This window comes from Cohnella lupini (genome assembly GCF_003386205.1).
Lineage (GTDB): Bacteria > Bacillota > Bacilli > Paenibacillales > Paenibacillaceae > Cohnella > Cohnella lupini.
The window spans coordinates 1-57671 of the sequence record NZ_QRDY01000009.1 but is presented as its reverse complement, the minus strand read 5'-3'; the positions used below and the strand labels follow the sequence as shown (position 1 = coordinate 57671).

Here is a 57671-nt window from a genome sequence, read left to right as displayed (position 1 = left end):
CTCCGGAGTCGCTGCGTCTTGAAGGCGGAGTCATCGTCGTTAGAGTATGGGATGCCGCAGGCAACGAAGTTGAAGCGACGGCTCTTGGCAGACTGTATGTAACGGAGGACGGAGAAGAACCGGCACCTCCGAACATTGCGCCTGTAGCGGTCATTCAAGGACCCAATGAAGCTCAACGCAAGCGCGACGTAACGTTTGATGGCACTGCCTCCTATGATGCGGACGGCAGCATTGTCTCCTATCAATGGGAATTCGGGGACAGTTCAACAGGCAGCGGCGAAACGGCCGTACACTCTTATAAGAAAAAAGGGAGCTATACTGTCGAGCTGACGGTTACGGACGATCAAGGCGCAACGAACACGAAAACCTTTACTATTAGAATCCGTTAAACAACAGTTTTATGATAAAGAAGAGGTGTACGGGCTTTAGAGCCTGTACGCCTCTTCTTTATGAGTGCCGATAAAACAACGTCCGGTATATTCTTATTTTCGACGGTAATCTAAATACTCAATTTATTGAGTATTTTTTTTGCGGCCGAAAGCTTCGATAATGTAAGAAAGTAATGAAAAGAAGAAGGTGATCGTATGGATGTGAAGGTGTTGAAATCGCTATCGTTTTTCGATGATTTTACGCTGCCCGACATGGAGCGCGCATCTCGATTTTTAATGGAAAAGAAGTATGACCGGAATTCGTTTATTTTTATGGAAGGCGACAGCGGACATGAATTGTTCATCGTCGTATCCGGAACGGTAGAAATCAATCGATTCGAGTACGGTAAGAAATTCGTCATATCTACCCTGCAGAAAGGGGATATTTTCGGTGAAATGTCGCTGTTCGATGAAGGGGAGTTTCGTTCCGCCAACGCGAAGGTCGTAGACAAAGCCGTGCTTGCATCGATCGAGAGACGTCATTTGCAAAGCTTGCTCGAGACGAGTCCCGGCGTTACGAATAAGCTGCTTACGATTCTTATTCATAGATTACGGAAAGCCAACGATCGAATACATGATGTCGCGTTTCTGAACGTCCGGGAGCGAATTTATAAACAGCTTCTCCGTTTAGTCGAGGAACATGGCGTTAAGTTGAATCATATGATCATGATCAACTTGCGGCTAACGCACCAGCAAATCGCCGATATGGTCGGTTGCACCCGCGAAATGGTGTCCAAAGTATTATCGGAATTGCAGGTAGATCACATCATCGGAATTAACAAGAAGCGGATTACCGTGAAGAATAAGCTTCTTTTGTCGGATAAGGTAAGCGGATATTAGGTGAAGCGGATCGTGTAGGTATACTCTGATTTACGAGTATATTTTCGTCCTTGGAATGGGAGTATGATGAATTTGCAAGGAACCCCTAGAGGGAAATTGAGGAGGCGTTTATGTATGAAAAACAAAATCAAATTAGGTTTACTGGGCGTTGCAGCATCGGCTTTCTTGGCTTTACCGTTGGCGGCGAGTGCCGAGACTCCTTCGCGAAACGGACTCTTGTCCGAGACTCAGCGAACCGACGCGATCATTCAAGTCCCCGTTATTATTGAACATAATCCGCCAACCTACATTAACGAGATCGATCTTCATAATCCGCCGATGTTTCGGGAACCGATAGATTTTCACAATCCACCAACCTATCACAATCCGCCCACTTATTATATCCCTTGACTCTTTCATGGCATGGCTAACCCGGACGTAGCATAATCGTTCGGGTTATGTTTCAATCCAATAACCTAAGCTGAGTCGTCATTTCCAAGAGCTGTTGACGGTTGTGCTTTTTGAGGCGAAGCCACTCTAGGTAAGGAAACTTTCCTTTGATCAGCTTGGTGATCTTGCATAGCTCGTTATTAACGGACTGTTCGTTGTAGAATAATAGCTCCGCAATTTCGGCGGTGCTTTTACCTTGTTGAAGATAACGTAAGATCTCCTTTTGGAGCGAGGTTAATTTTCTTTTAAGCTCCTCCTCATAAGAAGAGGATACCCGTCTCATGAATTTGCCGGCGGAGGAGTGGTGTAGATTTCCCTTGCCCGCCGCTATGCCGCGAATCGAATCCGGGATGTCCCGGTAATGCTCTTTCGTAATATAATTGCTGACTCGTCCGTACGTGATGGCATGGGTCATGACAACCTCTTCGTCCAACGAGGAAAGAACGATGATCTTCAGGTCGGGCTCCGACGATTGCAATTCGATGGCGACTTCCAGCCCGTCATAATTGCTTCCCGTCAGGTTAATGTCCAGAAGTAGAATATCGATGTCGATTTCTTCGACGGCTTTGAGTAGTTGGTGCTTATTGGCGGCAGCCCCGGATACGAAAAGGTCGGGTTCCCGCGACAAATAATCTACGATCAGCTCGCGAAATAACGGATCGTCGTCGCATACGAATACTTGAATAGGCGGCATGATATTCTCCTTCCCTTGAATATGCGCTCTTTGGAACCGAAATAAGAGATTATAGAAGGAAAATCATAGGAGGTAGGCTATGGATAACGGAAGTGAACCGAACATATCGTTATTGTACGATCGTCTGGGAGGAAGAAGCGGCATTCAGTCGGCAGTGGAGCTCTTCTATGCCAAGGTCAAGGACGATCCGAGAGTATCGCATTACTTCCGAAATATCGATTTCGCAAAGCTGATGGAGCACCAAACGGTATTCCTCTCGTTTGCTACCGGCGGTCCGGACTATTATACGGGCAAAAGCTTAAAACAATCCCATGAGCACCTGAACATTACGTCCGCGCATTTTGACGACGTATTGGGACATCTGACCGATTCTCTCGTCGAATCGGGCGTAACCGGCAGCGATGTCGTGCAGGTGCTTGCTTTGCTGCTTCCGCTGAAGGCCCGTTTGATCCAAGAACCTAAGAAGCAGTAGCGTTAGAGAGCGTTCCGATTCCTCGGAAATTGCGCTACTCCTCCGTTTGACAGTATACACTGAGGTATTTTTTGTCAATGCCCAATTGGTAGTAGCTTGGAAAAAATGATAAGTAAAAGCCCGTTTCCTCGCGTATAATCGATGTAGAGTCAGCTGGCAGGGGGAATGGAAAGATTGATATATTCAGCCGTCGTGGATCTGGCGCTTGCCGGATTTCTTAGTCTCTACGGCCCGAAACAAGCGTCGAATAGATGGGCGGTCCTCTTTTTCGTTTTCGTGGGCTTGGGAAGTCTATCCGATGCGGTAACTTATTCCGACCTGCGCAGCTTCTTCTTTTTCCTTCTTCAAGCCTGCGCTCCGTACGGATTCGCTATGTTCGCTATTGCTTATTCCGATAAGATGACCCGACGGGTCCAGAAGGTTCTGGCATACGCTCTTATTCTTCCGCCGGTCATCACGCTGTTCATTAGTCCGTTGAGACCGGAAATACGGTTCGATTTCGTACTCATGCTCCTTTGGGCGGCTCCTTATTACTTGGGGGGCTGTTTCTTGCTTGTTTATTCTTATATAGGAGAAAAGGATCGCGTAAAGAGAAAATACCGGCTTCTTGCCATGTGTTTCTTCGTTCCGCCTATTATCGCTATCGTCGTCTTCGACCGCATTAATAGAGCCGTCAATCAGCATTTTGACGGCTACTTGAGCATTACGATCGTTGCCTGGTGCGGGTTCGCTTTTTTTCTCGTTGCCGCTATTCGCTTCGGGATCCTGGGCGTGAGAATAAAGTTCGAGAAGCAGCTGCACGACCAGAAGATTAAAGGAATCGCGACCGGTGCGGCTATGTATAATCATGCGATGAAAAATCGGATAATTAACATCGATATGCTGACGGGAAGAGTGAAGGAATGGGTGGAGTCCCAACGAAACGAGCAAATCAACAACGATATCGAGCGGATAATGGCGGAAACCCAACAAGTGATGCATATGGTGAAACGGATTCAGAAGCAAATCGAGGACGTGGAGCTTGAGGAAGAGCCGGCGAATGCGATCGATATGATGAAGCTTGCGCTGCATTCCAATCGTCACCTGCTAGAAGGCAAGAGCTTCACGGTTACCACTGAATATTCCGTCATTGGCGATATGACATGCGATAAGCTTCATTTGCAGGAAGTTTTCAATAATCTAATCATTAATGCGGTAGATGCCGCGGAGAACGAAGGCGGTTCGCTTGCGATCGGAATACACGAGAGCAAGGGAGGGATTCGAATCGACTTTGCCGATAACGGCAAGGGGATGAGCAAGGAAGCCGCGACGCGGATATTCGATCCCTTCTACTCGACGAAGCAACGAGAGGAGAATTTCGGGCTTGGCTTGTCTTATTGCCGGATGATCATGCGGAAGCATGGCGGGAGCATCAAGGCGGTAAGCCATCCGGGCGAAGGCACTATTTTTACCCTCCGGTTTCCTAAATATCGCAAATTGTGAACCCGTTCACAGATCGCGAGTCCTTTCTTCGATATACTTCAAGTAATCAGAAGAAGGAGTTGAAAAGATTCATGAAGACTAGAACGGCTTTCGCATTCGTGTTGACTTTCGGCATTGTCGCATCGCTAGCGGGGACGTCCTCCGCATCCGACGTAATCTTACGGGCGGATAATCGCCTCCCAATTATCACAGTGGTCCCTCCGGACCCATACATCACCATCGTTCCCCCGGACCCGTACATTACCGTGGTTCCACCGGATCCATACATGACCATCGTCCCGCCGGACCCGTACATTCCGATCATCAAGGTTGTCCCGCCGGACCCCTACAGAAACTAGAGTCAAGGAGGGGATAAGAGCGGCAATCCGAATAGATAAGCTAACCTTTAATAACAGAGTAGGCCCATGCGCAATCGCATGGGCCTACTCTGTTATTTCTTGTTCCTATTTCAAGGAAGCGACGGACAAGAATTGAAGTCTTCCAGCCAGCTCGACCAGCAATAACTTGTCCGATCTGCACAACTGGGAGGCCGCCGACATGAGCGACTCTATAATTTGCGGGTCCTGAGCGGATTCCAGACCGGGGGAATTTTTTTCCCATGGGGAGGGGGTCTCTTTCACCTGCGGATTCGGGTTGAGATGATGAGCAATTCCGGTCTCGGGTTGGCCAAGCAGAAGCCAATCCAACGAGACGTTAAACTTTTGAGCGATTGCGATCAGCGCTTTGGCGCCGGGAATGGAAGGTCTTTGCTCGCTCTCCCAATCGCCAACGTTACCCGGCGAAACGGAGATTTTACTCGCGAATTCGGCCATCGTGAGCCCGTTTTCCCGTCGTAAATGCCTAAGTCTATCTTTAATTGGATCCATGAATGGCTACCTCCGATTATTGGCCGTCTTCGGCAAGTCATTAAGATTGAACAAGGATGCAAAATGGAAATTGTCAATCGTATTAACGTTTTTTAATGTTGTAAATAATCGTATTTACGAATATAATCTAACTCGTGAGGATATCGTTCCCCCAATTTAATATATTTTCTCCAAAATATAAGAAGATACATAAATGCTAAATAGAACCTTATCGTAAAGGTTCGGTTCACCCCCTCATGTTGTTCCGCGGTTCCAGTCCGAGCAGTGCAGCTTCGTCGGCGTGGTTGCTTGATCGGAATCTCTAACAGTATAGGGTTTTCGATTGCAAGAGAATCATCCATTTGTTAGCGCAAGAGGGGTAAAGGGTGGCCCTCTAGACAAAGTCCTCCCGATTCTTCTGTATTAATTTCTGCGCAATTAACCTTTAATCCTTTAAGGATGAATAGAATCACGATCACGACGGGGTGTCGGAATGACCGGTAGAAAAACAGCCACGGAGTTCGGATGGAAAGTCATTCAGAGGCTGGCCGAGAGAGAGTTGACGCGCAAAGAGTTCTGCACGCAATACCAGCTTTCGCAAAGCCGATTGTCCGAAATGATTACTGGAAACACTTCGCGGAACACGACCGCTATCCGAGCTAAAGTATCCTGTTTATTAGGAATTGACGATATCGACTGCCAGAGCAAAGAACTTTCAAAATGATCGTCGACGGGTAGGGATAGAGATGAACGGATTAGACATGTCGGATTCATTAATGGAAATGTACATTTTCGAAACCTTTCAGCTTCTTGAACAAGTAGAGAGCGTCATACTGGATAACGAGCATGCGAGCGCGTTCTCCCCACGGGCGATAGACGACATCTTCAGGAATATGCATACCATTAAAGGTTCGGCGGCGATGATGCAATACTCGGGAATTGCCGAAATCGGTCACGCCATCGAGGACTTGTTTCATTACATACGGGCGAACCCGGGGGTGGACTACGACTTTCAAGCGCTGTCCAGTCTCGTTCTCAGGGTCGTCGATTTCATTAAAGCCGAGGTGGCTCTCATTGCCCGCGCGGAAACGCCGAGCGGCAATCCCGTCTCGGTTATTATCGATATCCACTCGTTCTTAGCCGTTCTGAAGCAACCGTATCCCGTATACGAGATAGAGAAAAGGTATTACCAGGCCGTCGTTCGATTTCAAGAGCATTGTCAGATGGAGAACATCCGGGCTTATAATATCGTTCACCGCCTTCAAGAGATAAGCGACAGCTTCAGCCATGAACCCCCGGATCTATTGGATGAAACGTGCAGCGTGGATCCGATCCGGGAGAATGGCTTTCGCGTTCTATTCTATACGAATAGAGACTATGAAGAGGTTCACCGCTTTTTCGCGCAAACGGCTTTTCTGGAGGGTTTCGAGCTGATTGTCGGAGTCGACGAGTCAGAGCCGGGGGATCAGTCAGAGGTCGTTTATGTACCGGAATTGACCGGACCTCGCTCGGAGGCGGGCAATAGTCCGGATGATGGGGATATCCTTGAACCGGAAATGCCGGACAAACGGGACAACGCACGGGGCGGAATGATCAGCGTCAACGTGAGCAAGCTCGACAAGCTGATGGATCTGGTCGGCGAGCTCGTTATTGCCGAGGCTATGGTGACGGGAGGTGAAACGGCAGGCGGCGCCGGCGCCGGCGCGAATGCCAAGGCCAACGGTCATCTTCGGAAAATAACGGGCGAGCTGCAGGATATCGTGATGTCGATCCGAATGGTTCCGCTGGTGTCTACGTTTCATAAAATGCGCCGGGTAGCGCGGGATATGTGCCAGAAGCTCGGCAAGCAGGTCGAAATCCGGATCATCGGGGAAGAGACGGAGCTAGATAAGAACATTATCGATCGAATTTCGGATCCTCTAATGCACTTGGTCCGGAACGCGATCGATCACGGCATCGAACCGCCCGAGGAAAGGCTCGCTCAGGGAAAGGTCGCTAACGGCGTCATTACGCTCGAGGCCAGAAACAACGGCGGAGACGTCGAAATCATCGTCAAGGACGACGGGAAAGGCTTGAACCGGGAGCGGATCCTGGAGCGGGCGCGCGAGGTCGGACTAGTCTCCGAAAATGCCTCCGAGCTAAGCGACCAAGAGATCTACGGCGTTATTTTCCACCCGGGATTCTCGACCAAGGAGCAGGTGTCCGAATTCAGCGGCAGAGGAGTCGGCATGGATGTCGTGTCCCGGAACGTCGAAGCCGTCGGCGGAACGATTTCCGTTGAAAGCATTAGGCATTCGGGTTCCGGCGTAACGATGAAGATTCCGCTAACGTTGGCAATCATCGACGGTATGAACGTAAGGGTGGGAGATTCGAGGTTTACGTTGCCTACCGTTGCCATCATGGAGTCGTTCAGACCGAAGCAATCCGATGTGATCATCGATCCGGACGGGAACGAGATGATCATGCTAAGAGGCATTTGTTATCCGATCCTGAGGTTATACGAAAGATTTAACTGCAAGTTGAGCGAAACGAGCTTCGATAAGGGCATCTTCGTCATGCTGGAGCAGGAGGGGAGAAATCTCTGCCTTTTCGTGGACGAATTGATCGGACAGCAGCAGGTCGTCGTCAAAACGCTTCCGCGTTATATCAAGCAAACGATGAGAAGAGAAGGCATCGCGGGCTGCGCCCTTCTGGGCGACGGGAATATCAGCTTGATCATCGACGTTGCGGAGCTGCTAGGCATGGGCCGCCGCAATGCTCAACTGGCTTACAACAGACGATAGGAGGGGATGGGGATGAGCGGACTTAACCGCCCCGAGGAATACGGCGAGGAAGATGCGCAGAAGGACAAGTTTCTGACCTTCTCTTTGGGGAACGAGCTCTACGGCATCGAGATCAAGCATGTCACGGAAATTATCGGCATTCAGAGCATCACGGAGGTCCCGGAGCTTCCGGAGCATATTCGCGGAATCATTAATTTACGGGGGAAAATCGTTCCCGTCATGGACGTCAGGCTAAGGTTTAAGAAAACGTTTCGGGAATACAACGATCGGACATGCATCGTCGTGGTCGACATTCAGGAAATATCGGTCGGTCTGATCGTGGATAGCGTATCGGAGGTGCTTTCCATTCCGGCTACCGAAATCGTGCCGCCTCCGGAAACGGGCAACGGGGTTAACCGTTACATTGCGGGGATAGGCAAATCGGGGACGTCCGTCATTCTCCTTCTGGATTGCGATAGGCTGCTCAACGACAACGAAGTGGAAAGCTTGATACATACTTAGAGCGACTGGGGAGTGCGACGATGAAATGGTTCTATAATATGAAAATCGGCAAGAAGCTCATTCTATCCTTTATATTGGTAGCTTTACTGGCGGGAACCGTGGGGGTCATCGGAATAACCAACCTGAAGAAAATCGATGACAAATATACGGATCTATATAATCAATTCGGGGTCTCGGTTGGGGACTTGGGCAAAGTAGGCATGAATTTTCATCATTCGCGCGCGCTGGTAAGAAACGTCCTTCTATATGAGGATGTCGCGAAGCGCGACGAAGCGATCTCTAATATAAGTAAATACGACGAGGAAATCCAGGCGTCTCTGGCGGATTTCAAGAAGAGCATACAAACCGACGATACTCTCGCGAAGTTCAACGAGCTGGAATCCGCGTTAACGGAATACGATAAGATTCGCGATCAGGTCATTCTAGCCGGGCAATCGGGAAGAACCGACGAGGGAATGCGTCTGCTGGACGTGGGAGCCGCTCATTCCGATGAAGCCACGGGCTTGATCAATACGTTGTTCGAGGAGAAGAACTCGTTAGGTGCCGAAAGGGCGGAAGAGTACGGACAATTGGCGAATACGACAATCATGACGATGGTCGCCGTGGTAATCGCGGCTATGATTGCGGCGGTCGGTTTAGGTTTGTTCATTTCCCGAATCATCAGCAATCCGATTAAAAAGCTGGTCGAATCGGCGAATAGGATCGCGGACGGAGACCTGAACCTGGAGATTGTCGCGACGACGAAGGACGAGGTCGGCGTACTTTCCGATGCCTTCGGTAAGATGACGAATAACATGAACGAGGTACTCTCCAATATCCAGACCGCATCCGAGCAAGTATCTACGGGCGCAAGGCAGGTATCCGAGTCTAGCATGGTGCTGTCCCAAGGCGCGGCCGAACAAGCCAGCTCGGTAGAACAATTGACGGCTTCTCTGCAGGAAATATCCGCGCAAACTCGTCTTAACGCCGAGAACGCGACGCTTGCGAACACTCTGTCGGAGCAAGCCAAGGAAAATGCCGTTCAAGGAAATTCCAGAATGCGCGAGATGCTTACGGCTATGGAAGACATCAATACGTCTTCGGGAAGCATATCGAAAATAATCAAAGTCATAGACGAAATCGCGTTTCAGACGAATATATTGGCACTTAATGCCGCGGTGGAAGCGGCTCGCGCGGGACAACACGGAAAAGGCTTCGCCGTCGTGGCGGAAGAAGTGCGGAATCTGGCGGCGCGTTCCGCCAATGCGGCGAAGGAAACGACCGATATGATCGAAGGTTCTATCCGCAAGGTGGAAGACGGAACGCGTATCGCTAAGGATACGGCCATCGCCCTGGATCATATTGTCGACGGCGTGGCGAAAGTAGCCAGCTTGGTAGGCAACATATCCATAGCTTCCTCCGAGCAAGCATCGGGAGTGTCTCAAATCAATCAAGGCATCATGCAGGTGTCCCAAGTGGTGCAGACGAATTCCGCGACTTCGGAAGAGAGCGCCGCCGCGTCGGAGGAGCTGACCGGGCAAGCCGAGATGCTTAAAGAACAGGTGAGCCGCTTCGTGTTGAGAAGATCCGTTAGAAGCGTGTCATCTTATCGCGACATGGAGAAGCTGGACCCGGAGATTCTGCAAATGCTCGGCAATATGTCGGGAAGATCTAGAAAGCAAAGGTTAAGCCATAAGGACGATTACGCCGAGACGGCTTCTTCCATTCCGTCTTCAATCGTCTTGAGCGACCGGGAATTCGGTAAATATTAAGGATGATCGCGATTACCGACGGAGAGTTCAAGCAGTTCTCGGACTTCATCAAGAGCCGCTACGGCATTCATCTGAAGCCCGAGAAGAAAGCGTTACTCGCGGGCCGGCTTCAGCAGGTGCTGGCAGAGCAGCGGTTCAGTAATTTCACCGATTATTTCCACCATCTACTGTCGGATTCGAGCGGTGCGGCTATTTCTTTGCTCGCGGATAAGATCACGACTAATCATACGTTTTTCATGAGGGAAGCCAGCCATTTTCAATTTTTCAAGGATCGGGTGCTCCCGGGGTTGTCCCAAACGATTCGCAACAGGGATGTGCGGATTTGGTGCGCAGGCTGCTCCACCGGTGAAGAAGCGTATACGCTGGCATTCCTTCTTGACGAGCGTTTCCGATCCGAGCAGCCGGCTTGGGACACCCGAGTGCTGGCTACCGATATATCCTCGAAGGCGCTGGAAACCGCGGTTCGGGGGACGTATCCCGATAAGAGTCTGGAAGCTCTGCCTTCCGCATGGCGTTCGGTCTATTTCCGCAAGGGTCCCGAAGGGCATTCAGTCGTCTCCGATGCAGCCAAACGAGCCGTTATTTTTCGGAGATTCAATCTGATGCAGCCGGCTTTTCCATTCAAAAGGAAATTTCACGCTATCTTCTGCAGGAACGTCATGATTTATTTCGACGAGCGGACGAAGGCGGACTTGATTCGGAAATTTTATGAACATACGGAGCCCGGAGGTTATCTCTTCATCGGTCATTCCGAGTCGTTGGAGCGAGATGGTACGGGTTATAGGTACGTTATGCCTTCCGTGTATCGCAGGGACGGTTAGAAAACACGCTAGGCGCTGGCACGGGAGGGTCGATCATGCTGGATTGGGAAGGGAAAAGAAGGATTAGAGTATTGGTGGTGGACGATTCTCTCGTTTTCCGAGAGGTTCTGATGAGGGGAATCTCTTCCGACCCTGACATTGAAGTCGTGGGCGTCGCCAAGGATCCCTACGAAGCGCGCGACAAGATTCTGCAATATAGGCCGGATATAATTACATGCGACATAGAGATGCCGCATATGAACGGGATCGAATTTATTCGTCAACTGCTTCCCCAGTATCCATTGCCCGTCATAGCCGTGAGTTCTATGGATGAATCGGCTCTCGATGCGCTGAAGGCCGGAGCCGTGGAATTCGTGGCCAAGCCGAGCTTCATGACTCCGGGCAGGGTGGAAATCTTCCTTCACGATCTTATAGACGTTATTAAGGCCGCCTCTCAGGCGAAAGTCGTCGGCAGAGCCGCGGCGCCCGGACCAAGCGCTAGTGGGATGCTCCACTCTATTTCGAAGGATTCGGATCGAATAATCGTCATCGGAGCTTCGACAGGCGGGACGGAAGCCATTCATTCGGTGCTTAGCGGATTGTCCCCGAGTTCCCCCGGTATCGTTATCGTTCAGCATATCCCGCCCGTATTCTCCCGCATGTTCGCGGAAAGGCTGAATCTGGCTTGCTCTCTTAGAGTCAGTGAAGCAAAGGAAGGGGATTACGTCGATCAAGGCACGGTGTTGATCGCCCCGGGAGATCGGCACATCACGTTGGTCAAAGTCGGCAAAAGATTCAAGGTGGAATGTCGCAGGGGCGAAAAGGTAAGCGGACATTGCCCTTCGGTCGACGTCTTGTTCGAATCCGCCGCCAAGGAGGCGGGCAATAGGGCGATCGGCGTGTTGCTGACCGGTATGGGCCAAGACGGAGCGCGGGGACTGTTGGCGATGAGGAACAAGGGGGCTAGGACGATCGGGCAGGACGAGCGTTCGTCCGTCGTGTACGGAATGCCCAAGGCGGCGTACGATATGGGAGCCGTCGAAGTTAAGTCGGCCCTAAGGGACATTCCGCGAATGATTACCGCCATGTTGAATTGAAGTCCGAAGTTACTGCCCAAAGTCATCACGTAACATCCTTTACCGTAGCCGCTTCCATAGCCGCTTTTCGAACGCTAGCGCCGTCGAATGAGATTTTTGCCTAAGCGCCAGCATTAACGGCGTGTCGTTAAATCAAATGTTCGATGGCGGGAAGCAACCGTCCATGACGATTTATAGACAGCAAGCTATAATACCCGTCGTTGATCGATCGTTCATTGCGCACTCCCCGGTTTTCCCCTCTGATTTTTCTCGAACCCAGTACATTAAATCAATCGCAACTAGGACTCATGTCAGAGCATAGCTGCTCCATCTACCTTCCATGACTAACAACACTGTCCATAACGAGTCATCCCCTAGTTCGATTGGACTTTCACTCCTCCTTTATCATCCGTAGTAACCAGGCTACATACCAATGCGCTCCGCGAGTTGAAATAGGCTCGCGAGGCCGTTACTACTTAGGTCTGTAAAAGGAAGCACTCTTGGGTACATATCCAATAGCGATGTGAATCCATGTAATTTAGATCCATGATCAAAATATAAGCTGGATAAGGATGGTTATTATCGCTATTGTTCAATATTTATGGTTTTCCTTCCGAATATTCAATCAATAGCGATGTTCTCCATCCTACTTTGATTTCAATAGGGCTCATTGGCTTGAATAACGATGATTACCATCGTACTGGACAGCGGGGCACCTAAGTAGTAACCGCGAGGCGGTACAATTGCCCCAAATAGCTCCCCGGAGGCAAATAAGCGTGCCCTGAGATACTATTTTTCCCGGAGTAGCCCCCCGAGAAGAAATAATAGTTATCTAAGCTAATGGGCTTGCCGTCTCGAGACGAGGCGTCTTTGGCGATGAAGAAAATCGCCTTTTTCGCTCTCAACAAATGCGATATTTTCCGATAAGGGAATAGAGACCATGAAAACGCGCGGAAATACGATACGAAGGGTGTCGATATCTACCGCAAGTTTTTTGCCCGCTATGAAGTTCTTCAAAAGGATTTCGAGGAAAGATGTTGAAATTTGTCATTAACCACATTCGATATTTACTTACACGTAGAAGGCAGGGGGTATCATGGTTCAAGGATACCGGATAGGCGTGATCGCGCCGCACCTGGACGGGGAATATTACGGACGACTGTTACCGCATATGCATCAAGCCGTTCGTGAGCGGCAATCGCAGCTATTCGCGATACAAGTCGCCGATGATTACTTGGGAATAACCGCGTTGGATGAACCCATCGCATTCGACCTGGTAGATGCTTGGATATTGATTTTGCCGTCCGCAAGCGCTTCTTTCCTGGAAATGCTGGGGAACAGCGATAAGCCTTTCGTGTGCGTCGGGTTCCAATCCCCTTATCCGCAAGGGTATTCCGTTCTCGCCGATAATCGGACGAGCATGAAAACGGCGGTCTGCCATTTGATCGATCACGGGCATATGGGGATCGCGTTCGTCGGCAATGTGACTCAGTACGACTTGTACGAACGATATTTAGGATACCGGGATGCTTTGGAAGAGCGGGGACTGCCATTTGACGAGCGACTGGTAGTCAGGACGGACGACAACTTGCTGGAGAGCGGGCATAAAGCGACGGAGCAGTTGCTGCTCGGCGACATTCCCTTCACCGCGTTTGCCGCCGGTACGGACTTGAACGCGCTGGGGATCATCGACTGTCTGCAATCGCGAGGCTATTCCGTGCCGAAAGACTTCGCCGTTATCGGATACGACGATATTCATCAGGCGGCCGTTAACTATCCTTCGCTTTCGACGATTCGTCAGCCGTTCGAGGCGATGGCTAACGAAGCCGTCCGCATCGCTTTCGAGATGCTGGAGAAGGGGAAGCCGGATGCGAGGGAGTCGATCATACCGGCGCGCCTCGTTATTCGTTCCTCTTGCGGATGCGCGGAGAGAACGCAATTTTCCTCGGCGGCCGAATTCGATCATTATATGCAGAGCCTTTCCCAGCTTCGCATCTCGCTGCATAATATTACGGTCAACAATTATAAGATGACACAGGGATTAATCCTAGCCACTAAAGACGATAAAATACATATTTCCAAGCTCTTCTGGAATTTGTCGCACTGGGGATGTCTGGCTTTGTGGGAAGAGGACGCGAACGGAGAGAAGCAACTGGTCGTCCGGCAAGCGTTCAGCAAGAACGGAGATAGAGTTCCGCCTGTCGGGAAGGCATATCCATTGCATCGGTTCCCTCCGGTAGATTTCCTTCCGCCCGGTACTCAACCCGGTGGCGAAGACGTCGTCATTCTGCATCCCGTTAAGTCGGATCTTCAGAATTGGGGGTATATCGCTCTTGCGGGTCCGCTCGATCCGTTGAACAATTTCGTCGCGAACGACCTCTCCCGTCATAGCTTCACGATTCTTGCCGTCGCGTTGGAACGCGAGCTGCTCTTCGACCAAATTCGCTCGATCGCGGAGAAATTGGAGATCGTATCCCGGACGACGAACGACGGAATATGGGATTGGAATTTGGAGACCAACAAGATTCATTGGAATATCCGGGCGCATAATATATTAAGCAGGACTAGCATGGAATTGACGAATGAACCGCGGGCCTTCATGAAGCTGGTTCATCGCGAGGATCGGAAGGCGCTCCGCTTATGTTTCGTGCAGCCGTACCGCACAAACCATCCGATTCAGCTGGAATTCCGTATTCGGGGCGAGGGTAGTCATTTCTCGTGGATATATATGGCGGGGGATATCGTCTGGAACGATGCCGGCAAGGCGATTCGTATCATCGGTTCCATGACGGATATTACGGAGAAGAAGGATAATGAGGCCAGGATTACTCAATTGGCGTATCAGGATGCGCTAACGGGACTGCCCAACCGGTTGCTGTACAAGGACGAATTGAACGCGGCAATGAAGGAAAGGGATCGGGACGGAAAGAAATTAGCCGTCATGATGATCGATCTAGATCGCTTCAAGATCGTTAACGATACTCAGGGTCATCAGACCGGGGATATGCTCTTGCAGCAAGTGGCTCAAGAGCTGAATGCATGCGTGAAGGAGAGCGATATCATCGCGAGGCTGGGCGGCGACGAATTCATCGTATTGTTGTCCAGAATCGAAGGAGTGGAAGAGGTAGTAACCGTTGCGGACAAGATGCTTCGAATGTTGACGAAGCCCTTTCTATTGGAAGGCCAGAAATTCTATCTTTCCGCGAGCGTAGGGGCGTGTATCTACCCGTGTCATGGCGAGAACGTCGATTCTCTCATCAGGTATGCGGACTTGGCGATGTACCATACGAAGGAGAACGGCGGCAATCGACTGGAAATCTACACACCTGCGCTAAGCTCGAAAAGGGTGGAAAGATTCAATATGGAGAGCGGACTAAGATACGCATTGGAACGGGGAGAATTGGCGTTGAATTTCCAACCCCAAGTATCGCTGTCCACGGGAAAGGTTCACGGTGCCGAGACGCTGCTTAGATGGAATACCCCCGACGGTAAAACGATTCAGCCGGGAGAGTTCATCCCGCTCGCGGAGGAAACCTCGCTTATTATTCCGATCGGGCAATGGGTTCTAGAGCAGGCTTGCCTGGAATGCAGGCGTTGGATTCGCGCCGGAATGCCTTCGCTTGTTATTTCGGTGAATATATCCGCGCTACAATTCCAGCAGGAGAATTTCCCCGAGCTAGTCCGAAAGGTGCTTCGGGACACGGGTATCGAGCCGTTTAACCTATGCCTGGAGATCACCGAGCATACCGCCGTGCAGAACATGGAGCACAGCATAAGTATGCTTGGCGAGCTGGTGGAAATCGGAGTTAAAATCGCCATCGACGATTTCGGAATCGGTCAATCCTCGCTTCTGTTGCTGAAGAAGCTGCCCGTCCATATCGTCAAGCTAGATCCTTCCTTTATCCTGAACATGATAGAGGATTCCGATGACGATGCTATCGCCAAGGCGATTATCGAGATGTCTCATAGCTTGGGCTTGTCGGTAACGGCGGAAGGGGTCGAGACGGAAGGTCAGCTGCATCGGTTGCAACAATTGCAGTGCGACCGGATTCAAGGCTTCTTTACCGGACGGCCGATGACGTCGGACCAGTTCATCGCTTACTTCTTGGAAATCTCGAGCTGGATGAGTTAGCGGTCGTACGTACCAACGACTTGTACTGTTGAAACCCGCGACGATCGCGGGTTTCTTTGCGATCGGATAGTATAAAATTATTCCCCGAACCACATCCGCCTTCCCGAACTCTCGCCAATAAGAAAAGAGCCTATCATAGTTCATTGCAGGATTCGCACAGAACTATAATAGGCTCCAAAGAGAGCGACCGGGCTTAAGAAGTAAATTTATCGATTTGCTGCCGCAAGGATTGGGATAGATTTTTCAATAAGTTCGCTTGCTCGGACAGCTCCTGCATCGAGGATAAATTGATAGCGGATAAGTCGCTCATCTGGCCGACTTGGTTCGCGGAGCCCTGGGCAATGTCGGATATTTGCTGAATCGTGGCGGATACTTGCTCCGAGGAAGCCGCCATCTGCTGTGCCGCCGCGGATATTTCCTGCATTTGGCCTGCAATGCTTCTCGTGGAAGAGAGAATGAGCTGGAAGGTCTGCCCGGCGTCCTGGACGGACTGGCTTCCCAACTGAACCTCCTGCCGAACCTGAGTCATGGAATGGAGGGATTGCTCACTTGCCGAGAGGATACGATCCAGCAACTCCGCGATACCGTCCGCCGAGGAGCCCGACATCTCGGCTAGCTTGCGGGTCTCGTCGGCAACGACGACGAATCCGCGACCGTGTTCTCCGGCCCTGACCGCTTCTATGGAGGCGTTCAAAGCTAGGATGTTGCTCTTGTAAGCCAAGCCTTTAATGAATTCCGCCATTTGGCCGACTTGTTGGGTGAATCCGTTTAATTGCTCGATTGAAACCGCCGTTCCGTTCACCGATTGTTGGATGGCTCCCATCTGGCTTACGACCCGGTCCAAGGCGTGTTTGCCCTCTTCGGCTTGTTCCGCGGAGTTCAGGGACACTTGGAGCACGTTTCCGGTCGTCTCGGCGATGCGCCCGATCCCGATGGACATTTCGTTGATCGCTTTCGCCGAATCCAAAGTACTTCTTAATTGCTTATCCGCTCCGATTGCGGTTTCTTGAATGGAAGCCGTCAGCAGCGCGTTGGATTCGGAAGAGTGCCTCGCGATATCCGCCAACCGGGACGATGTGCCGGCGGCTTGTTCCGCGTTCTGGCTGCTAGCGCCGATCAAAGCGCGCATCTCGGAAACCATATGATTAAAGGACAGCGCCGCATTGCGCATCTCGTCTCTAGTCGATACGGGCATTCGCGCGTTGAGATGACCTTTGGCGACTTCGTTGCTCGAATGGAGAAGCAAGCCGATCGCCCGCATGATGGAGGAATAGAACCCAAGGAACATGTAGAATACGATCAGGGCGAGAACGACGACGAAAGAGATTACGAATCGTTTGACGTCGGAGTAATGGTTCTGCCTCTTTACGATCAAAGCTTCCAGTTGTTCGGCATCGGCCGCGTATAAGGCGTTCGTTGCGAGAATAGCCGCTTGCGATGCCTCCGAGAATTGCTCGTAAGTACCCGTCACGGTTCCGTAAGTGATGTACCCTTCCTGAAGCGTAAAGATAAAGCTATCCATCGCGCTTTGAAATTGCTGGACCGCGGGCTCTAGCTTATCCTTTAGCGCAGGATTCTGTTCCTCGATAATCGTGTAACCGGCGCCAATGCTGTCTACCGCGATCTGTATGGCGGCTGCTTGACCGGTTAAATCGGTCATCTCCTCGCGGGAAAGCTCGGTTTTCTCGGAGAGCCGTTTTCCTTGGTCTCTTAAATCGCCGATTTGTTTGCCGAGCAACGGAAGGCGAATGACCGTAGCGTCCATTAAATAATACGAATCCAGATCCGGATCGAGAATGAGCTTGGATGTATCGCCTACATGCGAGATAAGAGCAGCACCTTCTTCGATGAGAAAAGCGTGCTCATGACCGACTTGCTCCGGAGTATAGTTCGCGAGGGAGCTCTTAATATCCGCCCAGTGCGCCTTCAAGCCCTCCCAGTCGGCAGTTGCTTCCAGAACGGTTCCGATTCTGGCGTCGATCCGGTCCATTTCGGCCAATTTTTGATCGATGAGTGCTTCCGCGACTTTCGCTTGTTCTCCTTCCCCGGCAACGAAGAGTCTCCGATGCTCGTCCAACGTCGACATGACCGCTTGCAGTCCGCGATTATATTCGACTCCGTTGCGTTCGTCGTAGGCGAATTCGTAACCCTCGTTTAATTCCGTTACGAGATAATACATCGATACCGTTAGAGGGATGAGAATCAAGATTCCGATGAGAATGAACTTGTAGGCGTATTTCAGGGAGTTAAGTACGAAGAGAGCGGGTTTCAATAAAAGGCGCATGGGAGGGTCTGTTCTCCTTGTCGAATCCAGAATAAACTCGTGGAACTTTATGTAAGTTAAATTAACATAAAAGCCCAAGGAATTCGACAGTTTTATTTCGAAAGAGGGAAGTTTTACAATAAACGTGTCTGAATTTAACGTTCGCAAACGAAAACAGCTAAACTTCCTAGTTAAACTATATTATTATGTCATATTTTATTACATTTTGTTAAAAGTATAGAGTGTTATGTTTCATGGAACGATGACCGGACTGACCAATACTCATTCCGGATGATTGACGGTGTCCGTCCCGACGGTGTATGGCGAAGTAATTCCATCGTACATGAGATGCATCGACATCCCGACCGCGGCATGCGTCAGATTGTGGCAATGATCCATCCACAATCCCGGATTGTCCGCTACGAAGCCGACCTCGTAAGTGTCCCCCGGTTGGACGTCGAGCGTATCGGAATACCACGGGCTGCCCGTGGCGAGTTCCCCGTTATAGGATAGTACCAGCATATGATGACCATGTAGATGCATGGGATGGTCGACGGCTCCGCGGTTAGTGATCGTTGTCTTGACGAGATCGCCTTCTTGGACCATAAACATAGGCGTATTGGGGAAAACTTCTCCGTTCATCGTATAGAGAGAGCCGAATTGTCCATCGTAGAAGCCGAGTTTATTATCGAGGATCAGATCGAACTCCCGGTCGAAATCGCTATTCGCGGTTACGAGAGTATCGCCGGGCGTGCCGTAGTGAATCGGATCGAACACTTCCGTCTTAGGGATGTCGGGGATGTCTCCCGTCCCGTCTCTGCTTAGGAGAATACCTAGATTCTTATCGCTGCCGACGCTAAGGAAGACGGGGTGATCAGGCATGAGGAACGTTAGGTCCGCTCGGCCGCCGGTCGTTAGTATCAGGTGGGTATCCTGTAAATCGGAAGGCTCGTGCAGGTCCGTGCCGTCAAGCGCTGCTACTTGGAACGAGGTGCCGGCAAGCACGTATTTCTGCCTGACCCAATCCTGGGTGTTGATTAAGCGAATCCTTACGGGAGTTCCGGGAGTGATTTGCTTGCGTTGAACTCCTGTCTCCATGCCGATCGACAATCCCTGTTCGTCCCATACGTGGGTGATCACGGTTACGTCTTCACCTGAGGACTTGCCGGAGGGTATGGCAGGCTCGACGATCAGCGCGCCGAAGAGGCCCATTTGCACCGCTACCCGCGAATCTTGGTGCGAATGATACCAGAACGTCCCCGTCTGCTCCGCCACGAAGCGGTAGACGTGCTTCCCGCCCGGCATAACCGCGTCTTGCGTAGCTCCGGCGACCCCGTCCTCGGCGTTGGGGACGTCGAGTCCGTGCCAATGAATCGTTGCGCCGACTTCGATATCCTTGTTGATCAGAGTGACCTCCACCAGCTCTCCTTGTTTCATCCGGAGCTCAGGTCCCGGAACTTGCCCGTTATATGACCACACGTCGATCTGTTTGCCGGAAGCAAGCGTTACGGTTTTCTTCTCCGCGGTTAACGTGAACGTGCGGTCAGGTTTAACCTCTCGGGGTCCGGTCAGCATGGCGACGGACATGGCGTCCGTCTTGTTGTGGACAAGCTCTATGCCTCCGCCGAAATCCATGGGACCTTCCGTCATGCTTAGCTGGGAAGGGAGTCGGCTGTTCTCGCTCTCGATAACGAGCGCGATCGACGCGATTCCGGCGGCCACGCAGAAAATGCCAACGCCTTTGATCGCTCTTCTCCACGGTTGGAGATTGAGCTTAGCGTCCGTGGAATCGATCTTCCGGTAGCGCCGGTCATGAATCCGCCAGAGGACGAAAGAGGCAGCCGCCCACAGCAGAATGGGGACGATCGCTTTCGCGGGCTGGAGCGGGACGGGGGTGACGAGTAGGAAGTAGAAGATCACTGCGGCTCCGAGGGCGGACATTTGGAATGGGACAATGATCAAGGGGTTCGCCGATTGCTTGCGAATATCTGCTTGAGAAGCTGCGTCCGCGGATCTGCTCGTTAGCTTCCATAGCTTCCACAATTTCGGGACGGCAAGCAACCAAGTAGCCAGCAAAGGGGTTAGGACTAACGGTAGATGGAGATAGACCCGGTCTTCCCAGAATACCGGGCTCATGGTATTGGCCATAAGCAGCGTGCCTGCGATAATTCCGACGGCCGGGACGGCGACGATAGCGGACCATACCAATTGCTTGCGGGTCTTGCGGTTCAACCGTTCGGGCGACCCTCCGTAGAGGAGGAGAGAAGCTTTGCTTCCCGCGATCCACGATAGGACGATCAAAAGAAACGCGCTTGCGTAGATAATGGTCGTAAATAGAAAGAACAAAGGAAAAACCTCCTTGAATAAGTCCGCATCCCCGATCGGGGATTGTTTCTGTTTCCATTGTAACTACGGAATGCCTGACCCCGAAACAGCCCCTGGTGCGGTAATCTTCCCCGACTAAAGTTGGAGGAGCGTCCCCGTCTTGCAACGTAGGTGCCGCTTTTCGCGCACGACAAAACACGCCGTACTCCCCGAATGCTCCTGAGAAATAAGGCGTGCTGGCGTAGAAGATATGAATAGGCTTTGGATTCATTCTCGATTATTGCCGGGATTCCTCGATCGTGATATTTCCGCTATCGGCTCTGACCTTCACGTAATCATTCGTCTCGCGTTTGGAATCGGGAGAATTTATTTTTCCGGAATCGACCTGCAGGTCATAGAAGCCTGCGAAAACGGCGGGAACCTGAACGTATACGTTACCGGAATCGGCCGATATTTCCGCATCCGCCGTATCCAGCTTATAAAGCTTGATGTTGCCCGAGTCGACGGAAAGGTTGGTCCGTCCGGTCATATTTTCTAGCTTGATGTTTCCGGAGTCGGCCGAGGCCTCTGTGTCGGCGGTGATATAATTGCCCGTAATCGTTCCGGATTCTACATCGAGCTCAAGGCGGTCGCTCCTGAAGTTATTGAGGATCAGATTTCCGGAGTCCGCGGATAGTTCCGCGTCCGCAATCTTGACGAGGGAGGCATCCGCGATGTTGATATTCCCGGAATCCAACTCAATCTTCAAGGATTCAAGAAGAGAATCGTCCGATACGGAGATGATAAGCTCTTCTTTCGCTCTCGTAATATCGAATTCCAGAAATTGAATCCATGTCTTAGGCGTTTGCACGAGGTTGAGCTTCAGACTCTGGCTAGAGATTTCCGTTGCGATAGTGTTTTCGATCATTTTTTCGGTTCCCTTGCCATGAAGCCGGATGGAATTCTCTCCATCGGTACTCTTCACGAATTTGACGTCCACGTCGTAATCGCTAACGATGTGCAGCTTACGCAGATCCGCCGCGGAAAAAGTCCATGTTTTGTCGAAGCTCGGAAGGTCCTCGTCCACGTTCTTCCAGAAGGTGAGCGCGCCGGCGACTCCGATGATGATCAGGCAGAATGCGGTGAAATACCAGAATTTTCTCATATTCATATTCATGTTCATGATCTCCCTCTCCAAATCTTGTAGTTCCATTGGCCGTATTTCACCGTAGCGAAGATGAGCCATTTACCGACGAAACGGACTAACGGAAGCAGAAGCATGCCGATACCGATTGAACCGATCGCTACGAATAGCTTATGAAGGGCAAACCCGCTTTCGAATATCGAGTCCGCGACAAAAGCGACCGGAGACAAGAAGGCGCCAACCGTAGCGGCGCACAAAGCGACGAAGGCCGCCCATACCGACGCGAAAACGGGGAGTGCGATCATCAAGTTCAAGAAGAAAAGCGCGATGGTGACTCCGACGAACCGGGGAATATCCCTGCGCGGCGGCGACCAAGGCGGCGGGGGCAAGAAATGATCTCCTACCGCTTCCCTCGCCAGCGTTAGCGGATCGCCTAGCTCTCGCGCGATATCCGCTTCCGTCTTCCCGTTCTGCAGTCCGTACATGAAATGCGCGTCGTAATCGCGTAATAGTTCGTTCCGTTCTTCCTCGGGCATCGAGGAGAGGTAATGGCGGAGCGTTTCGATAAACTCCAGTTTGTTCATTGGGATTCTCCCTCTTCCATTCTTTAGATTGATCATATCTTAGATTTGCCTGCTTCGTATCCGACGCGGGTTCACAGCTAACCCCGACTTAAGTTGGGGAAAGTTGGATTTATCGGAGGCTGGCGCTCACTTCGGGAAATCTCCTTGCTCGATCAAATTGCCCACGTTCTGCACGAACGCGTTCCATGCGATTATTAATTCTTTGGAATATAACGCGCCTTCGGGCGTTAGCTTGTAATACTTGCGGGGCGGACCTTCGCTGGATTCTTGCAGATAAGTCGTGCAGTAGCCGTCTTTGACCAACCTGCGAAGTAGGGGGTAGAGTGCGCCTTCGGCTACTTCGACGTGTTCCGACACCGCTTCGGCCAACTCGTATCCGTACCGGTCGTTTTTCTGGATGAGAACTAGAACGCAAAGCTCCAGTACTCCCTTTTTGAATTGCGTATTGATATCCACTGATGTTCCTCCGATCCCATCTATTCATCATTTTCTAGTACTGAATATTAAACAGTAGTTGGTGTAGCTATAATTTAACACGCGGTATTGAATAATGCAAGGTACTGAGAAAATAAAAATAGATCGCCAGTTTGCCGAATTGAAAATGCCGTACGCTCGCTATTCTGCTTAAAGTGGAAATCTTAAGGAAAAGTTTAATCCTTCCTTCCCCCTTTCATGGTACAATATGTAAAATAATTCATAGATTTGGAGGGTAGAGGGTCATTACTTAATTCTGTTGTTCGTTATCATTATCATTTGTACTGGGAGGATCATCATGAAATCCAATAAACTAATCATAATCGCCATCATAGCGATGATTACGGGGCTGCTCGCCGGATGTAATTCGGGAAGCACGGAGTCCGATGGAGATACGAAAACGACGCTAAAGGTTATGCACTATGACGAACGAAGCTTCTATCAACAGTACGGCATGCTGTTTTCCGCGCTGTTTCCGAATATCGAGGTCGAGATCGTATCCACCCAAGAGGTCCAATACGAGCAGGGCAAGGATATGCAGAAGGCAATGCAGGATTTTATCGCCGAGAAGAAGCCGGACGTTCTTATGTTAAGCGCGGACGAGTACAGCAGGATGGCCGGGGAAGGCAAGCTCTACAATCTGGAGTCGTTCATCAAAAAGGACGAATTCGATCTCGAAGGACTGGTTCCCGGACTCGTCGATTACATCAAGGAGCAAAGCGACGGAATTCTGTACGGTCTGACTCCGAACTTCTATAGCCAAGCGATCTATTACAACAAGGACATGTTCGAGAAATACGGAGTTACGCTCCCGGAAGATCGAATGAGCTGGGATCAACTTCTGCAATTGGCGGCCAGATTCCCGACCGACGGGAATAAAGAGGATCGCGTCTACGGCTTGAAGGCTGGGTATCAGACGAACCTTTATTATTTCGGGATGAACATAGGCTCCTCGCAAGGGCTGAGCTACGTTAATCCGACGACGATGCAGATGTCCATCAATACCGATTCGTGGAAAGCGGCATTCGAAACGGCGAACAAGGCGCTCAAGTCCGGCTCGTTGTTTACGGAGGATCCGAATAACATGAACGTCACGAGCACGACGGATAACTCCTACGAGAGCTACCTTCTCAGGGATCCGTTTATCGGAGGCAAGGTTGCCATGGTCATGGAAGGCAACTACTTAATGGACCAGCTTAAAGAAGCGAAGAACGTGCTGAAGGACAAAGGGATCCAAAATTGGGATGTCGTGACGTTACCGGTGAATCCGCAACGGCCGGACGAAAGCACGGGAATGTCGTTCAGTCAGATATTCGCCATCGACGCCAATTCGTCCAATGCCGATGCCGCATGGAAGTTCATCAGCTACATTAATGGGGATGAATTCGCCAGGGTCACTTCCAAGACCCAGAACGGCGGATTCCCTGCGCGGATAAAGCATATTCAAGGCTTAGAGGGGAAGAATATACAAGCCTTCTATAGCTTGAAGCCCGCCCAGAACAACATGTATAAGGATTTCGACAAACTGCCGCAGGAGTTCATGATGAAATACGACGGCTTGACGCAGCAGGCGATGCAAGGAGTTACCGACGGAAGCGTTACGGTATCCGAGGCGTTGGATAAACTCCAAGCCCAAGGCCAGCAGTTGCTGAACGAGGAAAACGAGAAGAAAGGCAATGCCGCTCCGGCCGATCCGTCGCCCGAGGCGATAGGCGAATCGTCCGGTAACGCGGCGGTAGCGTCCACGGCGGTCGTCGAATAGCCTCTTTTTGTCCGAATTGTGAATTTCGACTTTAATTCGTCAATAGTTTGTGCTAAAATGTTCACATATAGCGCTTACAACGGAGAGGAGGCGGACCTCATGAAAAATAAGGAAATGTCTCGGATGTTGAAATGGGTAGCCATGATCGTTATCGGAGTAGGCATTCTCTGTTGCCTCATGAACATCGCCCAGTTTAACGACCGCAATCTCGGATTAATGGTAGGGATCGGGTTTCTGATCGGAGGCAGCCAGATTATGCTGTTCGGCGTAATCGCTCCCCTGATGCAAAGAAACCAGGAAGCTTCCCAAGCGAAGGTCACTTCGGAAGAGTTAATTTAATAACTGCGGAACGAGGACCATCCGATGGAGCATACGCTCCGATCGGATGGTCTTTTTGCATTTATCGGCGACTTCGAGAAAACGACTTGAATTTGTGGATAAGTATGTAATTTATTTCACAATGCGTCAAACTCGTGAACAAAGTATTGCGAAATTTCGACGTTTATTTGTCGCCTTTGTTAACTGTGCGGAATCCTGCTTTTCTTTCTGCTATGGTGGATGCAGGAGAGGGAATACTGAAGTTCGTCGCCCTCGGGTAACTATGCTTTCGGGTACTTATGACGAGGAAAAAGTTGTAAGCAAGAAGATGGGGGAGATGGAAATGGTGAAAGGGTTTCGGCGGCTGATGGCCGTCCTGTCGCTGGCCGCGATGACGATCCTGATGACCGGCTGCGGCGAAAAGCTGATCGTATTGAATCCGAAAGGCGCTATAGGCAAGCATCAATTGGATCTCATTCTGATATCTACCGCGCTTTGTTTGGTCGTTATCGTACCGGTCTTGATACTTACTTTCTATATAGTATGGAAATACCGACAAAGGCCGGAAAGCAAAGCTAAGTATGATCCGCACTGGGAACACAGCACGAAGCTCGAACTGATCTGGTGGGGGATTCCCATCGTTATCATAGTGATATTGGCTGCCGTCACGGCTAGGTATACTTACATGCTCGAGCCGTCCAAACCGCTTGAGCATGAGGCGAAACCGATTGTCATACAGGTAACCTCGCTGGATTGGAAGTGGTTGTTCCAATATCCGGATCAAGACATAGCGACGATCAATTACATTCAGTTCCCTGAGGATGTGCCGATCGAATTCCGACTCACCTCGGATGCTCCGATGAACTCTTTCTGGATTCCGCAGCTGGGCGGTCAGATCTATACGATGTCCGGGATGGCGATGAAACTCCATCTTATTGCCGACGAGCCGGGTTCTTACATGGGTATGGGAGCTAACTTTAGCGGAAAAGACTTCGGCAAAATGCAATTCACCGCAAAGGCGACCTCCCAAGAGGAGTTCGACGCGTGGGTGAAGGAAGTCAAGGGCTCGTCTCCCGCGCTCACGAACGAAGGTTACGAGCAATTGGCGAAGCCTGGAGTTTCCGACGTGGAGACGTTCTCCTCGATACCGGCAGGTTTGTTCGAGAGGATCGTGACCAAATACGGCGGGCATGATCACGGCGGTACGGGCGGCGAGTCGTCGACGGAGCACGAGCATGGCGCCGACTCGGATCAAGCCGCTACGGGCGAAATGCCGGCGGACATGGAGATGGACGGAGATTCCTCGATGAATCACGGGGACCATGCGAGCCATGACTAACAGGAAAGGAAGGTGCCGTTATGTTGGATAATATAAAAGACTTCGCGTCCGATTTCTTCGTTACGGGAGATCCGCTCATCTATGGAGCCGACGTATCGATCGGGCTTACGATGATCGCGGTCGTGTTCGCGCTCACCTATTTCAAAAAATGGAATTGGCTTTGGAAAGACTGGCTAACGACCGTCGATCATAAACGAATCGGCATCATGTACGTTATCGCGGCTCTTCTCATGCTTTTCCGCGGCGGCGTCGACGCTCTACTTATGCGTACGCAGCTTGCGGTCCCGGATTCGGATTTCCTGTCTCCGGAGCATTATAACCAAATATTCACGACCCACGGGGTCATCATGATTCTGTTCATGGCGATGCCACTTATGTTCGGGCTATTCAATCTCGTTATCCCGCTGCAGATCGGCGCGCGCGACGTCGCGTTTCCGTTCCTCAACTCGCTGAGCTTCTGGCTGTTCTTTTTCGGGGCGATGCTGTTTAACGTATCCTTCGTTATCGGAGGCTCGCCGGATGCGGGGTGGCTATCCTATCCGCCGCTTTCGGAGATGTCTCATAGTCCCGGCGTCGGTCAAGACTTCTACATCTGGGGGATTCAGATTTCGGGTATCGGGAGCTTGATGACGGGGATCAACTTCGTCGTTACGATTCTGAAGATGCGCACGCCGGGCATGAAGCTGATGAAGATGCCGATGTTCACTTGGTCGGTACTCTCAAGCAGCTTGACGATTCTGCTCGCTTTCCCGATTTTGACGGTAACGTTGGCGCTGCTCTTCATCGACCGTTATTTCGGCGCCCACTTCTTCACTCTCGACAGCGGGGGTAACCCGATGATGTACATCAACCTCATATGGATGTGGGGTCACCCCGAGGTGTATATTATCGTACTGCCGGCTTTCGGTATTTTCTCCGAAATCGTGGCGACCTTCTCCAAGAAAAGACTGTTCGGCTATAAATCGATGGTATTCGCTTTGATGAGCATCAGCTTGTTCTCGTTCTTCACTTGGGCGCATCACTTCTTCACGATGGGCTCGGGCGCGAACGTCAATATATTCTTCGCGATCACGACGATGATCATCGCGATCCCGACAGGGGTCAAAGTGTTCAACTGGCTATTCACGATGTTCCGCGGACGAATTAGCTTCCCGACGCCGATGCTCTGGACCGTTGCGTTCATTCCGTGCTTTATCGTCGGCGGAATGACCGGAGTGCTGCTATCCGTAGCGCCTGCGGATTTTCAATTCCATAATAGCTACTTCCTCATCGCCCACTTTCATCAAGTTATCATCGGCGGCGTGGCGTTCGGGTTCTTCGCGGGTCTTTATTATTGGTGGCCTAAGGTGTTCGGTTTCACGCTGAACGAGAGGCTCGGAAAATGGGCGTTCTGGACATGGAACATCGGCTTCTACGTGTGTTTCATGCCGCAATACGTGCTCGGATTGATGGGGATGACCCGCCGATTAAGCACCTACGGTTGGGATAAAGGCTGGTACGAGCTGAATTTGACATCTACGATCGGCGGATTCCTGATGGGAATCGGATTCCTATTCCAAGTATGGCAGATCCTGCACAGCATTAAGTTCATGAAGCGCGCGACCGGAGATCCATGGGGAGGCCGTACGTTGGAATGGTCCATCCCGTCCCCCGCGCCTCTGTACAATTTCGCGACGTTGCCTCAAGCGGACGAGAAAGACCCTTGGTGGGAAGAGAAGACGCGGATCGCGGACGGCCATGCTCCGTTGCCTAAACCTAAGTTAGAGCCGATTCATATGCCGAAAAATTCGGGAATCCCGTTCGTAATGTCGTCCTTCTGGTTCGTGGCCGGATTCGGATTGGTGTTCGACTGGTTGTGGATGGCGATTCCGGGATTCGTCGGAGTTGCGGTATGCATGCTCGTTCACTCGTTCCGTTATAAAACGGATTATTATATTCCGGTCGATGAAATCGAGCGCACGGAAGCTGCGGCAAGGAGGAATGTCTAATGGCTCAGTCGGGTAACCATAGCATTGCAAACTCGTCGCACGGTCACGGTCATGCCCATGATGACGGGCATCACGATCTTGAAGCCTTGCGTATGATGGGCTTCTGGATTTTCCTGATCACGGACTGTATCCTCTTCGGCACGTTGTTCGCAACGTACGTAGTGCTGAACGGGAATACGGCGGGCGGTCCAACGCCTTCCGAGTTGTTCGAGATGCCTGGCGTCATTGCGGAGACCTTTATTTTGCTTACGAGCAGCTTTACGAGCGGATTGGCCGTTCTGTGCATGAATCGCGGCGACCGCAAGGGTCTTATCATCTGGCTGGCGATTACTGCGCTGCTCGGAGCTTCGTTCGTTTCCTTGGAGGTTACTGAATTCGTGAAGCTTGTTCACGAAGGAGCGGCGATATCTACGAGCGCTTATTGGTCGGCATTCTTTACCTTGGTCGGAACCCATGGCCTTCACGTCTCGATCGGCTTGGTGTGGATGATCTCGATCATGATTCAGCTAGGCCGCCACGGAATCAATTCCGTCACCAAGCGCAAGGTGAATATCGTTAGCCTTTACTGGCATTTCCTTGACGTGGTGTGGATCTTCGTCTTTACGATCGTATACATGATGGGGGTGATGTAAGATGGCGCAGCATTCGGCTCAAGATACGCATGATTCGCATGGAGGCCATGATACCCATGGCTCGCACGAGGGGCATGGTTCGTTGAAGTCTTACGTCATCGGATTCCTCCTATCGCTTGTTCTGACCGCGATTCCGCTCTACATCGTTCTGAACGACGTGCTCGAAGGAAGTGCCGCCAACGTCGTATTGCTTGGCTCTGCGGTGCTGCAATTCGTAGTGCAACTCTTCTACTTCATGCACTTGAAGGAAGAAGGAAAGCCACGGTATAACCTGATGGTCCTGATTCTCGGGCTGTTCATCGTTATGACGATCGTTGGAGGATCCGTCTGGATCATGACTTATAATAAAGTCGGTTAAACAAACGAAAAAAAGAGGAAGAGACCGCGATTCGCGAGCTCTTCCTCTTTATTTTATTCGATCGGGTCAAATGGGGATGTTATTAATGGCGTGACCGTTGGTTCTCTTCCCAGGGGTTCAGGTGAATCATGACCTCGACAACGTCCTTGTCATAGTCCATGATCAGCTTTTTCAGCTGCCTGCTAATATCGTGTCCTTGTTGAATCGTATAGTCGTGGGGTATGCCGACGCGAATGTCCACGATGATGTAGTGGCCGTGCTCCCGGGCCCTGACGCGATCTATCCTTTTAACTTGTTCCTCCGTGCGCAGCAAGGCTTCGTAATAGGCGAGCTTCTCCGTTGCGACGTTGCGTTCCATCAAGATGTCCACCGAATCCCGCCCGATTTCGTAAGCGAGCTTTAGCACTAATAGGGAGACGACGATACCCGCGACAGGGTCTCCGTAACCGGCCCACTCCCAGTCGAAGCGATCGCCTATTAAGCCGATGCCGATCCCGATGACGGCGGCGAGAGAGGCGTATACGTCGGCCAGGTGATCGTATGCCGTAGCTAACACACTCTTGCTGTTGGTGGCTTTGCCGACGCGGATCGTGTAGAGGTAAAGTGCTTGCTTCCATATCAACGAAATGACCGCGGCTCCGAGCGCAAGGCCGTTTTCTTGGCCCGGGGGCTCGAATAGCGCGCCGATGGATTGGAATCCGATCCAGAAGGCGGCAAGCACGAGGATGACGGCCACGAACGCGGAAGCCACTACCTCGGCTTTGCCATGCCCGTAAGGGTGGTCGTCATCGGCGGGTTTCTTGGATACCATGGAAGAGGTTAGCGCGGCGACCGTCGCGATGATATCCCCCGCGTTATGAACGCCGTCCGCCAAAAGCACGGGACTTGCGAATAAGAGTCCTGCGGCGATCTTAAGGATCGTCAGAACGATGTTGCTGATTAAACTAATCCAAATTGCCAATAATCCGGAATGATGCCTATCCGCCACAAAGATTACCCCTTCAAAGAAAGTTTGCCGCGCGCAAGAAATAAAACAGGCTATCAACCCTGGGGTTGATAGCCTGTTTGTGACTCTATATGAGTTGGTTCGCGATTCGGTTTCATGGGTGACAGCCACCCTCTCCAATGATGCTTAAATTATGCGAGTTAAGATATCTCCTACATTCTATCATATTCACGCGGTTGTGACTAATTTAAGCTGCCATGATTTATATAACTTTAACATAACTACAAGTGTAATATATATGTTAAATATACAAAAACACATGCAATTTTATGTAAGAATTATTGACATAGGAATATAGGGAGCATATGATTATTATAAAAACCCATTGGGGAAGAAGGAGCCGTTCTACATGGAAGTGATGAACGAAGTATCGGTTACTTCGCCTTCCTCCCGTTTTTACAATGAAATGTATAACGGAGCTCAGGTTCGCGAGCATTATGGCAAGGTTCACCAAGCGCTTTCGCGGATGTCGTTGGAAGATCGCGTTACCCGTCAGGCTTTAATGAACGGAAGACTGCTCGAAGAGGGAATCACGTTTACCCTGTCGGAAGCGGATCAGCCGGAAGCCTTGGAAAGAACGATTCCATTCGATTTGATTCCCCGCATTATTCCCGCCGACGAATGGGAAATGATCGAGCAAGGAACGAAGCAGCGAGTACGGGCCTTGAATGCTTTTCTGGCCGATATTTACCATGAACAATGCATATTGAAGGACGGTTTGGTCCCCCGGCGGATGGTGATGGGGAATCGGTATTTCCGAACCGAGATGATGCGTCTTGCCGTGCCGGGCGGAACGTACGTTACGGCTTCCGGAATCGATCTCATTCGCGATGAAAAAGGCGATTATTTCGTCCTCGAAGATAATTTGCGCTCGCCCTCCGGCTTCTCATATGTCTTCAAGAGCCGTTCTATTATGACTCACGATTTTCCCGAGCTGTATTTCTCTTATCCCGTACGCGGAATCGAAAAGGCGTTGCACGACTTCAGGTCTTCCCTACGTAATCTGGCACCTACGGACAAGGCAGAGCCGGTTATCGCTTTGCTGACTCCGGGAAGCTTTAATTCCGCCTACTTCGAGCACACCTTCCTTGCCCAGCAGATGGGAATGGAGCTCGTAGAGGGCCGCGATCTGGTGTGCCGCGACAATAAAATCTATATCCGCAAGCTGTCCGGCTTGAAGAAGGTCGACGTGCTCTATCGCCGTATCGACGACGACTACCTCGATCCCTTGTCGTTTCGTCCGGATTCGATGCTCGGCGTCGCCGGATTGATGAATGCCTACCGCTTCGGCAACATCACGATCGCGAACGCTCCGGGAACGGGCGTGGCGGACGATAAGGCGATCTATACTTTCGTTCCGGAGATGATCCGGTATTACTTGAACGAGCGCCCGATCTTGAATAACGTACCGACCTATCTCATGAGTCGCAAGGATGAGCGCGAGCATGTTCTGGAAAGACTGGAAGAAATGGTCGTTAAGGAAACATCGCTATCCGGAGGTTACGGAATGCTAGTCGGTCCTGCTTCTACGGAATGGGAGAGGGAGAGGTTCGCGGCCAAAATTAGGGAGAACCCGGACAACTACATTGCCCAACCGACGATTAAGCTATCCACGTCCCCGATTAATTTGGATGGACGGATGTCCCATAGACATATCGATTTGAGAGTATTCGCGCTAGCCGACGGCCGCAACGTTCATGTTCTGCCGGGCGGATTAACGAGGGTGGCGATGAAGGAAGGCTCTTTGGTCGTCAACTCGTCGCAAGGCGGCGGCGTTAAGGACACTTGGGTATTGGCGAAATAGCGGATAGATAAGTTGGATTCGAGTCCATAAGGAGTGGGGCTTATGTTGGATAGGATAGCGGAATCGTTGTTCTGGATCGGGCGATACACCGAACGCGCCGAGAACCATGCCCGGCTGTTGGACGTCTATTACCATCTGCGCGAGGAAGGCAACGGAGAATCGGAGACGGTGTGGAGAAGGATAGCGGAGGCTATCGGGGATTGTAAGCTATACGAAGAAAGGTACGACGCTTATCGGGAGCATGAGGTGCTATTTTTCCTTACACTGGATTTGACGCAATCGAACTCGATCTTATCCTGTATTGCCCAAGCGCGGGACAACTTGAAGAAAATTCGCGAGCAGCTCCCATCCGAGCTGTGGAACCTTCTGAACGGCTTTTACCTCTGGCTGAAAGGCGTTCAGCTCGAGGAGGTCATGCAGCAGTCTCCGCACCGTTTTTTTCAACGGGTAAAAGAAGGCCTTGCCGCCTTCCAGGGGACCGCGGTTTCCATATCGCTCCGGGACGAGTCGTGGCATATGCTGGAGAGCGGGCGATATTTGGAGAGGTCGGAGAACGTGGTCCGATTACTTCAATCGGTAAGCAATATCGAGCCGGATAAGCGCAAAGCCTCCTATGCTTACACGATGGCCGTGTTGAAATCGGTCGGAGGCTACGAGGCGTTCCGTCGATTGGATCTCGAAGATATCTCGCTCGAAGAAGTGGCGAGGTTCCTTGTGCTGCAGGAAACGTTTCCCCGCTCAGTTCATTTCGCGCTCGCGAATTTCGAACAGCATTTGAAGGCGTTGAGGGGTCATTCCGACAAGTCGAGCTCGGCGCTCGAGAGGATGATCCGGCTTGCGGGCAAAGCCCGCTCCGAGCTTGGATGGCTAGATCGCAACGATATTACGATGGATTCATTAAATGCCGTCCTGCAACAGCTGCTTATTACGAACAGCCAGCTGGGAGAAGCGGTGGCCAAATACTTTTTTTCCCCCGGAAGGGAGGTTATCGCATGAAGGTCGACATTTGCCACGTGACCAAATACAAGTACGATTCGGTAGTGACGGACAGTGTCAATGAAATCCGGCTGTCTCCGCGCACCGATGAGCGGCAGGCGTGCTACCAGCATCGGCTGATCATCGAACCTAACGTGCAGTTGCTTTCCTACGAAGATTATTTCGGGAATCGGGTCCATTCCTTTACGGCGTACGCTCCGCATCGGGAGTTGACGATAACGTCCCGTTCCACAGTCGTGACGCGGGATAGGGATGTCGTATGGAAAGCCGCATGGGGGCCGGAGGAATCATGGAATCGGCTCAGAAGCGAGGACTTCATCGATAACAACGCGGAATATTTGCTGCCGACCTCTTACGCTTCGTTTCATTCCACGGTGGAAGCTTACGCGCTTGGCATTCGAGGAGAAGAGGACGGGGTCTTCGGATTTATTAGGAACGCGGCTAGCGCGATCTACGGGGATTTCGAATATAAGCCGCATTCCACGGGAGTTCATACGACCGCGGACGAATTAATCGGGATCGGGACGGGCGTTTGCCAAGACTTCGCCCATTTGCTGCTGTCGGTATGCAGAATGCGAGGAGTGCCTGCGAGATACGTGAGCGGCTATCATTTCGTAGGCGACCTGCAGGGCAGGAACGCGGACTTCGAGCAGGCTTCCCATGCTTGGGTCGAGGTATATATTCCGGGAGTAGGCTGGCAGGGCATCGATCCGACGAACAACAACCTTATCGATTGGCGTTACGTAAAGCTCGGGCATGGACGGGACTATATGGATATCGTTCCGGTTAAAGGGATCTATCGCGGCACGTCGGGCCAAACCTTGCAAGTCTCGGTGGATGTTCAATTGGCGGAGACGGGATAGAGCGGTCGGATGACAGGCGGGGTCGAGCAAAGGGAACATGCTAGATATAAACGTCACATTAATTTTGGGGCGGTATTGTTCGGGTTTGGCGTAATTTTATTGTGTAAAAATCACTTGAACTTGGTTGTTTGTTCCCATATGCGAATGATGAGGCTTGTTTCCGATTGACTTGTACGTCCTGATGAAGTAATCTACTTAATGGAAACGAACTCAATTTCATCGATTCATCCATTCGTATATCCTTGGCGATACGGGCCGGGGGTCTCTACCGGGAACCTTAAATTCCCGACTACGAAGGATGTGGCACCCCCACACCCTTCGATAGTCGGGAATTTTTTTGGTTCTTCAGAACGTTTGGGTTTCTATCCTATTCCTTCCGAATAACCACAGTCATGAACGATCCGCGCCGCCTCACGGGCTACAGCCGTTTATGCTTGCTTCACCCAGGCTACGAGGGCAAATCAGGAGGAGATTCTAACATGAGCTTGTACGATGTTGTCGTGGTCGGAGCCGGTCCCGCCGGCATTTTCGCTTGTTACGAGTTGTCGAGAACCTCGCCTGGACTCAAAGTGTTGTTGGTGGATAAAGGACATGACATCAAACAACGACATTGCCCCATCCTGGAAAATAAAATCGAGCTCTGCCCTCCGCCCGCGGGGAAGAAAGAATTCGCGGGCTGCTTGCCCGCTTGTTCGATAACGGCCGGCTTCGGCGGGGCGGGCGCTTACAGCGACGGGAAGTTCAACATTACGACGGAGTTCGGCGGTTGGTTAACGGATTACTTGCCTCACTCGCAAGTGTTAAGCTTGATTCGTTACGTAGATGAAATTAACTTAGAGCACGGAGCGACTATAAATCTGACCGATCCGACTACGGAGTTCGTTAAGAACATCGAGCATAGAGGATACGCCGCAGGGCTCAAGCTGTTGAGGGCGCAAGTCAGGCATTTGGGCACCGAGCAAAATTTGGAAATCTTGAAGTCCATTCGCGAATACCTGGAGAGCCGAATCGATATGCGTTTCAAGACGGAAGTCGCCGATCTGTTGACCGTCAAGGAAAACGGGGGTCACCGGGTTCGCGGAATAACGCTCAAGAACGGCGAGGAAATCGGGGCGGACACCGTCGTGATCGCTCCGGGACGAGATGGGTCGGGCTGGTTGACGGAGGTGCTGAAGAAGCGCAGATTGGTCATGGCGAACAACCAAGTGGATGTAGGAGTGCGAGTGGAAACCTCCGATGTCGTCATGCGGGAGATCAACGAACACCTTTATGAAGGGAAATTCATCTACAATACGTCGGTGGGTACCCGGGTGAGAACTTTCTGCAGCAATCCTTCCGGCCACGTCGTCGTGGAAAATCATAGCGGCGTCATGGCCGCGAACGGGCATTCATTTAAGGATCCCGCGTTAGGCTCGGCGAATACGAACTTCGCTTTGCTCGTCTCGCACAAGTTCACCGATCCCTTCGACAAGCCGAACGAATACGCGCGCGAAATTTGCAAAAGGGCGAACGATCTGTCTAGCGGAGGCGTTATCGTCCAGAAGTTCGGCGATATCATAAGAGGACGCAGATCCACGGCGGGGCGCATCAAAGAAGGCTTTATCGAACCGACTCTTCACGAAGCTGTTCCGGGCGATCTGGGGCTGGTATTGCCGTATAACACGATGAAAAGCTTGATCGAGATGGTCGAAGCTTTGGATAAAGTCACGCCGGGAATCGCATCGGAGCATACGTTGTTCTATGGCGTGGAGGCGAAGTTTTATTCGGCGCGCCCTAAGCTAACCGAGAAGCTGGAGACGGAAATTTCGGGACTCTACTGCGGCGGTGACGGAGCGGGCGTAACCCGCGGCTTGGCGCAAGCAGGCGCGGCGGGAGTATGGATCGCGCGGGCGGTCTCCGAGCGGAAGGCGAAGTGAAACTCTTTCTGGAGCTGAACGTGTGAGACATTAACGGCAGGGCGTGCCGCTACGGAGCGAAATCGAGAACAGGCAATCGGCAAGAGGGCGGAAGTTACCTAATCGATCTTGCAAAACAGTAAAAGCCGGGCCGGAGATACTTTGCAATCGCGTAGGGCGATAAGCAAAGCGACTCCGGCCCGGCTCATTAGAAGCGTGCCGTCCCCAATTCTAGCCCTCCTGCGAAATCTTCTTGAACGCTTCGAGGAACTGCGCGGACGGATAAGCGCCGGACAAGGCGTATTTATTGTTGATGATGAAGAAAGGAACTCCCGTGATCCCCATAGACTTGGCGGCTTCCTGATCCCGCTCGATGTCTTCGAGCCCTTCGCCGGCTTCCAGATGACGCCTGGCTTCATCGGCATCCAGTCCAAGCTCGGCTGCTATGTCCATGAGAACGTCCAATTTCGCGATATCCCGACCGTCCTCGAAATAGGCTTTCATGACGGCGTCTAACCAATAGACTTCGTCTTCTTCCGGAAGCAGAGCCGTGACCCTGTGGGCGAGCACGGTATTCGGCATGCGCTCTACTTTGTCGAATTTGAATGTTACTCCGACCGCGGCGCCGGCATCGGTAACCCGCTGCATCATCGGCCTTAAGCGCTCGGCGCCGCCCATTTTCTTCTCCATGACGCTATCGAAAGGTAAGCCTTCGGGCGGCAACGTAGGGTCCAGTTGGTAAGCATGGTAGCTGACTTCGACCGTCTGGCCGGACAACTCGTGCCAAGTTTCGATGGCGTCGCTCATATTCTTCTTGCCGATTCGGCACCAAGGACATACCATATCGGAATACACGTCGATTTTAATCGGGATCACCTCTGCGTTAGAATGGAACATCTATATACTTAGTATGGCAGACAACCGAGCTGCATTCAATGAGCGGGAGAAGAACGACGATGGTAAAATAAGAAGGATTACAGTTCCGCGAGCTAAGATGGTGGGGCGCGCTAATGAGCCATGGAAGCGCGAGTCGGATATGAGGGGGAGACCGTTTTGATAACGCAACGATTGAATGATATCGAACGACTGCAAACGATATGCGAGGCCCACGATCATGTACAATTGAAGCTGAATCGGGAGATGCTGAGAAAGCGCGAATCTTCAGAACTGGACTTTTTCCATTATGAAAATGGCGAACTTATCGCGTTCCTAGGTTTATATCCATTCGGTTCTACTGTGGAGATATGCGGCATGACGAGTCCGAATGAACGGCGGAAAGGACATTTTCAACGTTTGTTCGAACAGGGAATAAGCGCGGTTAGACAAGCGGGGTTCAAGAAAATTTTATTGAACGCTCCGGCGGGATCGGATGCGGCGAAAGCTTTTCTAAGTAAACAAAGCGCCGTATACGCTTTTTCTGAGCATCAAATGAAATGGCAACAAAGGCCGATAGAAGATGCCGATGGCGTTATTCTAAGGCCGGCAAGAGCGGACGACTTCGAAATGCGCGTACGTTTGTCCGTGACGGCGTTCGGCTTGGATGAAGAGGATGCCCGGGCGATCGAAGGCGGGGTAGACGTGGATGAAGACACCGATATGCATATGATTGAAGTGAATGAAGAAACAATAGGGAAAATTCGAGTGAGCCGGGTGGACGGACAAGCATGGATTTACGGATTCTCCATTTTGCCTCAGCATCAGGGCAAGGGTATCGGCAGGAAAGTGCTGCGACAGGTCGTTAAGGAACAAAGCTCGAACGGTCACTCGGTACATTTGGAAGTCGAAACGAAAAACGATCAAGCATTAGGCTTGTATGAATCGGTCGGATTCCAAAGGGTACATTCGCAAGATTACTACAGGTATGAGTGAAGGCAGGCTCCCTAGAAGAGATTTCGATTAGTGCGCGATAAGTAAGGAATTGAAGGAGGAGTCGGAAATGAAGCTGTCGATTGATTCGACGACCGAGTTGCTGAACGGCGCGGAAATGCCCCGTCTCGGTTTAGGTGTGTGGCGCGCTCAAGACGGCGAAGAAACCGTAAACGCGGTATCCGCGGCTTTGAAGGCTGGTTATCGCGGCGTAGATACGGCGTCCATGTACAAGAACGAGAAAGCCGTCGGACAAGCTGTCCGAGCCTCCGGCATATCGCGCGAAAGGCTTTTCGTCACGACGAAGGTATGGAATAACGAGCAAGGTTACGATAACGCGCTTAAAGCGTTCGATGGCAGTCTCGAACGGTTAGGTATGGAATATGTCGATTTATACTTGGTTCATTGGCCCGTCGTAGGCCAGTATAAAGAAACTTATAAGGCGCTCGAGAAGCTCTACGATCAAGGGCTCGTACGTGCTATCGGGGTCAGCAATTTCAATATCCATCATCTCGAGGATTTGATGGGATCGTGCAACATCAAGCCGATGGTTAACCAAGTGGAGCTCCATCCTTTGCATACTCAGAAGAAGCTATTCGCGTTTTGCCGTAAGGAAGGCATTCAGCTACAATCTTGGAGACCGCTCATGCAAGGACGGTTGGAGCTGCCTCTTATTACTGAGCTTGCCTCCAAATACGGCAAGACGCCGGCGCAAGTCGTGCTGAGGTGGCATTTGCAGCTTGGCATCGTTACCATCCCGAAGTCCGTAAACCTTGGGAGAATACAAGAGAACGCAGATCTATTCGATTTCGAATTGGAACCCGAGGATGTGAACCGGATCGATTCGTTGAATCAAAATAGGCGCTTCGGGGCGGATCCGGATCACATTGATTTCTGAACGGATTCAGCTGCGGAAGAGGAAGGGCGATAAAAAGGATAAAATAAGGGGAGGGTTGAGATAATACGAGTCGTGGGAAGGCTTCGCCCCCTTGACAACCTCAACTGTAACTGATATTATTACAGTAATCACCGGGGAGGCTTGTCGTATGAACAGTGAATTCGTTATAGCTGTCCACAGCCTTGTATTCCTGGCGCATCGCCCCGATGGCATGGCGTCCAGCGAAGAAATCGCGACCAACGTCTGCACGAATCCGGTTCGCATCCGCAAGGTCATGAGTTGCTTGCGCAAGAACGGCTTCGTGGATACCCGGGAAGGCTCCGGAGGCGGTTATCGGTTATCCCGGGATCCGGAATTGGTTACTTTAGCGGATATTTACCGGGCGCTTGCAGCGGGTTCGTTAGCACCAAGCTGGTGCAGCGGAGATCCGGAATCGGATTGCATGGTCGGATCGAACATGGCGGATGTTATGAACGACGTGTTCTGCGGAGCGGATCAGCATCTCCAGACTTATTTCGAGTCGATCACGATCGGACAAATGCTGTCTCGCTTAGCCGTCAATGATAAGGCTTAGAGCGATGTGTACTTGATTGGGCTTCGGATTGAGCGGGTAATTAGAATGACCCGATCATCATAGGTTTATTACCTTAATTCACTTTGGATAGGAGAGATGTCTCATGGCAGTTGCAATTACGAAAGACAATTTCACCGAGAACGTAGCGCAAGGAGTATCCTTGCTGGATTTCTGGGCACCATGGTGCGGACCTTGTAAAATTCAACTTCCGATCGTGGAAGAGCTTTCCGAGGAATTGAAAGGCTCGGCGACAATCGCGAAAGTGAACGTTGACGAAGAGCCGGAATTGGCAAGCCAATTCGGCGTCATGAGCATTCCGACGCTGATCCTGTTCAAAGACGGACAGCCGGTCGACAAGCTTGTCGGACTTCAAAGCAAAGAATCCCTTAAAGCGAAAATCCAAAGCCACATGTAAGACGGCTCTAGAGCGCCGCAAGCCTGTAACTAGGCTTGCGGCGCTTTTTGCTATGCGAATGAATATTGCCAATTCATTCCGGATGTGTTACGATCATTTTGACCGAATGACCAAAAATGAATTTTAGTCATTAAGAGCAGCAAAAGGAGAAGTTCTCATGCAGATCGACCGAAGAAAGCTTATCGTCGAAGCGGCATCGCAATCGTTTGCGTTGTTTGGTTATAAAGCCACGACTATGGATCAAGTCGCGAAGATCGCAAATGTCGGCAAGGGCACGATATACACGTTTTTCTCCAACAAGGAAGAACTGTTCGAAGAGATCATGAGTTGTCTTATCCGGGAAATGAAGCTTCTAGCCGATGACGAGTGCCGAGAGGAACGGACGTTCTTCGACAATCTCAATCGGGTATTGCACAAAATTCTGGATTTTCGCGAGAGGCATCAATTGGCGATGAAGATGGCCCAAGAAGTCAGGGATATGGGGACTCCGAAGGCGATCGAAGCGCTCAACGCGATCGAAGAGGCTATATTGTCTTTCATTCAGGGGAAAATCCGGAATGCTATCGATAAGAGCGAACTGAAGCCTTGCGATCCCGAGATTACGGCCTACGTAATGCTTAAGCTTTACTTAGCGCTTGCTTCGCAATGGCAGCTGTCGCATCCTCCTCTGGACAAGGATAAGATTACGGAATTGTTTCAATTGTATCTAATGAACGGGATTGCCGCCGTGTAGAAGGTTGGGCGCTCAACGCGGCGATTTTTTTCGCAACAAAATGACCAAGTGAACAAAATAGTCATTATGAATGGAGAGATTGAACATGAGAGGCTTCAAACAATTTTTCGGAGAGATCTCCGCGATCGGGCGCAATCGTAAAATCTTGATTCCGATTATCGGCATTTTACTTATCCCGGTGATGTACAGCGGGATGTTTTTGGGAGCCTTCTGGAATCCGTACGGGCACTTGGACCGATTGCCCGTTGCGGTCGTCAATTCGGATCAAGGCACCGTATACGATGGAAAGGATATGCACGTCGGCCAAGATTTCATCGACAAACTGAAAGAGAAAAATAATTTCGAATATAGCTTCGTCGATAAGTCGGATGCGTTGAAGGGTCTTGAGGATAACGAATACTACATGGCGATAGAAATCCCGGAGAACTTCTCGGCTAAGACCGCGACGTTAACTACCGGTCAGCCGACGCCGGCGGAAATTCTGTTCATGCCGAACGAGAGCGCGAACTACTTGGCTTCCCAAATCGGCAATAACGCGGTCGAGAAAATGAAAACCGAGTTAGGCAGGGAAGTGACGAAAGCCTATACGCAGACCGTGTTCGACCAAATGCGAACCTTGGCCGACGGCTTAAGTCAAGCAAGCGACGGCGCTAGCGAAATCGCAGTCGGTACGGACGCGGCCAAGGATGGAGCATTACGCATCGAAGAGAATCTAAAGAAGCTGGCAACGGGATCGATCTCGATGATGGAAGGTATAGATAAGCTCGCGGATGGAAGCGGCAAGCTGGAACGGGGCGCCGCTGAATTGCGAAAGGGTAGCGATTCGTTAGCCGGGGGATTGGTTCGCTTGACCGATGCCGGAGCCAGTCTGGAGCAAGGTGCGGATCGGGCAAGAATAGGAGCTTCCGAGTTGGAGCGGGGTCTCGAGCAATCGGCGGCGGGCACGTCCAAGCTCGACGAGGGGGCCAAGGCGCTGGCCGAAGGCTTGGAGCAATACGTGAACGAGCACCCCGAGCTAGCGGAAGATGCTCGCATGCAACAATTAATCAAGCTAGGAAAGCAGGTTTCAACCGGGGCATCCGCCGTGAAACAAGGCCAGACTCAGTTGGTAGACGGTTCGAAGAAGCTTGAAGCGGGCACTTCCGAGTTGGCTACCGGACTAACCGCGCTTGGTGAAAAGTTAGTTCGTGCGAGTGCAGGCGGAGACGATTTGGCGAAGGGGACGGCAACGTTACACGCAGGGGCATTGGAACTTAACGTAGGACTCGGCAACCTGTCGCGAAGCTTCATTGGTTTCGTTGACGGATCTAATGAATTAGACCAAGGGGCCGAACAAATATCGCAAGGGTTAGTGAAGCTGACCGACGGAACCGGAGAGTTATCGGATAAGCTAAGCGAAGCGGCCGAGAAAACGGCGGGCATCGGCGGCGGAGAAGCGGTTATTAACATGTTCTCGGATCCGGTGGGCTTGGATGTCGTAAGAACGAATGAAGTTCCCAACTACGGAACGGGATTCGCCCCATACTTTATTTCGATGGGTTTATATGTAGGAGCGCTTCTGCTTACGGTTGTCTACATGGTGAAGGAACCGGCCATTCAACCTGCAAACGGGCAGAGCTGGTTCATCGGGAAGCTTCTTACGATGATCACGATCGGAACGGGACAGGCGATAATCGCGGACTTGGTGCTGTTGTTCGGCCTTGGTCTCGAAGTGCGGAACATCCCGTTGTTCTTCCTATTGAGCATCGTTACCAGCATAACCTTCATGGCGCTTATTCAATTGTTGGTTGCCACCATGCACAATCCGGGACGTTTTATCGCAATCATTATTCTCATCTTCCAACTCACGAGTTCGGGCGGGACATTCCCGCTGGAGATGATTCCGGGCTGGTTGCAGAAGATAAGCGCTTGGTTGCCGATGACGCATACGATAGAAGGCTTTAAGGCTGTTATATCGAGCGGGAATCTATCGCTGGCTTGGAATTCGATAGGATTAATGTCGATATACTTTGCCGTATTCGCGACAATGTCTCTTCTCTACTACATGTTGGCATTCCGAAAAGAGTATAAGAAGAATCATCAGCCGTCCATGGCGTAAACCGCCGAAGAATCGAAAAAGGCAGGCCGGATCGGGAATCGTTTCCCTACCGCCTGCCTTTTTCGATCAAATATAGCCTTGATCAGGTCGTCCATTGGCCGTGCACGATAGCAGCCAGCTTCCAATCCGCTTCCGACGGGACGAACACGAGGACCAAGCTCTCCCAGTCCATTCCGTCGTTCTTCTCATCGAAGCCGGGGAAATGGAATTCGACGAACGAGGCATTCGGATAGATTTCGGACCCGTTAAACTTAGTGTTACCCGTTCCGATCAGCTTATTGATGCTAATCTTGGGCGCATCCTCGAAATCCCTGTCGTACACGAATTTGTCGTAATAGTCCCTGAACGATAACTCGATCGGATCCCCGCTTCCGTCGGCCGTTCCCCATTTGAGCTTGGTTGCATCCTTGAAGGTGGGCAGGCTCTCCGTCTTGAACACCAGATCGGTATCGGGATTAACGTGGAAATACGGCGAGAATCTAAGGCCTTGCTCCGGATCGATCATTTGCGCAAGAGAGCTCAAGTCTCTTTCCCGCAAATATTCGACGGCTTGTTTCGCGACATCCAATACTTGATCATCCGTTGCGTTGGAGGCAACGGGAGACGGCGCATCGGATGGGCTAGCTTCGGTTGGCGGTGCTGTAGCTTCGCTGCTCGATTGCCCTTTAGTATCAATCCCTGAGGATGAATTGGCGGATAGTGAGGCGTTCGGAACATCGGCTGTTCCGTTCTGATTGGAATTGGCTCCGCAGCCAGTGAGCAGGAGAGCGAGAAGGACCGCGACCAGAAGCGGGTACATTCTTCGCATAAATGAATCCCCCTTGCGGTTAAGTACTAAGTTAGACGCAAAGATCGGCGAGATGTTCCGGTGGAAAATGCTGTGTGTATAACTTTAATTCCGGCGAAGCGCCGCAAGTTCATGAAGCGTCTACCGTATGTGATATAATTTGGGTATTCATCGACTAAACGGGAATAATTAGGTCGAAGGGGGATCATGAATGAGCGGAAGAAAGCCGGGTTTCGGGAGACAGTTGGCGGATTTGCATCGTTGGAACGGCTGGATCGTGCTTATATTGACGATTACGGGGCTTCTATTGGCATGGGACGACGTCCGGGGTTGGCTGGAAGGCCATTTCCGCAATCCTCTCAAGCAGGTTCATATCATACTCGGAGTTCTGTCCGGCGTGCTGATTCTACTCTACATTCCCCTAATGAAGAGGCATTTGAAACAAATCAGGCAACGGCCTAAGCAGAAGGGCAACTTAAGCTTCGTCATGGTGTTGCTAGTCGGTTGGCTTTTGTCCGGAATCGTATTGTGGCAAATTCGTCAATTTCCTCCGGAGTGGGCGAACGGAGCTCTTATCGTCCACGACTTATTGACTTATTTCGGCGTGCCGTACATCATATACCATTCCGTAACGCGGCTCAGGTGGATGAAGAAGCCCGAGCGCAGGGCGATCAGAACGTCCGATGATTCTCCCGTTCAGGCCGAGGTCGAGGCAGGTATCGCGGCTCACTCCTCGATTCCCCGGGAAGAGCCGACGCCATGGATTAACCGTCGGCAGTTTCTGAAGTGGTCGCTTGGCGCAGCTCTTACCGTAGCGGTCGCGCCATCCTTCTTCCGGTGGCTCGCGACGTCGACGGGCGGCTCCTACTCCGACCTTCCCGGCGGCATGAAGGAAGTAACGGACGCCACGAACAAAATGTTGCCGAACCCGATTCCTTTGCCCGATTCCGTCAGCGTGATCGGAGGCGGAGCTCAGGGACATTTCCGGGTATACACCGTCACTCCTCTTCCGAAGTTCGAATCCTCTACTTGGAGCTTTACGATCAACGGTCTCGTAGACAAGCCGATGACCTGGAATTGGGAGCAATTCCTGGCATTGGCGAGAAAGGTCCAAGTGAGCGATTTCCATTGCGTGACCGGGTGGTCGGTATACAAGAATACGTGGGAAGGCATTCCCCTGTCGGCTTTGCTTCAGCAAGCGGGAGTGAAATCGACGGCCAAAAACGTTAAATTCTATTCCGGTGACGGCGTCTATACGGATACTCTGACGTTGGAGCAAGCTAACATGGACGATATCATGGTCGCCGTATTGCACGACGGGAAACCGATACACCGGGATTACGGCGGTCCGGCGCGTCTGATCGTGCCGAAGATGTACGCGTACAAATCCGTTAAATGGTTGAACGGAATCGAGCTTATCGACGAGGAACATATCGGTTACTGGGAGAAAAGAGGCTACGATAACGACGCTTGGGTCGAAACGTGACGCGTTCCCGGCGGCGATTGTGGGTATGTTAACGTAGAGGGACGGATAGGGACGATCATAGCGCAGCCCGGATACGCAGGCAACCGCCCTCCTAAGGGCGAATTGCGCGCGATATCCGGGCTGTTGTTGTGATAAAGGTCGTTACCGGCTGGCGAGATTAATCCGTTTCCTTATGAATGGACGGTACGGGAGCGACGGATTTGGTCCTTTCCAGCGTGTCGTTAACGAATGCCATATCTTGATTTCTCACTTTCATTTTCGTAGTTCCTTTGTAATTGCCTTTACGCGATTTATTTTCCATGCGATGTCCCTCCTCTCTTCGAGGTCATTGTGCGCAATCCCCCATATCGTTATCCGCAGGGAGGTTATTCCGAATGAGAGTTGCCGAGGGCAACGAAAGGCGTAAGAAGCTCCTTTATTTATCATCCCTTATCGTCTTGGCTGTAATGCTGGGTATTCTCCTTGCCGCATGTACGGGTAAAAATCAGGCTGCTTCGCCAACCGAAGAAACGCCATCCTCTTCCTCGATCAAAGGCGAAGAAACGGCCGCCGAATGGTTGGAGAAAGCCCGAACCGCCGCAGCCGGAATGAGCAAATACGGATTCGAGCTGCAGATGAGCCAGAAGATCGACGGGGATCAACAGACGAACTCGGGAGCCGGCTCGGAAGTCGTGGAGATCGACATGCAAGGAAGAGCCGAACGGAATCCGTTGAAGCTCGATCAAACGATCAACAGCAAGATCGACGGAGAGGTTTCTACTTTACGGGCTATCGTTATGCCGGATGAATATTATATGTATCTCCCCGAATTCGAGGAGTGGAACAAGCTGGGCAAGGGTGTCGCCGCGGAGAACGTGGCAATCTTATCCGATTTCCAAATAAACCCTGAAAAGGCGATCCAAGACATCAAAATGTTAGGGACGGCACTGACGGTTTCGACGAATGAAGCGACGGCGATCGTTCGTTACGAAGGGACCGGCCAGGAAGCGGTCGACTTCGTGGCTGGTTTGCTGGAGAGTACGTTAGGATTGTCGGGAGCGGAGACCGAGGTCAAGAGCAGCCTGGAAGTGCAGGCTCTCAAAGTGATCTTAATCTTGGATGCTGAGAAGCATTGGCCTCTTTCCTATAGGATAGAATCGGATTTGAAGATTGAATTGGAGCCCGGCAAGCAAACCGCCATCCAACAGACGTTGGCGGGAAATTATAGCAAACATAATGTTTCATCCGCCGTAACCGTACCCAAGGAAGCGTTGGATGCGATCGATCCCGACGAAATGGACGAGCAGCTAGGCCCGTAAAGGCGGCGATCGGCCGACTTGCTGTGGACGTTGAGGCTTAGTTCCGTTATAATGGCGTGAGAATTGAACAGCTTGACGATCGTTCGCAAGCCTAGCTTGACGATGCATCGCAAGGAGTCAGGAGTGTTAGATCAATGGCACTGTCGTGCGGAATCGTCGGACTTCCCAACGTGGGCAAGTCGACCTTATTCAATGCAATAACCCAAGCGGGAGCGGAGATGGCCAACTATCCGTTCTGCACGATCGATCCGAACGTCGGAGTCGTCGAAGTGCCGGACGAACGCCTGCAGAAGCTCGCCGATATCGTGAATCCTAATCGAATCGTGCCAACCGCTTTCGAGTTCGTGGACATCGCCGGTTTAGTGAAGGGCGCAAGCCGCGGAGAAGGTTTGGGAAATAAATTTCTGGCCAATATCCGCGAAGTGGATGCCATCGTTCATGTCGTGCGTTGCTTCCAGGACGAGAACATTACTCACGTATCCGGCAAAATCGATCCGATCAACGATATCGAAGTCATTAACCTCGAATTGGTTCTTACGGATATCGACTCCGTCGAGAAACGGATGGATCGCACTCGCAAAGGTCTCAAAGGCGGAGACAAGAAGGTTGCGGAGGAGCTTGAGGTTCTGGAACGCCTTCATGCGGCGCTCCTTGCGGAGAAGCCGGCAAGAAGCGTGGAACTGTCCAGCGAAGAGAAGCATCTCGTTCGCGATCTTCATCTGCTGACGATGAAGCCCGTATTGTACGCGGCTAACGTAAGCGAGAGCGAAGCGGCGAATGCCGACGGCAATCCTTACGTTCAGAAGGTACGCGAATTCGCGGCAACCGAAGGCTCGGAAGTCGTCTTCATCAGCGCGAAGGTAGAATCCGAGATCGCCGAGTTGGAAGGCGAGGACAAGGAGCTGTTCTTCGAAGAGCTCGGCTTGACCGAATCCGGATTGGATCGTCTGATTCGCGCTTCGTATAAGCTGCTAGGCTTGTACACTTATTTTACGGCCGGCGTTCAGGAAGTCCGGGCTTGGACGATTCGCAAGGGAACGAAGGCGCCGCAAGCGGCTGCCGTCATTCATACCGACTTCGAGCGGGGATTCATTCGCGCCGAGGTCGTGTCCTACTCGGATTTGACCAATAGCGGTTCCATGAAAGCGGCCAAGGAAAAAGGCTTGACCCGTCTGGAAGGCAAAGAGTACGTCGTTGCCGACGGAGACGTCATGCATTTCCTGTTTAACGTATAATCGGGTTTTTATCTAAACAACCTAGCGGTAGAGATCCCGCTAGGTTGTTTTTGTTTTCCGCATAAGACGGGCTTGTGCGAATAATGCGGCGCAAAGGATAATTTTTCCTTAGATTTTTCTAATGTAACCTTTTGGGAACCGAGCTCGTCATAGAGTCTGAACGTTCACAAGAATTAGCATATCACCCATCATAAGCGTTTACTTGAGAGGAGCAACTAACATGAAGAAGAAAAAATTATTGGTTATCGCTACGGCGGTGGGCATTCTGGGAACTTCCGCCGCGGTCGGCGCAAGCGGTCTGGTCAGCAAGGTTACAGGGGCGTTGCACAATGAAATCGTCGTTTCCGTTAACGGGTCGGATACGACTATGCACCCGATTTATATTAACGGCAAAGCTTATTTACCCGCACGGGATACGGCAGCCGCGCTTGGTTACGATCTGAGCTGGAGCTCCTCCGGCAAGCAAATCGAATTAACGGGGCAAGAAGAGGAAGCCGCGGAATACGTCCCTATTTCGGGCGTTATCGTTAGCGTAACTCCGCAAGCTGACGGCAAATATACAATCGAGCTTCTAGGCAAGGGCACTAACAATTGGATTATCCTGACGGCCGACGAAGATACGGTTCTTACGAACGAAAGCGGAGAAACGTTCGCGGCGAAAGACCTTAAAGCGGGAACGCAAGTATACGCCGAATATGGTCCGGTTATCGCGATGAGCTTCCCCGGACAATCCCACGCGGCGAAAATCGTCGTGAACAGCGAAACGCTGGTTAAAGAAGACGTCATCCAATCGGTGGAAAAAACCGAAGACGGCTGGCAAGTGAAGTTCGGCGAAACGAAGGACGGTACGACCACTACGACGCTTGTGCTTACGGCCGGCAAAGAAACAAGCGTGATGACGTCCGAAGGACAACCGGTCGAGTGGGCGAACGTCAAAGCCGGTACGAAGGTAACCGCGTATTACGGTCCGTTCATGACGAAGAGCCTGCCACCTCAAAGTCCGCTTCATTATCTGGTCATTCCACAGAGCAGCGTGACTCCGCAAGCTCCAACGGGGAAGATGTCCCCGGAAACCGCACAGGAATATCGCGAGCTGGCATGGAGCAACATGAACGAAGATCTCATAAAAACGTTGGCGGCTAAGAAGGACGATGGTCAAGTATCGTTCATCGACTCCAACAGCGCTTCGGTTCTGAGCACTACCGATGCCCAGAAGCAAAAGCTCGAAGAGATCAAAGCGGCCAACGGTCCTTTGATCGAGGTTAAATACGACGTGGCGCCTCCTCAAGATGCCCTCTTGGGACCTGTCACGCTCGTATTCGCGCCGGATACTAAGGAATTTCTTGGTTTTTTCCCAAGAAGGTAAGTTTGGGTAAGCAATCGTAATGGAAGACGCCGACCGGCGATGCCGGTCGGCGTCTTCTATTTATTTTGCTATCGCAATCGGAGGAATATGTGGTATATGTGTATATTATGTCTATTTTTACCTTGCGGACGGGCGCCGTCGGATCGGGTGATTGAGGAAGATGAGGGCTTACGGCTATTTTATCAAGATGAGGATTCTGACCGCTCTCGCCTATCGCTTCGAAGTGGATAGGAATGGTGGGCGCGCCCCATCGCCTTCTGATGATCGAATTGGAAAGCGCGACCGAGCTGCCCGAGCACGACAGGGCAAGAATCGTTCGGCAAGACGGATTAAAGGTATGGTATCAATTCGATAAAACCGCGATTACGGCTTCGGAGTTGATTGCGGATCTGTCGGCGCGATTGCCGGTCAGGGATTTAAGCGTGCAGGAGCCCGATATCGAAGACGCGATCCGGGAAGTATACCGGACGACGGGATGACGGGAACGGGGGGAGATCGAACGGGCGGCACGCGCGGTCGGTCTCTTGTTGTTATACGGTACCGCACGAAACGGCAATCATGTGGTATAATAATATACGGTGTGTTTTGTTTTGCTATAGATGAAACGAAACAAAAGCCCCATGGGCAACGGAGGATGAGGACACGTGTTAGACCGTCTGCAAATACTTGCGGATCGATATGAGAAGCTTAACGAACTGCTTAGCGATCCCGACGTGGTAAACGACTCGACGCGGCTGCGTACTTACGCCAAGGAGCAATCCGGGCTGGAGGAAGCTTACCGCGCTTATGAAGAATACAAGCAAGTGCTCGTTCAACTGCAGGACGCGAAAGCGATGCAGGAGGATAAGCTGGACGACGAGATGCGCGAAATGGTGAAGATGGAAATCGACGAGTTGGAAACGCGCAGAGAGCAGCTTGAAGAGGAAGTCCGTTTTCTTCTGCTGCCTAAGGATCCGAACGACGGGAAGAACGTCGTCGTGGAAATCCGCGGAGCCGCCGGAGGCGAGGAAGCGAACTTATTCGCGGCCGAGCTCTACCGGATGTATGCCAAGTACGCCGACAGCCAAGGCTGGCGAACGGAAATGCTGGAGTCGAGCGTAAGCGATCTCGGCGGATTTAAGGAAGTTATTTTTTCGATCAGCGGACAGGAAGCTTACCGCAAGATGAAATACGAGAGCGGAGCTCATCGCGTTCAGCGCGTGCCCGAGACGGAGTCCGGTGGCCGGATCCATACTTCTACTTCTACCGTAGTCGTCATGCCCGAGGCCGAAGAGATCGATATCGTCATTCATGACAAAGATATCCGAGTAGATACGTTTTGTTCAAGCGGAGCCGGCGGCCAATCCGTTAACACTACTAAATCCGCGGTGCGCGTGCTGCACGTGCCTACGGGAATCATGGCGCAATGCCAGGACGGCAAGTCTCAGAACGATAATAAGGACAAGGCACTGCAAGTGCTTCGTACTCGCATCGCGGACGTTAAACGCCAAGAGGAAGAAGCGAAGTATTCCGGAGAGCGCCGGGAGAAAATCGGTACGGGCGATCGCAGCGAACGGATACGCACTTACAATTTTCCGCAAAGCCGGGTTACGGACCACCGGATCGGCTTGACCTTGCATCGCTTGGAATACGTTCTTAACGGCGATATGGAAGATATCGTTAAAGCTTTGTCTCTTGCCGAACAAGCGGAGATTCTGGAGCGCGAACAGATGGGGTAAGCAAGGAGGCGCTGGGCGTGAGCTTGGATAGCGTATCGAAGCCTCTTACGCTAAGCGATGCTTGGCGTCAGGGAATGGAAATATTACGGCAAGCGGGAGTCGAAGAAGCGGCCGCGGATGCGGAGCTTCTTCTTCTTTATTTGCTGGGGATCGACAAAACGTCCTTGTTGCGGGATTGGCGCGATCCATTCCCGCCGGCGAAGACCGAAGCATGGCTGGGGCTGTTGGAAAGAAGGGGGACGGGAGTTCCCGTTCAATACGTGATCGGGGAGCAGTATTTCTTCGGACGAGCTTTCGGAGTATCGGAGTCCGTGCTGATTCCGCGCCCGGAGACGGAACTGCTGGCAGAGGCGGTATTGGACATCGCCGATCGGCTTTGGAACGATTCCGCAGTGCCTCCCGTCGTTCTGGACGTAGGCACGGGAAGCGGTATTCTCGCGATCACGCTGGCTGCGGAACGCCCCTCGTGGAGGGTTATGGCATCGGATCTATCGCCGGATGCCCTCCGCACCGCGGCGGGCAACGCCGAGAGGAACGGAGTCGCGTCGCGCATTTCGTTCGTGCAAGGAGATTTGTTATCCCCTTTTCTGGCGGAAAACGTATATCCGTCGTTTGATGTATTGGTATCCAATCCGCCTTACATCCCTTCCTTGGACATCTTGGACTTGCAACGGGAGGTTCGCGATCACGAGCCTAGGCTTGCGTTGGACGGGGGGACGGACGGGTTGAATCCCTACCGGATCATGGCGGGGCAACTGCCCCTGTTGGAGCGATTGCCGCGCGTCGTCGCATGGGAAGTCGGGGCCGGGCAAGCGGAGGACGTTGCGGCGCTCCTCCGTGCTGCGGCCGACTGGCAAGATATTCGATTCGTGAAGGATTATGCCGGAATCGACAGACATGTTATCGCGATTAAATAGCAAGAAGACCGCGTGTCCCTCTGGGGTTCGCGGTCTTCTTTTTTTGACTTAGTCGTTCAAATAGGTTTGGGCAGTCTGATCCTCGCTGCCTGCTCCAATAGCGTTTTCGCAATCTCCCCGAGGAGCAACTCATGTCTGTCGTGCTTGTTTCTGGACTCGACGACTTCCGCCTTGATTTCGGTAACGTTTTCCTTGATCTGCCCGACGGTATCGAAAGTTATATCCAACCGTTGCTCTAACCGTTCCGTACGTTCGTCGATTCGCGATACTTTTACTTCCAGGTTGCCGACCTTTTCATTGAGCGCAACGACATCATCCTTCAGTACCCGCACATCATCCTTCAGTACCCGCACATCATCTTTCAACATGCGTATATCCTGCTTCATTCCGGCTATGTCCTCTTGCATAACGGCAAAGCTCTGCTGCAGCGAGACTACGGCATCGAAAATCTTATGCAGGATCGGTTCTTCCACGCTCTGGCCTCCTTCGCCCATGTCAATAAAACGAAAAATACATTTCGATTGACCGGTGCTTCCGGATCTTAATTGTATGGTAGCATAAGCCGCTTTTGGGCGTCCATGCCCATTTCTTTGTAATCTATTATTATGGAATCGAAATGAGCGTAGAAATCGATAGCGAAGCTCTTTTGATAGGTTTATAGATTTTGAATCGGGGCATAATGATGGCTAAGACGTTCCGGAACGCATAGCTGCACCGACGGGTGCGACAAGGAGCGAAAACCTATGCGTATTAGCCATCATTCCTTTTCATTCTCTTTTCATAAAGCAAGTAAAATGACTTTTATCGGATTTGCTATTTTCCTTGGTTTATCCGCTTTAATCGGTCAATTCGCTTCGGCTAATTCAGCAAAGCTCATTCCCGAAGACGCCATTCGTATTCGTATTATCGCCAATTCCGACAAGGAAGCGGATCAATCCGTTAAATATAACGTTAGGGATGAAGTATCCGAGATTATCGCCTCGTGGGGCAGCATGCCCGAATCGCACGACGAAGCGCGCGACTTGATTCGATCCCGGTTACCCGAGATTCAGAAAGCCGTCGATACCAAGCTACGCGCGCTGGGTGCTCCTTATGGCGGAACCGTTGAGCTCGCCAGGGTACCTTTTCCGGATAAAATGTTCGATGGAGCAGAGTATGCCGCTGGGGATTACGAAGCGCTGCGGATTACGCTAGGTCAAGGTACCGGAGCGAATTGGTGGTGCGTGCTATTTCCGCCTCTGTGCTTGACGGCGGCTACGGCCAAGGATGATAAAGCGACCGCGATCGAAGCGAAGCAGACGTCCTTTTCGAAGAAGCAAGCAGACGCGGCTCCGGCCGACGAACAACCGAAAGCGAAGTTTTTCCTGTGGGAAATCCTTCAGAAGCTGTTTGCTTTCATCGGATCTTTGTTCTAATAACGGCTGTGCTATAATAACGGAAAAAGAGTAACTTGGAAATCGACGAGGATGGAACGCGACATGACGGAGATAACGAAATATTGGCCTGCGGAGCAGACGGAGGCCGGAATAAGGGAAGCCGCCGCGGTGCTCGCCGCCGGCGGCATCATTGCGTTTCCGACGGAGACGGTATACGGACTCGGGGGAGATGCGCGTAGCACGGCAGCGGTGGAGAAAATATTCGCGGCCAAAGGCCGCCCATCGGATAACCCGCTGATCGTACATCTAGCCGCTGGGGAAGATGTGCATTCGTTAGCAGATAGAATAACCGGGTTGGAGCAAGCTTTAATAGATGCTTTCTGGCCGGGCCCGTTGACGTTGGTATTACCCGTCAAGAAGGGGGCGGTATCGGTTCTCGTTACCGCAGGATTGGACACGGTTGCCGTAAGGGTTCCGGAACACGAGGCGGCAAGGGAACTAATCAGAAGATCGGGGTGCCCGATCGCGGCGCCAAGCGCGAATCGATCCGGAAGGCCGAGTCCTACGTTGGCTCGTCATGTTTTGGAGGATTTGAACGGTAAGATCGACGGAGTCCTCGACGGCGGAGCCACGGGAGTCGGACTGGAATCGACGGTCGTCCGGGTAATGGGAAACGAGGTTCACATTCTGAGGCCGGGCGGAATAACCAAAGAACGTTTGCAATTCGCCGTGGGCAAGATTGCTACGGTTATAGCGCCCTCTGAACATTTATCCGTGGCTCAATCAGAGGCGAACGAGGAACCGGGAAACGTGCCTCGTTCGCCAGGCGTCAAATACGCGCATTACGCCCCTCAAGGGGAAATGATACTTGTCAGCGGTCACAAGAATAAGCTGACGGCAATCGTCCAAGCTAAAGCCGATGAAGCGGCTAGCCAAGGGCGACGGGTCGCCGTGCTGTCTTGCTCGGAGAATGTCGCGATTTACCGAGCCGAAGCCGTCTTTGACTGCGGATCGCACGACGAGCCGGTTCAAGCCGCGCATTCCCTCTATGCTTGCTTGCGCGAATGCGACGAGCGAGGACTCGATTTCATCGTTGCGGAGGGGTACCCCGAATACGGGATCGGAAGCGCGGTGATGAATCGACTTCGCAAAGCCGCCGGAGGGCGGGAAATCATCGTAAATTGATGCGAGCTTGGCTGGATGTCCGCGAAGTCGGTTTACTCGAACAAGGCTGATTCAACCCTTGCATTTTCGCCTTCTTGTCCGCATATGTTGGAAGAGGACAAAGGTGTATCGCAATGTGCGCCAATCCTCATGCAGGCCTATCGAAGAATAGACCTGTCTTGATCGGCATCGTTCGCGACGACATTGCAAGAGGGGGACAAGCTATGTTCGACGTGTCCGAGGCAACCGGGCAAATGCTGACCATACTCGTAATGGCAGTTGCTCTGGGCATGGATGCTTTTTCGCTAGGAATCGGAATCGGCCTGAAAGGCGTTCGGTTACGCGAGATATTGAAGCTAAGCACGATTATCGCCGTTTTCCATGTTCTTATGCCCCTCGGGGGCATGATGACGGGCCAATACGTGAGCGGCTTGCTTGGAGGGATCGCTACTTCCGCGGCCGGCGCGTTGCTTCTGTTGCTCGGCGGGCATATGGTATATAGCTCCTTGCGCGGGGAAGCCGTTGATTCGATAGATCATCGAACGGTATGGGGAATGCTCGTCTTTTCTTTTAGCGTGAGCATCGATTCTTTCTCCGTAGGCATATCTTTGGGGATGTTCTCCACGCATGTTCTGCTGACCGTTCTGATGTTCGGCTTTTTCGGGGGATTGATGAGCGTTCTGGGTTTAATGCTCGGTCGCAGGGCGAGTCGATCCTTGGGAGGATATGGAGAGGCGCTCGGAGGTGTTATTTTATTCTCTTTTGGTCTATTATTTCTTATATAAGAAGTTGATCCGTAAATATCACATACATCCAAGAGTGAACGGGGGGAATAAATATGAACAGGGTACTGATCGTATGCACGGGCAACACATGCAGAAGTCCGATGGCAGAGGCGATGCTCAAGGATTTGGCCGCTCGCAACGGCAAACCGCTCGAGATTCGTTCCGCGGGAGTTTCCACGGTCGATGGCTTGCCCGTATCCGCTCATGCGGCTGCCGCGCTTAGGAAGCGAAACCTGGCATTGCCCGGAACTTCGACGATATTAACCGCGGAGGAGGTGCTCTGGGCGAATTTGATCCTGACGATGACATTGGGACATAAGCAGGCGATTCTGCAACGGTTTCCCCAAGCCCTATCCAAAACCTTCACGCTTAAAGAATACGCGCTTCGCGGTGATCCGGTCATGGACGACGTAACCGAGGCCGAGAGGCTCTACTCGGAATGGCAGGTCAGGCAGGCTTTAGGCCAGAACCTCAGCCCCGAAGAGAGAACTCGGCTGTTAGAGCTGCAACGCAGCCTTCCCGACTTCGATATCAAGGATCCGTTCGGCGGCCCCTTGTCCTTATATGAGCAATGCGCGGACGAAATCGAGGACGCCCTTATGACCTTGGTGGATAAATGGGACTCGGAACCTAAAGATCGGTGATTGATTTTTGCGCCGTCCTTGGGTATGATAAAAGCATAACTTCAAGGTTCCGATGTAACTGGCGACGACAAGTGGAGAAACCACGGTGGAGCATCGGAATGACGGCCGGTCGCCTGGGCAAAGAGCAACGTGCGTGAGCACGTTTGCTCTTTTTTGTCTTTATTCGCATATGTCCGAGTTAATGGTCGGAGGAATGGGGGAGATAATCCGGCAGGTACGCAACGCTCTCTGTTAGGCTTGCGGAACTGTTTGAGCCCGGCGAATTCAGGTATAATACCTTTATTGTCTTACTTGGAACGAGCATGCTTCGAGGAGGTCTTGCGATGGCGCCTGAATCCGGATCCATAGCCGATCAAGTGGAATCGATACTAAGCGAGCTGGTGCAAACGAGCGGACTGCGAACGGGACAGATCGTCGTGTTTGGCGTGAGTACGAGCGAAGTGCAAGGGCATCGAATCGGGTCTTCCGGAGCGGAGTCGGTGGCGGAGCAATTATTCGCCGGCGCCGAGCGCGTTCGGGAACGGATCGGCTTCCATATCGTCTGGCAATGCTGCGAGCATCTAAACCGGGCTATAGTCACGGAGCGCCGCTTAGCGGAGGATCAAGGATGGACGGAGGTTTCGGCCGTACCTGTTCCGAGGGCAGGAGGCTCCATGGCCTCCTATGCCTATCGTCAACTGAAAGAACCGTGCTTGGTCGAGTCGGTGCAAGTCCATGCCGGCATCGATATCGGCGAGACGATGATAGGGATGCACCTTCGTCCGGTCGCGGTTCCGTTAAGACCGGCTATCCGCTCGATCGGGCAAGCCAGAGTCAATATGGCTATGACCCGCCCGAGACTGATCGGCGGAACGCGCGCCGTGTATTCGCTGCCGGATCAAAGCTCCGGCGATAGGAATAAAGACTTATCGACTACCTGTGAATAATGAAACATCCATTATATAACCCCTGGGAGGATTTACGACTATGTTGGAAAATTTGCGCAAGCAGGATCCGGAAATCGTTAATGCTATGAACTTGGAATTGAAACGCCAACGGGACAATATCGAACTGATCGCCTCGGAGAATATCGTAAGCGAAGCGGTGTTGGAAGCGATGGGCTCCGTTCTGACCAATAAATACGCGGAAGGCTATCCGGGCAAGCGTTATTACGGCGGTTGCGAGTACGTGGATATTCCCGAGCAAATCGCGCGCGATCGCGCTAAGCAATTGTTCGGTGCCGATCATGCCAACGTGCAGCCGCATTCCGGCGCTCAAGCTAACCTGGCCGTATACTTGGCCGTATTGAAACCTGGCGATACCGTCCTCGGTATGAATCTGGCTCACGGCGGTCACCTTACGCACGGTAACCCGGCGAACGCGTCCGGTTTGCTTTACAATTTCGTAGCTTACGGAGTAGACGATCAAACGTTCACGATCGATTACGACGAAGTCCGCAAAGCAGCGTTCAAGCACCGTCCTCGCTTGATAGTAGCCGGTGCTTCCGCCTATCCTCGCGCGATCGATTTCGAGAAAATGGGTCAAATCGCCAATGACGTAGGAGCGCTATTGATGGTAGACATGGCGCACATCGCCGGTCTCGTTGCCGGCGGAGAGCATCAAAGCCCCGTGCCGTATGCGCACTTCGTTACGACGACGACTCACAAAACCCTCCGTGGACCTCGCGGCGGCATGATTCTTTGCCGTCAGCCTTGGGCGGCGGCGATCGACAAAGCCGTATTCCCGGGAACGCAAGGCGGTCCGCTCATGCATATCATCGCCGCCAAGGCCGTAGCCCTTGGCGAAGCATTGGAGCCGTCTTTCAAAGAATACGCCCGCAACGTAGTCGTTAACGCCAAAGCTTTGGCCGAAGCTCTCATCTCCGAAGGGTTGAACCTCGTCTCGGGAGGCACGGACAACCATCTGATGCTTATCGACACCCGCAATCTGAACATTACGGGCAAAGTAGCCGAGCACGTTCTGGATTCCGTTGCGATTACCGTCAACAAGAACGCGATACCTTTCGATCCGACGAGCCCGTTCGTCACGAGCGGAATTCGCGTCGGAACGCCTGCGGTAACGACTCGCGGCATGGGGCCGGAAGCGATGAGAACGATCGCCAAAGTCATTGCGTTGACGCTGAAGAACCCGGAAGACGCGGCGACGCTCGAGAAAGCCCGCGGTCTAGTGGCGGAGTTGTCGGCTCAATATCCGCTTTACCCGGAACTGGCTTATTAATCGGAGCCGCCCAAAGAACGTTTAAAAACCCGGAAGCCTGGTCATACCCCCGTCAAGTAGACACGTAAAAAAAGCTAAGCAGCCAGCGCGTGCCGATACTCAATCGGTGCGCGTTGTTTAAGTTTGGCTTG

Annotated in this window: 54 protein-coding genes and 2 riboswitches (1 of these 56 running past the window's edge); of the genes, 41 read left to right on the top strand and 13 right to left on the bottom strand. The window is 51.8% G+C overall.

The annotated features are described in order from the left end of the window. The 3 genes from DFP95_RS16190 to DFP95_RS16180 form a co-directional block, all read left to right on the top strand. Positions 1-389, top strand: the end of a protein-coding gene (locus DFP95_RS16190; RefSeq protein ID WP_115993690.1) for a S8 family serine peptidase. The gene continues 5041 nt to the left of window position 1, outside the view; only the last 389 of its 5430 coding nucleotides appear in the window; its start codon lies off the left edge, out of view; its stop codon occupies positions 387-389. Positions 390-584: 195 nt separating this feature from the next. Next, complete coding sequence (locus tag DFP95_RS16185; protein WP_115993689.1) at positions 585-1268, top strand: Crp/Fnr family transcriptional regulator; 684 nt, start codon at positions 585-587, stop codon at positions 1266-1268. Positions 1269-1382: 114 nt separating this feature from the next. Then, positions 1383-1658, top strand: a complete 276-nt coding sequence (locus DFP95_RS16180) for a hypothetical protein (RefSeq protein ID WP_115993688.1) — start codon at positions 1383-1385, stop codon at positions 1656-1658. Between the two features lie 52 nt (positions 1659-1710). Here DFP95_RS16180 and DFP95_RS16175 read toward each other — a convergent pair whose 3' ends face one another. Next, positions 1711-2391, bottom strand: coding sequence for a response regulator transcription factor (locus DFP95_RS16175; RefSeq protein WP_115993687.1), 681 nt, complete (start codon positions 2389-2391; stop codon positions 1711-1713). A 79-nt stretch (positions 2392-2470) separates the two neighbouring features. On the opposite strand from DFP95_RS16175, the gene DFP95_RS16170 reads away from it, so the two are divergent. Continuing rightward, a complete protein-coding gene (locus DFP95_RS16170; protein ID WP_115993686.1) occupies positions 2471-2863 on the top strand; it encodes a group I truncated hemoglobin in 393 nt (130 codons plus the stop codon). 165 nt (positions 2864-3028) lie between these two features. Further along, positions 3029-4345 carry a sensor histidine kinase gene (locus DFP95_RS16165; RefSeq protein ID WP_115993685.1) on the top strand — a complete coding sequence of 439 codons (1317 nt, stop codon included), beginning with the start codon at positions 3029-3031 and terminating at the stop codon, positions 4343-4345. 46 nt (positions 4346-4391) lie between these two features. Here DFP95_RS16165 and DFP95_RS28920 read toward each other — a convergent pair whose 3' ends face one another. Both DFP95_RS28920 and DFP95_RS16155 read right to left on the bottom strand, forming a co-directional pair. Next, positions 4392-4535, bottom strand: a complete 144-nt coding sequence (locus tag DFP95_RS28920; RefSeq protein WP_181907460.1) for a hypothetical protein — start codon at positions 4533-4535, stop codon at positions 4392-4394. A 253-nt stretch (positions 4536-4788) separates the two neighbouring features. Next, positions 4789-5211, bottom strand: a complete 423-nt coding sequence (locus DFP95_RS16155) for a helix-turn-helix domain-containing protein (RefSeq protein ID WP_115993683.1) — start codon at positions 5209-5211, stop codon at positions 4789-4791. A 472-nt stretch (positions 5212-5683) separates the two neighbouring features. Here DFP95_RS16155 and DFP95_RS16150 point away from each other — a divergent pair, with 472 nt between their 5' ends. The 7 genes from DFP95_RS16150 (at position 5684) to DFP95_RS16120 (ending at position 16233) form a co-directional block, all read left to right on the top strand. After that, positions 5684-5914, top strand: a complete 231-nt coding sequence (locus tag DFP95_RS16150) for a hypothetical protein (RefSeq protein ID WP_115993682.1) — start codon at positions 5684-5686, stop codon at positions 5912-5914. A 22-nt stretch (positions 5915-5936) separates the two neighbouring features. Beyond that, entirely contained in the window at positions 5937-7973 is a 2037-nt protein-coding gene (locus tag DFP95_RS16145) for a chemotaxis protein CheA (protein ID WP_115993681.1), read from the top strand. Between the two features lie 12 nt (positions 7974-7985). Next, positions 7986-8474 (top strand): chemotaxis protein CheW, encoded by a 489-nt coding sequence (locus tag DFP95_RS16140; protein ID WP_115993680.1) that lies wholly within the window; start codon positions 7986-7988, stop codon positions 8472-8474. A 20-nt stretch (positions 8475-8494) separates the two neighbouring features. After that, positions 8495-10225 (top strand): methyl-accepting chemotaxis protein, encoded by a 1731-nt coding sequence (locus DFP95_RS16135; protein WP_115993679.1) that lies wholly within the window; start codon positions 8495-8497, stop codon positions 10223-10225. A gap of 2 nt (positions 10226-10227) precedes the next feature. Continuing rightward, entirely contained in the window at positions 10228-11046 is an 819-nt protein-coding gene (locus tag DFP95_RS16130; protein ID WP_115993678.1) for a CheR family methyltransferase, read from the top strand. 35 nt (positions 11047-11081) lie between these two features. Then, positions 11082-12122, top strand: a complete 1041-nt coding sequence (locus DFP95_RS16125) for a protein-glutamate methylesterase/protein-glutamine glutaminase (protein WP_115993677.1) — start codon at positions 11082-11084, stop codon at positions 12120-12122. 1075 nt (positions 12123-13197) lie between these two features. Further along, on the top strand, positions 13198-16233 hold the full coding sequence (locus tag DFP95_RS16120) for an EAL domain-containing protein (protein WP_115993676.1): 3036 nt from the start codon (positions 13198-13200) through the stop codon (positions 16231-16233). A 193-nt stretch (positions 16234-16426) separates the two neighbouring features. Here the strand turns inward: DFP95_RS16120 and DFP95_RS16115 are convergent, their stop codons facing one another. The 5 genes from DFP95_RS16115 to DFP95_RS16095 all read right to left on the bottom strand — a co-directional run bounded on the left by DFP95_RS16115 (position 16427) and on the right by DFP95_RS16095 (position 22984). After that, positions 16427-18517, bottom strand: coding sequence for a methyl-accepting chemotaxis protein (locus DFP95_RS16115; RefSeq protein ID WP_115993675.1), 2091 nt, complete (start codon positions 18515-18517; stop codon positions 16427-16429). 261 nt (positions 18518-18778) lie between these two features. Then, a complete protein-coding gene (locus tag DFP95_RS16110) occupies positions 18779-20842 on the bottom strand; it encodes a multicopper oxidase family protein (RefSeq protein WP_245987699.1) in 2064 nt (687 codons plus the stop codon). 256 nt (positions 20843-21098) lie between these two features. Then, positions 21099-21983 (bottom strand): DUF4097 family beta strand repeat-containing protein, encoded by an 885-nt coding sequence (locus tag DFP95_RS16105; protein WP_181907459.1) that lies wholly within the window; start codon positions 21981-21983, stop codon positions 21099-21101. Continuing rightward, on the bottom strand, positions 21980-22528 hold the full coding sequence (locus tag DFP95_RS16100; protein ID WP_181907458.1) for a DUF1700 domain-containing protein: 549 nt from the start codon (positions 22526-22528) through the stop codon (positions 21980-21982). The genes DFP95_RS16105 and DFP95_RS16100 overlap by 4 nt, the downstream gene beginning before the upstream one ends. 126 nt (positions 22529-22654) lie before the next feature. Next, positions 22655-22984 (bottom strand): PadR family transcriptional regulator, encoded by a 330-nt coding sequence (locus DFP95_RS16095; protein WP_115993672.1) that lies wholly within the window; start codon positions 22982-22984, stop codon positions 22655-22657. 316 nt (positions 22985-23300) lie between these two features. On the opposite strand from DFP95_RS16095, the gene DFP95_RS16090 reads away from it, so the two are divergent. From DFP95_RS16090 to cyoD, 6 genes are all read left to right on the top strand, one after another. Continuing rightward, positions 23301-24764, top strand: a complete 1464-nt coding sequence (locus tag DFP95_RS16090) for an ABC transporter substrate-binding protein (protein ID WP_115993671.1) — start codon at positions 23301-23303, stop codon at positions 24762-24764. 99 nt (positions 24765-24863) lie between these two features. Next, positions 24864-25103, top strand: a complete 240-nt coding sequence (locus DFP95_RS16085; RefSeq protein ID WP_115993670.1) for a hypothetical protein — start codon at positions 24864-24866, stop codon at positions 25101-25103. 322 nt (positions 25104-25425) lie between these two features. Then, on the top strand, positions 25426-26421 hold the full coding sequence (cyoA, locus tag DFP95_RS16080) for a ubiquinol oxidase subunit II (protein ID WP_115993822.1): 996 nt from the start codon (positions 25426-25428) through the stop codon (positions 26419-26421). Positions 26422-26441: 20 nt separating this feature from the next. Then, positions 26442-28409, top strand: a complete 1968-nt coding sequence (locus DFP95_RS16075) for a cbb3-type cytochrome c oxidase subunit I (protein ID WP_115993669.1) — start codon at positions 26442-26444, stop codon at positions 28407-28409. Beyond that, a complete protein-coding gene (cyoC, locus tag DFP95_RS16070) occupies positions 28409-29041 on the top strand; it encodes a cytochrome o ubiquinol oxidase subunit III (protein WP_115993668.1) in 633 nt (210 codons plus the stop codon). Before DFP95_RS16075 ends, cyoC begins: the two co-directional genes overlap by 1 nt. 1 nt (position 29042) lies before the next feature. Beyond that, the gene (gene cyoD / locus DFP95_RS16065; protein WP_115993667.1) at positions 29043-29399 is read left to right on the top strand and encodes a cytochrome o ubiquinol oxidase subunit IV; all 357 of its coding nucleotides are present in this window, start codon (positions 29043-29045) and stop codon (positions 29397-29399) included. Between the two features lie 82 nt (positions 29400-29481). Here the strand turns inward: cyoD and DFP95_RS16060 are convergent, their stop codons facing one another. Beyond that, positions 29482-30387: a cation diffusion facilitator family transporter gene (locus tag DFP95_RS16060; RefSeq protein ID WP_115993666.1), complete on the bottom strand. Its 906-nt coding sequence runs from the start codon at positions 30385-30387 to the stop codon at positions 29482-29484. Positions 30388-30754: 367 nt separating this feature from the next. On the opposite strand from DFP95_RS16060, the gene DFP95_RS16055 reads away from it, so the two are divergent. The 4 genes from DFP95_RS16055 to DFP95_RS16040 all read left to right on the top strand — a co-directional run bounded on the left by DFP95_RS16055 (position 30755) and on the right by DFP95_RS16040 (position 35984). Next, the gene (locus DFP95_RS16055) at positions 30755-32209 is read left to right on the top strand and encodes a circularly permuted type 2 ATP-grasp protein (protein WP_115993665.1); all 1455 of its coding nucleotides are present in this window, start codon (positions 30755-30757) and stop codon (positions 32207-32209) included. Between the two features lie 42 nt (positions 32210-32251). Continuing rightward, a complete protein-coding gene (locus tag DFP95_RS16050) occupies positions 32252-33205 on the top strand; it encodes an alpha-E domain-containing protein (RefSeq protein ID WP_115993664.1) in 954 nt (317 codons plus the stop codon). Beyond that, positions 33202-34068 (top strand): transglutaminase family protein, encoded by an 867-nt coding sequence (locus DFP95_RS16045; protein WP_115993663.1) that lies wholly within the window; start codon positions 33202-33204, stop codon positions 34066-34068. Before DFP95_RS16050 ends, DFP95_RS16045 begins: the two co-directional genes overlap by 4 nt. Before the next feature lie 212 nt (positions 34069-34280). Further along, positions 34281-34380: riboswitch (purine riboswitch) on the top strand. Positions 34381-34547: 167 nt separating this feature from the next. Then, positions 34548-35984 (top strand): NAD(P)/FAD-dependent oxidoreductase, encoded by a 1437-nt coding sequence (locus tag DFP95_RS16040; RefSeq protein WP_115993662.1) that lies wholly within the window; start codon positions 34548-34550, stop codon positions 35982-35984. Between the two features lie 210 nt (positions 35985-36194). Here the strand turns inward: DFP95_RS16040 and DFP95_RS16035 are convergent, their stop codons facing one another. Then, a complete protein-coding gene (locus DFP95_RS16035; RefSeq protein ID WP_245987698.1) occupies positions 36195-36860 on the bottom strand; it encodes a DsbA family oxidoreductase in 666 nt (221 codons plus the stop codon). A 156-nt stretch (positions 36861-37016) separates the two neighbouring features. On the opposite strand from DFP95_RS16035, the gene DFP95_RS16030 reads away from it, so the two are divergent. The 6 genes from DFP95_RS16030 (at position 37017) to DFP95_RS16005 (ending at position 42547) form a co-directional block, all read left to right on the top strand. Beyond that, the gene (locus tag DFP95_RS16030) at positions 37017-37832 is read left to right on the top strand and encodes a GNAT family N-acetyltransferase (RefSeq protein ID WP_342768245.1); all 816 of its coding nucleotides are present in this window, start codon (positions 37017-37019) and stop codon (positions 37830-37832) included. A gap of 67 nt (positions 37833-37899) precedes the next feature. After that, positions 37900-38727, top strand: a complete 828-nt coding sequence (locus tag DFP95_RS16025; protein WP_115993660.1) for an aldo/keto reductase — start codon at positions 37900-37902, stop codon at positions 38725-38727. A 148-nt stretch (positions 38728-38875) separates the two neighbouring features. Next, entirely contained in the window at positions 38876-39301 is a 426-nt protein-coding gene (locus DFP95_RS16020) for an RrF2 family transcriptional regulator (RefSeq protein WP_115993659.1), read from the top strand. A 103-nt stretch (positions 39302-39404) separates the two neighbouring features. Continuing rightward, a complete protein-coding gene (trxA, locus tag DFP95_RS16015) occupies positions 39405-39716 on the top strand; it encodes a thioredoxin (protein WP_115993658.1) in 312 nt (103 codons plus the stop codon). Between the two features lie 157 nt (positions 39717-39873). Continuing rightward, on the top strand, positions 39874-40449 hold the full coding sequence (locus DFP95_RS16010; protein WP_115993657.1) for a TetR/AcrR family transcriptional regulator: 576 nt from the start codon (positions 39874-39876) through the stop codon (positions 40447-40449). An 85-nt stretch (positions 40450-40534) separates the two neighbouring features. Continuing rightward, positions 40535-42547, top strand: coding sequence for a YhgE/Pip domain-containing protein (locus DFP95_RS16005; protein WP_181907456.1), 2013 nt, complete (start codon positions 40535-40537; stop codon positions 42545-42547). A gap of 82 nt (positions 42548-42629) precedes the next feature. Here the strand turns inward: DFP95_RS16005 and DFP95_RS16000 are convergent, their stop codons facing one another. Continuing rightward, a complete protein-coding gene (locus DFP95_RS16000; RefSeq protein ID WP_115993655.1) occupies positions 42630-43355 on the bottom strand; it encodes a hypothetical protein in 726 nt (241 codons plus the stop codon). A 190-nt stretch (positions 43356-43545) separates the two neighbouring features. On the opposite strand from DFP95_RS16000, the gene DFP95_RS15995 reads away from it, so the two are divergent. Continuing rightward, the gene (locus tag DFP95_RS15995) at positions 43546-44820 is read left to right on the top strand and encodes a molybdopterin-dependent oxidoreductase (RefSeq protein ID WP_115993654.1); all 1275 of its coding nucleotides are present in this window, start codon (positions 43546-43548) and stop codon (positions 44818-44820) included. Positions 44821-44977: 157 nt separating this feature from the next. Here DFP95_RS15995 and DFP95_RS28915 read toward each other — a convergent pair whose 3' ends face one another. Further along, entirely contained in the window at positions 44978-45121 is a 144-nt protein-coding gene (locus tag DFP95_RS28915; RefSeq protein ID WP_181907455.1) for a hypothetical protein, read from the bottom strand. Between the two features lie 73 nt (positions 45122-45194). On the opposite strand from DFP95_RS28915, the gene DFP95_RS15990 reads away from it, so the two are divergent. The 6 genes from DFP95_RS15990 to prmC all read left to right on the top strand — a co-directional run bounded on the left by DFP95_RS15990 (position 45195) and on the right by prmC (position 51354). After that, on the top strand, positions 45195-46118 hold the full coding sequence (locus DFP95_RS15990) for a DUF6612 family protein (RefSeq protein ID WP_115993653.1): 924 nt from the start codon (positions 45195-45197) through the stop codon (positions 46116-46118). 134 nt (positions 46119-46252) lie between these two features. After that, positions 46253-47353 (top strand): redox-regulated ATPase YchF, encoded by a 1101-nt coding sequence (ychF, locus tag DFP95_RS15985; protein WP_115993652.1) that lies wholly within the window; start codon positions 46253-46255, stop codon positions 47351-47353. Positions 47354-47573: 220 nt separating this feature from the next. Next, positions 47574-48719 carry a stalk domain-containing protein gene (locus DFP95_RS15980; protein WP_115993651.1) on the top strand — a complete coding sequence of 382 codons (1146 nt, stop codon included), beginning with the start codon at positions 47574-47576 and terminating at the stop codon, positions 48717-48719. Positions 48720-48952: 233 nt separating this feature from the next. Beyond that, positions 48953-49198, top strand: a complete 246-nt coding sequence (locus tag DFP95_RS15975; protein ID WP_115993650.1) for a hypothetical protein — start codon at positions 48953-48955, stop codon at positions 49196-49198. A 165-nt stretch (positions 49199-49363) separates the two neighbouring features. Next, positions 49364-50437, top strand: coding sequence for a peptide chain release factor 1 (gene prfA, locus DFP95_RS15970; protein WP_115993649.1), 1074 nt, complete (start codon positions 49364-49366; stop codon positions 50435-50437). A 23-nt stretch (positions 50438-50460) separates the two neighbouring features. Beyond that, entirely contained in the window at positions 50461-51354 is an 894-nt protein-coding gene (gene prmC, locus DFP95_RS15965) for a peptide chain release factor N(5)-glutamine methyltransferase (protein ID WP_115993820.1), read from the top strand. Between the two features lie 56 nt (positions 51355-51410). Here the strand turns inward: prmC and DFP95_RS15960 are convergent, their stop codons facing one another. Beyond that, positions 51411-51827, bottom strand: coding sequence for a hypothetical protein (locus DFP95_RS15960; RefSeq protein WP_115993648.1), 417 nt, complete (start codon positions 51825-51827; stop codon positions 51411-51413). A 270-nt stretch (positions 51828-52097) separates the two neighbouring features. Here DFP95_RS15960 and DFP95_RS15955 point away from each other — a divergent pair, with 270 nt between their 5' ends. The 6 genes from DFP95_RS15955 (at position 52098) to DFP95_RS15930 (ending at position 57540) form a co-directional block, all read left to right on the top strand. Continuing rightward, positions 52098-52769 carry a stage II sporulation protein R gene (locus tag DFP95_RS15955; RefSeq protein WP_115993647.1) on the top strand — a complete coding sequence of 224 codons (672 nt, stop codon included), beginning with the start codon at positions 52098-52100 and terminating at the stop codon, positions 52767-52769. Positions 52770-52832: 63 nt separating this feature from the next. After that, on the top strand, positions 52833-53915 hold the full coding sequence (locus tag DFP95_RS15950; protein ID WP_115993646.1) for an L-threonylcarbamoyladenylate synthase: 1083 nt from the start codon (positions 52833-52835) through the stop codon (positions 53913-53915). A gap of 203 nt (positions 53916-54118) precedes the next feature. Further along, positions 54119-54679: a manganese efflux pump MntP gene (locus tag DFP95_RS15945; protein ID WP_115993819.1), complete on the top strand. Its 561-nt coding sequence runs from the start codon at positions 54119-54121 to the stop codon at positions 54677-54679. A 53-nt stretch (positions 54680-54732) separates the two neighbouring features. Beyond that, a complete protein-coding gene (locus DFP95_RS15940) occupies positions 54733-55323 on the top strand; it encodes a low molecular weight protein arginine phosphatase (RefSeq protein WP_115993645.1) in 591 nt (196 codons plus the stop codon). A gap of 44 nt (positions 55324-55367) precedes the next feature. Next, a riboswitch (ZMP/ZTP riboswitch) is annotated at positions 55368-55449 on the top strand. A gap of 197 nt (positions 55450-55646) precedes the next feature. Continuing rightward, on the top strand, positions 55647-56249 hold the full coding sequence (locus DFP95_RS15935) for a TIGR01440 family protein (RefSeq protein ID WP_115993644.1): 603 nt from the start codon (positions 55647-55649) through the stop codon (positions 56247-56249). Between the two features lie 43 nt (positions 56250-56292). After that, positions 56293-57540, top strand: a complete 1248-nt coding sequence (locus DFP95_RS15930; RefSeq protein ID WP_115993818.1) for a serine hydroxymethyltransferase — start codon at positions 56293-56295, stop codon at positions 57538-57540. The last annotated feature ends 131 nt before the right edge of the window (positions 57541-57671 follow it).

Excerpts from the sequence above, each read along its gene's own strand:
- DFP95_RS16130 (WP_115993678.1), top strand. The coding sequence starts at position 10,228 with ATGATCGCGATTACCGACGGAGAGTTCAAGCAGTTCTCGGACTTCATC.
- DFP95_RS15950 (WP_115993646.1), top strand. The coding sequence starts at position 52,833 with ATGACGGAGATAACGAAATATTGGCCTGCGGAGCAGACGGAGGCCGGA.
- DFP95_RS15940 (WP_115993645.1), top strand. The coding sequence starts at position 54,733 with ATGAACAGGGTACTGATCGTATGCACGGGCAACACATGCAGAAGTCCG.
- DFP95_RS16000 (WP_115993655.1), bottom strand. The coding sequence starts at position 43,355 with ATGCGAAGAATGTACCCGCTTCTGGTCGCGGTCCTTCTCGCTCTCCTG.
- DFP95_RS16135 (WP_115993679.1), top strand. The coding sequence starts at position 8,495 with ATGAAATGGTTCTATAATATGAAAATCGGCAAGAAGCTCATTCTATCC.
- DFP95_RS16100 (WP_181907458.1), bottom strand. The coding sequence starts at position 22,528 with ATGAACAAACTGGAGTTTATCGAAACGCTCCGCCATTACCTCTCCTCG.
- DFP95_RS16085 (WP_115993670.1), top strand. The coding sequence starts at position 24,864 with ATGAAAAATAAGGAAATGTCTCGGATGTTGAAATGGGTAGCCATGATC.
- DFP95_RS16150 (WP_115993682.1), top strand. The coding sequence starts at position 5,684 with ATGACCGGTAGAAAAACAGCCACGGAGTTCGGATGGAAAGTCATTCAG.
- DFP95_RS16185 (WP_115993689.1), top strand. The coding sequence starts at position 585 with ATGGATGTGAAGGTGTTGAAATCGCTATCGTTTTTCGATGATTTTACG.
- DFP95_RS16140 (WP_115993680.1), top strand. The coding sequence starts at position 7,986 with ATGAGCGGACTTAACCGCCCCGAGGAATACGGCGAGGAAGATGCGCAG.
- DFP95_RS16025 (WP_115993660.1), top strand. The coding sequence starts at position 37,900 with ATGAAGCTGTCGATTGATTCGACGACCGAGTTGCTGAACGGCGCGGAA.
- DFP95_RS16175 (WP_115993687.1), bottom strand. The coding sequence starts at position 2,391 with ATGCCGCCTATTCAAGTATTCGTATGCGACGACGATCCGTTATTTCGC.
- DFP95_RS16020 (WP_115993659.1), top strand. The coding sequence starts at position 38,876 with ATGAACAGTGAATTCGTTATAGCTGTCCACAGCCTTGTATTCCTGGCG.
- DFP95_RS16145 (WP_115993681.1), top strand. The coding sequence starts at position 5,937 with ATGAACGGATTAGACATGTCGGATTCATTAATGGAAATGTACATTTTC.
- DFP95_RS16035 (WP_245987698.1), bottom strand. The coding sequence starts at position 36,860 with ATGTTCCATTCTAACGCAGAGGTGATCCCGATTAAAATCGACGTGTAT.
- DFP95_RS15935 (WP_115993644.1), top strand. The coding sequence starts at position 55,647 with ATGGCGCCTGAATCCGGATCCATAGCCGATCAAGTGGAATCGATACTA.
- DFP95_RS16005 (WP_181907456.1), top strand. The coding sequence starts at position 40,535 with ATGAGAGGCTTCAAACAATTTTTCGGAGAGATCTCCGCGATCGGGCGC.
- DFP95_RS16155 (WP_115993683.1), bottom strand. The coding sequence starts at position 5,211 with ATGGATCCAATTAAAGATAGACTTAGGCATTTACGACGGGAAAACGGG.
- cyoC (WP_115993668.1), top strand. The coding sequence starts at position 28,409 with ATGGCTCAGTCGGGTAACCATAGCATTGCAAACTCGTCGCACGGTCAC.
- DFP95_RS16170 (WP_115993686.1), top strand. The coding sequence starts at position 2,471 with ATGGATAACGGAAGTGAACCGAACATATCGTTATTGTACGATCGTCTG.
- DFP95_RS16165 (WP_115993685.1), top strand. The coding sequence starts at position 3,029 with ATGGAAAGATTGATATATTCAGCCGTCGTGGATCTGGCGCTTGCCGGA.
- cyoA (WP_115993822.1), top strand. The coding sequence starts at position 25,426 with ATGGTGAAAGGGTTTCGGCGGCTGATGGCCGTCCTGTCGCTGGCCGCG.
- DFP95_RS28915 (WP_181907455.1), bottom strand. The coding sequence starts at position 45,121 with ATGGAAAATAAATCGCGTAAAGGCAATTACAAAGGAACTACGAAAATG.
- DFP95_RS16115 (WP_115993675.1), bottom strand. The coding sequence starts at position 18,517 with ATGCGCCTTTTATTGAAACCCGCTCTCTTCGTACTTAACTCCCTGAAA.
- DFP95_RS16010 (WP_115993657.1), top strand. The coding sequence starts at position 39,874 with ATGCAGATCGACCGAAGAAAGCTTATCGTCGAAGCGGCATCGCAATCG.
- DFP95_RS16075 (WP_115993669.1), top strand. The coding sequence starts at position 26,442 with ATGTTGGATAATATAAAAGACTTCGCGTCCGATTTCTTCGTTACGGGA.
- DFP95_RS16105 (WP_181907459.1), bottom strand. The coding sequence starts at position 21,983 with ATGAACATGAATATGAATATGAGAAAATTCTGGTATTTCACCGCATTC.
- DFP95_RS15980 (WP_115993651.1), top strand. The coding sequence starts at position 47,574 with ATGAAGAAGAAAAAATTATTGGTTATCGCTACGGCGGTGGGCATTCTG.
- DFP95_RS16040 (WP_115993662.1), top strand. The coding sequence starts at position 34,548 with ATGAGCTTGTACGATGTTGTCGTGGTCGGAGCCGGTCCCGCCGGCATT.
- DFP95_RS16045 (WP_115993663.1), top strand. The coding sequence starts at position 33,202 with ATGAAGGTCGACATTTGCCACGTGACCAAATACAAGTACGATTCGGTA.
- cyoD (WP_115993667.1), top strand. The coding sequence starts at position 29,043 with ATGGCGCAGCATTCGGCTCAAGATACGCATGATTCGCATGGAGGCCAT.
- DFP95_RS15995 (WP_115993654.1), top strand. The coding sequence starts at position 43,546 with ATGAGCGGAAGAAAGCCGGGTTTCGGGAGACAGTTGGCGGATTTGCAT.
- DFP95_RS16050 (WP_115993664.1), top strand. The coding sequence starts at position 32,252 with ATGTTGGATAGGATAGCGGAATCGTTGTTCTGGATCGGGCGATACACC.
- DFP95_RS16125 (WP_115993677.1), top strand. The coding sequence starts at position 11,082 with ATGCTGGATTGGGAAGGGAAAAGAAGGATTAGAGTATTGGTGGTGGAC.
- DFP95_RS16180 (WP_115993688.1), top strand. The coding sequence starts at position 1,383 with ATGAAAAACAAAATCAAATTAGGTTTACTGGGCGTTGCAGCATCGGCT.
- trxA (WP_115993658.1), top strand. The coding sequence starts at position 39,405 with ATGGCAGTTGCAATTACGAAAGACAATTTCACCGAGAACGTAGCGCAA.
- DFP95_RS15990 (WP_115993653.1), top strand. The coding sequence starts at position 45,195 with ATGAGAGTTGCCGAGGGCAACGAAAGGCGTAAGAAGCTCCTTTATTTA.
- ychF (WP_115993652.1), top strand. The coding sequence starts at position 46,253 with ATGGCACTGTCGTGCGGAATCGTCGGACTTCCCAACGTGGGCAAGTCG.
- DFP95_RS15945 (WP_115993819.1), top strand. The coding sequence starts at position 54,119 with ATGTTCGACGTGTCCGAGGCAACCGGGCAAATGCTGACCATACTCGTA.
- DFP95_RS16090 (WP_115993671.1), top strand. The coding sequence starts at position 23,301 with ATGAAATCCAATAAACTAATCATAATCGCCATCATAGCGATGATTACG.
- DFP95_RS16120 (WP_115993676.1), top strand. The coding sequence starts at position 13,198 with ATGGTTCAAGGATACCGGATAGGCGTGATCGCGCCGCACCTGGACGGG.
- DFP95_RS15955 (WP_115993647.1), top strand. The coding sequence starts at position 52,098 with ATGCGTATTAGCCATCATTCCTTTTCATTCTCTTTTCATAAAGCAAGT.
- DFP95_RS15975 (WP_115993650.1), top strand. The coding sequence starts at position 48,953 with ATGGTGGGCGCGCCCCATCGCCTTCTGATGATCGAATTGGAAAGCGCG.
- DFP95_RS16055 (WP_115993665.1), top strand. The coding sequence starts at position 30,755 with ATGGAAGTGATGAACGAAGTATCGGTTACTTCGCCTTCCTCCCGTTTT.